The organism is Spirosoma soli (genome assembly GCF_042684525.1).
Lineage (GTDB): Bacteria > Bacteroidota > Bacteroidia > Cytophagales > Spirosomataceae > Spirosoma > Spirosoma soli.
Genome location: NZ_JBHULN010000005.1, coordinates 288,358 through 346,028 on the forward strand (window position 1 = coordinate 288,358; position 57,671 = coordinate 346,028).

Below are 57,671 nucleotides of genomic sequence, written 5' to 3' on the forward strand. Positions count from 1 at the left end.
ACACCAGCGAGCACCGCTTTGTCTTTGGCCACCAGGTACTGGTATCCGCCACTCAGCATTAGTTGACCACTTCCAAGCGACCATTGGTAGCTACCGTCCACTTCTGCTCCCTGGGTGAACACCTGATTTAAGTTTGTATAGCTGAAGACGTTCTGCCCGTTCGTTTTGCGGGCCACCACCTGTGTTTCTATTAAATCACGGATGTCATTACGGAACAGATTTATATTGGCGGTGAAGGGCTGCTTCGGCGCCTTTAGCTGAACGCCCAGATTATAGGCTACCGAACTTTCGGCACGGATAGCTCTAAACTGAGCCGGATTGAGTAACACTTCAGCGATTTGCCCCTGGCGCTGAAGCCGGTCGATGCCATCGGCCAGTTCCTGCGTACCAAAGACACTATACCCAGCCACCGCATTGTCGAAGTTGAGGTATAGTTGCCGAAAATCAGGTGCTTTAAAGCCCGCTCCGACACTCCCACGTAAGGCTATTAGTGAATTAAGGTCATACCGTGCCGAAGCTTTAGGGCTAAACTGACTGGCGTATTGGCTATGGACGTCGTAGCGGCCACCCGCAATAATCGTCAGGCGAGCGGTCGGCATCCATTCGTATTGCAAAAAGCCGTAGCGCGTCTGGAACTGCTTTCGACTTGTGTAACGAGTAGCCTCAACGCTTTCAGCGATTAAACCAGCCCCTAAGGTTAGGATGTGCTTATTGTTGATAACGTGCTCGACCATGATTTCCGGCCGGTTGAAGGTCTGACGGAAAAAGCTGGCATCGTAAGCGGCCTGGGTATCGTTATAATGTAAGTCGGTGCTGGTCTGGTAACCGGTGCGGTAATACCGATACGTTAGCTTCCAGGCTGTTGAGAGCTGATGTGTAACTACAGGATTAAGAGTGTAGTTCCGCACCGTACCGGGTCCCGATACGTGTTCGGCTGTATTAACGGCAAAAGCATTGGCTTGTCTCTCGGTGAAATAGCGGCCAGATATTGACAGCTTCAACGCGGGCGAAAACTCCCAGCTTATGCGTCCATTGGCCGTGTAATTCACAAAGGGAGCAACGGTTTGGCTACCGGCTTCCGGAGTTAGCGAATAACCGGCCGACTGGTAGCGGTCACCAAAAGCATAAAGACCTAGCTTCCCTGCTTTACCAACTGGCCATTTATAGCTGACATCAGCCGATAAATCGCTCGTCTGATTTGCCCCGTACCGAGCCGACAAGCTTCCCTTGGCCTGGCCCGGCGTTTCGGTGATGATGTTAACAACACCAGCCAGAGCCTCCGAACCGTAGAGACTTGATGAAGGCCCTTTTACAATCTCGACCTGTTTAATGTTACCAACCGCTAAGCGGGTCAGGTCGAGCGTTCCGGCAGTGCGGCCAACAATAGGCTCACCGTCGATAAGAATAAGGGTGTAGTCCGGGCCGAAACCTTGCACTTGAAGTCCCTGCCCGTGATCGGTTACGATTGCCAATCCGGTTTGTTCTCGCAACACATCGTTGAGTCGCAAGCTGCCCATCTGCCGAATTTGTTTCTGACTAACTACGGCGACCGGTAAGGGCAATGCACCCATCGGTCGCTCAGAGCGCGTTGCTGTCACAACTACCTCTTCCAGCGCTCGCCCTTTAACAGAATCAGGAGCCGTAGAATCAGGCAGTTGGTAAGCTGCAAACAAGATAGCGAAAGCAAAGGTCATGTATAACGGGAGCGATTTTGCTACTAGAAGGCCGCCACAAACGTAGAAGCTATTTAGAACCTTTCCAAACAAACAAGAAAGTAATTTGTAATCAGTCTAAATAAATATACATTTGTACCATTAACTAAGCTGCACACATCTATCTTACCATCATGCGTTTATCCCTATTATTCAGCTCCCTCGTTTTGATAAGCATTCAGGGCTTTACCCAAAGCACTCCTAAATCCGACGACGTTGAGGCCATTAAAAAGCAATGCGGCTGCCACGATGTCGATTTTGTCTACGCCGAAACCTTTGCACCCGACAAGAGCTATTCGTTCAAAGATCGTTACCGGGCCAAGGGCACCGAGTGGGTATTTGTTGATGAAGATCAGCCTGGTAAAATTGTCATTCAGCACCTATTGGTGGTAGGCGACTCGATGGTTATTAAGCATTGGCGCGAAGACTGGCTCTTTCAGAATCCGAGTTTGTTGAAATTTGACCAGAACGCTACCTGGAAACGCATTACGCTCTCCCCAGCGCAGGTGAAAGGCCAGTGGACACAGAAAGTATTTGAAGTAGACGACAGCCCACGGTACGAAGGTTCAGCCACGTGGATTCATGCTGACGGACGGCACTTCTGGGAAAGCACCGTTGACGCTCCCCTCCCGCGTCGTGAATACACCAAACGTAGCGATTACAATGTTCTACGCCGAACCAATCACCATGAGATTACGGCCGAAGGATACATCCATGATCAGGATAACGATAAAATCGTCCGCTCCGAAGCCGGCGATCAGCTCCTGGCTTCTGAAAAGGGATTGAATACCTACAAACGTACTGATGAAGCAAAATGCAAAATTGCCAAAGACTGGTGGCAGAAGAACCGGACCTATTGGGCTGACGTGCGGGCCGTTTGGGACGAAGTACTGGCGAGTCGCCCTGTTGTAGCATTACGTGGTCAGGTAAAAGGAAACGTGTTAGGGCGTGAATTAGACGAGCTGTCAACAGCTGCTCAAAAAGGTTCGTATAACTCGGCTACCAGCCGTCAGCTTATTCGGCAAACGATCGAGAAATACCTAAAGTAGTGGTTTGCTTAAAAAGCGGGACGTTAACGCTTAGCAGGCGTATAGCGGGATATGACACTGGCCGAGTCAACGGCGGGAATGGAATTCCAGGAGGTGTCGGCTGGAGGTGTCGTATCAATTGTATCACAATCTTCAAGTCGCTCCTGCAATTCGCGGATCTGGCTTTTCTGCTGACTTACATTACGTTGTAAGTCGATTGTAGCGTCTTCGAGTCTCTGGTGCCGGTGGTACGCTACCCAAAGCAAAGCTGTGATTCCCAGTAGCAGCACAACTACTACGGTCAGCAGGGAATACACAACTCCTCGGCTACCGACAGACATGGACAGAAGATAAAGACACAAATAAACAAAAAGCTGGGTCCATAAAAAAACCTACCGCCCGTTGGAGCAGTAGGTTTTTTACTTGAGTAAGTTAAGTTCAATTAGCGGGCTGCGCCGTAGTCTTGTCCGGCACTTTCCGGGAAGTTTTTCATAATGTTAGCCACCGTTTCTCGGAAGGTCTGATCGCGATCGCGCTCTTTGTTCCGGTTGTTCAACTGGCCAGTTGCCCAACCCTGCCAGATGATGTCGTTGGTACGGGCATCTGAAACGTTGACCACTACACGGTTTTCTTCATACTGCCGTGAGTATACGTTATTGCCCATGCCACCGTACCACCACGAATAAGGCGAGTACATGTTATTTGACTGGATCTGCTGACGATCGCGTGAATCGGTAAAGAACCGAACAACCAGATCAGCTTCCCCCTGGGTCACTGGCTTGTAGCCACGAGCCTTCAGCGACTGATCGAGCGCATCAGCAATCCGGCGCTGGTTCAGGTTACTGCCCACAATGGGGTCAGCGTTCCGCTGCCGGTCAGCTTCAATGCGGTAAGTGGTGAACTGCCGAACGTTCACTTTAGGATCGTAATCGTACTTGACCGTTATGGCCGGGGCGCAGGACGCCAGCGTACCGACGACGAATAGACTGCTAATTATGCCTTTAAGTGTCATGTGTTTTGAATCGTTAAGTGGTGTCAAACCAACTACTAAACGTTGAAGGAATAGTCGTTCGTATATGACAATTAAATAACTAAAAGTGCGGGTGGTTGGTTCCGATTTCGAGTAAGATTGTCGCAACGCTAATAACATTTAATTCATTATTAATCAGCGCATTAAATTAACAAATATTAACATTTAACTTCCAATCCGCTTCGGTGAACAGCTGGCTGTTGATAAGCTTTAGAAACAGCGGAAGCCCCTCAAAATCAGCCTCCCTATCAGTACAATCAATCAGTAGACGTAACCGTCTATTGTCATAGATACTAGCTGGCTGATTAATGTGATTTGCTAACAGGTAAATAAACCAAAAACGTAGCCCCCTGGCCAGGCTGGCTACGGGCAGTTAGATAGCCCCGATGATTGTCTACTACCTTTTTACAAACGGCTAACCCGATGCCAGTACCGGTGTACTCATTACGACCATGTAACCGCTGAAACAAATTGAAAATTCGGTCAGTATGCTTCTGGTCAAAGCCGATTCCGTTGTCCTTAACGCTGATCTCCACGTAATTACCTAAAGCTGCCGGATATATTGTCTGGATTTGAGCCGTGTTTAACAGCAATGCGCTAATGCGCACGGACGGTACACGGTCAGATGGGGCAAACTTGAGGGCATTACTCAATAAATTTTGAAATAATTGCCGCAGTTGCAACCCGTTTCCGTGAATAGTTGGTAAAGGCCCAACATCGATAATTGCTTTTCGATCTTGGATGGTCGTCTCCAGGTCGCCCAGTACTTCCCGCACCAAGTGCTCCAGCAATACAGACCGAAAAGCAGGTTTCTCCGTGTTTAAACGAGAGTAAGCCAGTAGTCCCCTTATCAACTCCTGCATACGACTGGTAGCCGCCTGCATCCGCCGAATAATATCCTGAGCGTTGGGGTCTAGTGCCGGCGCATACTGCTCGGTGAGCATAGAGCTAAAAGCCTGAATCTTGCGTAACGGCTCCTGCAAATCATGGCTCGCTACGTAAGCAAACTGGGCGAGTTCTGTATTACTCCGATTTAGCTCACTGATATTTCCTTCTAACTGCTGCTGGCTATTTTCTAACTGACTCTGGCTACTCCGTAACTCTTCGTTATCGCGTAGGGTTTGCTCCATTACCCGCTGGGCATGCACATTGGCCATGAAGCCATTCCAATGTTGAATGTGTTGATTTGCGTCTCGTAACGGGGTCGCTGATACCAAATGCCATATATACTCTCCGGTAACGCCATGCTGAATACGCCATTCACCCTGAAAAGGCATACCGCTGGCTACACTGTCCGCCCACGACGTTCTGACCAGTTTCTGATCATCCTCATGGAAAATGGAGAGCCAATCAGTCTGGTTCAGCTCAGGAAGCGATCTTCCCAAAAAATTAGTAAAGCCGTGATTAGCGTATATCAGAACATTGTCGGGGGTTACCGAAAAAATCAGCAGAGGCAGCGAGTTGGTCATTTGCCGGTACTGTTGCTCGCTCAGCCGGAGCCGGTCGGCTAATTCCTGCAATTGACTGTTTTTTCGTTTTATGTCGTCATAGGGTGATGCTGGTGGCTCGTGCGTAAACTGACGTTTCCAGGTTTCAATACGAGCCGTATTGACAGGTTGGTGATCAGACACGTCGCACTTCAGCCAGATATCAGTGCCCTGGTCGGTTATGTCAACCGACAATTCATCAATTAACCGGCGGGCGTTGTTGAGGGCGTCGGCGGCTGCTTCGGTCTGATAGCGACGGCGGTCCTGCAATCGGGCCGCTATGCGCCAGCCTTTCTCCTTATCCGCAATGATGCCCAGCTTCAACGAACTATATCCGCCACCCGCTAGCGCCAAGCGAGCCACTTCTGAAACAGCCGTAGCAAAGGTTGTCTGTGCTGCCAGCGAAAACCCGCCGAGTTCGGCTAGCTTCATGCTACGTTTATGGACCAAAATAAGGTCCATTTCATTGTCCAGGTTCAACCTTGTCAGTTCATGCATAACATCAGTAAATTCGAGCGACTACTACTGACATGTCATCAGTACGGCGCGCGAATTCTTTATATATAGCGGCCGCCAGCACCGTAGCGCTGTAGCGACTGATATTTGGGTAACGGGCCGGGTTCCAACGGGTCTGAATACCATCAGATGCCATTACCATACACTGGCCAGGTTCGTACGGCAATTCATGCTCGGTCAGGGTTCGAGGCAGGTTGTAGCCAAGAATACCATTCTGAGGTATAAAGCTTTTCTGCTGATAGGTACCACTCAGCTGTGTTTTGATATTACCAACTCCGCAAAGCTTCCACTTTCGATTTTCAAACTCAAAAATAGCCGCTGTTCCCACCAAACCTCGTGTTCCGATTGCTGATTGGTGAACGGCATCTAACCACCCGGCGGGATTAGAACTACGCTGTTGCTCTAACACCCGGATTGCCTGCAGAACGGCTGACTGCGCCGGTTCACCGTGCCCTAATCCGTCCCCCAGAAACAGTTTCAATGCTGTAGTCGTCAGCCGAGAATACACCTGATCACCACAGGCGGTTTCGCCCAACTTTGGCACGACTACCGACTGAACATCGGCCAACGCAAGCGTAATGGGAGCTATTGTTGGCTTTTGGTAGACACGTACAAGGGCAACTGTTCCCCAGCCTGGCAACGAGTACATTTGAAATAAGTCGGCTAATCGTTTGATAGCGCCCAGCCCGTGTCCTAACGAACTGCCTGTCGAAACGCCATCCATCATCATACGAGCAAGGTCATTTATACCCGGACCACTGTCTACACTGATGAGTTCAAGCCCAGAATTGGTTCCGTTACGTATAGGACGCACGAGTAGCTCACCATCGCTAGCATACTTAACTAAATTAGATGTCAGTTCGGCTATAATAATATCAACTTCACCAACTTTTTTTGCCGAAAATCCTAACTGAGTGCTTAATAACTGGACTGTGCGTTTGATAACGCCTACGTAACTACCGTCTGTGACAGGATACGAGCGATGGGGTGTGTTATCCATGCGTCCACATAATGATCGTTACCGTAGTGCCCTCACCGACCACGCTGGTTAACGTGAACTCATTAACCAATCGCTTGGCCCCAGGTAGCCCCAATCCCATTCCGGTTCCTGTCGAGTAGCCATCCATCATTGCTTTATCAATGTTTTCGATCCCGGGTCCTTTGTCGGAAAAGGTAAGTCGTATGCCCTTTCGTCCCCCTTGGCGGATATACTCTATTTGCGAATCTCCCCCCGCTGCATAGTTCAACATATTTCGGGCGAGTTCGCTGGCGGCCGTGATTAGCTTCGTTTGGTATAGGCTATTCAGGCCTGCCTGAGTGGCTAACTGACGAATCTGTCTGATAAATGATATGACTTCGGACTCCTGCCGAATGATGTACGTTTCCGTCGCGAGCACCTCAATCGTCGTCGAATTCGACATGATCACTGGCCCCGCTGGCGGGTTCCGTTTTGGTGCGCAGTAGTTCTATGCCTTTTTCAACATTGAGTGCTGTCTGTATTCCGGTTAGGGGTAAACCCAGCTCAACTAACGTAATGGCGACAGCGGGCTGCATACCAACTACCACCGTTTCTGCATCTAAAATCCGAGCCATGCTGGCAATGTTGCTCAGAACGCGCCCCATAAACGAATCAACTATCGTAACAGCTGATATGTCGATCAATACACCTCTGGCGTTGACCTTAGCTATCTGACTAATGAGGTCGGCCTCCAGGTCGAGGGCCAGACGGTCGTAGAGATCCACCTGTATTGTCACTAACAAGTACTGACCTATCCGCAAAATGGGTATACGCTCCATAGTAACGGCGTTATAAAGTCAGAGAAGTTGATGATGGTCTGCGAATTTCCAGGCGCATCGTGGCGAAGGCATGACGGAGGGCGCTAGCCATTGTGGCTTTCGTAACTACATGAGACAGATCTATTCCTAAATGCACGATGGTCTGCGCAATCTCAGGGCGGATACCACTGATAATGCACTCCGCTCCCATCAAACGGGTAGCATTTACGGTCTTAATCAGGTGCTGCGCTACCATGGAATCTACCGTGGGAACACCCGAAATGTCTAGAATGGCGATACCGCTGCCGGTACGAACGATCTCCTGAAGCAGATTCTCCATGACAATCAGTGCCCGCGAGCTGTCCAGTGTTCCGATCAAAGGCATGGTCAAAACTCCATCCCAGACCTGCACAACTGGCGTCGAAATCTCGGTCATTTCGTTCGTTTGCCGCCTTATCACTTCCTCTCGTCCCTGAATAAATGTCTCGAACGTAACAACGCCCAGACTATCAATAAGCTTACTAATTTTAAGGATTTCGTCGAGTAATTGTTGTGGATTATCAGCACGCTCGTGCTGAAGAATTTCGATCAGAGCATCTTTCAAGCTAAATATGTAAGTACCTGTTTCGCGCGGTGTAAACCCCTGACGGGCCCGGGAGATTGAAATACTTGACAATAATTCATAAAGTGGACTTGAGCTTGAAGAGTCCAGGCGGGAGAGGTTTTTAGTAGCGATCTCTTCTACCAGTGTACTCAAAAGCTCTTCCGACTGCGCTCGTAAGTCATCATTATTCATGAGGTCATCCCGCAGTCCCTCGTCGGCTAACTGGTTCTTCATCCACAAGGTTAGGATTTGTTTCTTCCTCTGGCGAAGTATACCGATAATCGAATCATTCATAAGTATAGATTATAACCTACCAAATATACTAAAAGGTTTATTAATCAGACGGCCCTCAGAGATTAATACTTAATCATTTGTCCGTCGAACAGACTTCATTCTCCAGCGTCTTCAACTCGCGTGTTCACTCCTACATAAACAAGAAACCACCCCTGCAAACAAGGGTGGTTTTCGACCAGTAGAATAAAACAAAATCTTAGGCGCTGGCCAGTGCTTCGGCACCACCCACAATTTCAAGAATTTCGGTCGTAATAGCCGCCTGACGGGTTCGGTTATATACCAACCGTAACTCTTTCAAAAGCTCACCCGCGTTTTCAGTGGCTTTATCCATTGCTGTCATTCGTGCTCCGTGCTCCGACGCATTTGAATCCAACACTGCTTTGTAAAGCTGTATCTTCAACGTTTTCGGAATCAGCTCCGTAATGATTTCTTCTTCGGATGGTTCGAACGTATAGTTGATCGCTGAAGCAACCGAAGCACCAGCCGGAGCTTCCGTGGCAACAATCGGTAGCATCTGCTCAGTCCGAACAATTTGCACCGCTGCATTACGGAACTCGTTGTAGATTACTTCAACTACATCGTAACGCCCCGTCGCAAAACCATTCATAACCTCTTCGGCCGCTTGCCGTACAGTTGCAAAATTCAGCGAGCTAAAGATGTCAACGTGTGTGGTGTTCACTTTAAAGCCACGGCGTTGAAACGCTTCTGCGCCCTTCTTACCGATGGCCATAATTTCAACATTACCCGAACGGGCCTGGGCTGCGTATTTCTCATCCATTAATGCCAGAGCTCCTTTCACGGCATTCGTGTTGAATGCACCGCACAGTCCACGATCCGACGTAACGACGATTAACAGTACCCGCTCCACAGGCCGCGCCTGCTTGTAAGGACTTTCTGACGCAGTTTCAGCACCCGCCGAGACTGTGCCAAGCATTTGGCTCAACTTCTTGGCATAGGGCCGTAGTTGCGTAATGTTGTCCTGAGCCCGGCGCAACTTAGCAGCCGCCACCATTTTCATGGCTTTGGTGATCTGCTGGGTTGAATTAATCGATGCAATGCGGGCGCGTACTTCTTTTAGAGATGCCATGTTTCAGTGAGTAAGCTACTAAGTGAGCAAGTAATAAGTGCTGAGTGAATTCACTTAATAACTTACAACTTGCTCACTTACAACCATTACTAATAATTAGCCGATAAATCAGCTGCTACTTTCTTAAGAGTCGCCGTAGCTTCATCCGAGAGCTTACCAGCGCGGAGATCACTCAGTACGTTTGGATATTGCGCATTAAGCACCATGGCGAACTCACTCTCAAACGCCTTCACTTTGTTAACTGGCACTTTGTCCAGCAAACCATTGGTCGAAGCGTAGATGATAGCGACTTGCTGCTCTACAGGTACCGGCGCATACTGCGGCTGTTTCAGCATCTCCTGGTTCCGGCGGCCCCGTTCGATCGTCAATTTAGTCGATGCGTCAAGATCCGAACCGAATTTGGCGAAGGCTTCCAGCTCGCGGAACTGGGCCTGGTCCAGTTTCAGCGTACCAGCCACTTTCTTCATCGATTTGATCTGCGCGTTACCACCCACGCGCGATACCGAGATACCTACGTTGATGGCTGGCCGGATACCCGAGTTAAACAGGTTCGACTCCAGGAAGATCTGTCCGTCTGTAATCGAGATTACGTTCGTTGGGATGTAAGCCGATACGTCACCAGCCTGTGTTTCGATGATTGGCAGCGCCGTCAGCGAACCACCACCTTTCACCTTGCCTTGCAGCGATGGTGGCAGGTCATTCATATTTTTAGCGATGTCGTCGTTGGCGTTGATCTTCGCGGCCCGCTCCAGCAAGCGGCTGTGCAGGTAGAACACGTCACCAGGATATGCTTCGCGTCCTGGTGGGCGACGCAGCAGCAGCGACACCTCGCGGTAAGCCACCGCCTGCTTCGACAAATCGTCATATACGACCAGCGCAGGACGACCTGTATCGCGGAAGTATTCACCGATGGCAGCCCCCGTAAATGGCGCAAAGAACTGCATCGGCGATGGGTCCGACGCGTTAGCCGATACGATTACGGTGTAGTCCATGGCACCCGCCTTGCGCAACGTAGCTTCTACCTGTTTCACGGTCGATGCTTTCTGACCGCAGGCTACGTAGATACAGAACACGGGCTGACCTTTGTCGAAAAATTCTTTCTGGTTGATAATGGTGTCTATCGCCACGGCGGTTTTACCCGTCTGACGGTCACCAATGATCAACTCCCGTTGCCCCCGTCCAATAGGAATCATGGCGTCGATCGCTTTGATACCCGTTTGGAGTGGTTCGTTTACTGGCTGACGGAAAATTACGCCCGGTGCTTTACGCTCCAGTGGCATCTGAAATAATTCACCCTGGATGGGCCCCATGCCGTCGATCGGCTGGCCAAGGGTGTTTACAACGCGACCTAAGATACCATCACCTACATTTACGTAAGCAATCTGATCGGTACGCTTAACCGTGTCTCCTTCTTTGACGTCCGAATAGTCGCCGAGCAATACTGCTCCGACGTTATCTTCTTCCAGGTTCAGAGCCATCGCCTGAAGCCCATTGTCGAACGACAGCAACTCGCCGGCCTGCACTTTCGAGAGGCCGTAGATACGCGCTACGCCGTCGCCGATTTGCAGCACCGTACCGACTTCTTCGAGTTCAGCCTCGGTTTGAGTTCCCGCCAGTTGCTGGCGCAGAATGGCTGATATCTCGTCGGGTCTTACGGATTCCATATGTGTATAATGAAAATGAACGATTGATTTTAGGCCGCAAAGGTACGATTAAAATTCGATAAAAACTTGTTTATGGCTAGAATTATGGGCTGAATGTTAGACTTTTCCGATACAGTGCCACGGCTCATTTAAACCGTTGACAGCTTAGTCAGACCGTTTGTCAAGATTCGGGTTATTTTCCAGCAGGCGCATTGGTAAAACCCAGAAGAAACAACTACTTTTATCATTCATCTCTTCTGATCACAGGAAGTTGAAATTTCATTAAAAGCAGTATTTACCAAACTTTTCTGCTACTAGTTCACGTTTTACTACTAGATCAGTTACCTTTTACAATCACCTTGTTTCGTTCGCATGAAGTTTAATCAATGGATGCTGGCTAGTATGATGTCGGCTTTTTTTATCGCTGGTTCGGCTACCGCCCAAGTTAAAAAACCGGCTGTTACTAAACCAGCTTCGGGTGCCAAGGCTACGACTAAAGTTAAACCCGCCACTGGTGCAACCTTAGCCTCTTCTCAAGACTCTATTAGTTATAGCATCGGCTTGTTCATGGCTCAGAATATGCAGCAACAAGGCATAACGAGTGTCAACAGTGCATTGCTTGCTAAAGGATTAGAGGACGCGATGAAAGGCCAACAGGGTCCGTTGTCATTAGAGCAGGCCAGCCAGGTTATGTCTAGTTTTATGCAGAAGCGAACGGCAGCCCGCAGTGCTGAGAATCAGAAGCTATCTGCAGAAAACAAAAAAGTGGGCGATGCGTTCCTGGCAGAGAATAAAACGAAGCCGGGCGTAACGACAACGGCCAGTGGCTTACAATATTCGGTTGAAAAAGAAGGCACTGGCGCTAAACCAACGGCCACAGATCGAGTTAAGGTACATTACACCGGCAAACTCCTGGATGGTAAAGTGTTCGACAGCTCTGTAGAACGCGGGCAACCAGCCGAGTTCGGGGTTACTGAAGTGATTAAAGGCTGGACAGAAGCGCTTCAACTAATGCCAGTCGGTTCTAAATGGAAATTATACATACCGGCCGAACTCGCTTATGGCGATCGTGGAGCTGGACAAGAAATCAAACCCGGCTCAACGCTGGTGTTTGACGTTGAGTTGCTTGATATTGTTAAACAATAAAGAGTGAAAGAGCGAATGAATGAAAGAGTGAAGTACCTGTTGGTTAGTAATAATTCGCTCTTTCATTCACCGCTACGGCGGACCGTTCTTTCGCCATAAACCTGGGTAATATAGATGAAGAAGTATCTGGTGACCCTTGTGCCCGTGCTGATGTTAAGCTTTCAGCCGGACTCGCCTTCTGGGGCGTCTGCTTTAGATAAAGCGGCCCTTAGCGCCCTACCACCGTCCTCTACGATTGACGACCTGAAGCCGTCTGTTTCGCAGGAGAAAGTGGAAACCTTAGTAGCCAAACTGTTGACGACTTACCATTATCGGAAGGTGCGCCTTAACGACTCACTATCGTCAGTTGTTTGGGACAATTATTTGAAAGAAGTTGACAACAATAAGACCTACTTACTGGCCTCAGATGTTGCCGCTTTTGAGAAATACCGCTACCAGATTGATGATGCCCTGGTCAATGGCGACCTAACAGCAGCTTATGATCTGTATAACGTGTTCCGTAAACGCCAACAGGAACGGAGCCAGTTTATTAAAGATCAACTTAAGAAACCTTTCGTCTTCACCACTGATGAAAGCCTGAATATGGACCGTGAGAAAGCGGCCTGGCCTAAATCGGTAGAGGAACAGAATGACCTGTGGCGCAAGATCCTGAAAAATCAGGCGCTTGAGTTGAAGCTCAGCAGCCGGAGCGACAGCGCCGTAGCGGCCTTAATGACCCAGCGTTACAACAACTTAGATAAGGCGTATAACCGGATCAAAAGTGCCGATGTATTCCAGTTCTACATGAACTCGTTTGCCGAGGCCCTTGACCCGCATACAAACTACCTTTCTCCTACAAACGCTGATCGTTTCAATCAGGAAATGAGCCAGTCGCTGGAGGGTATTGGCGCCATGTTGCAGGAAGATGGTGACTACATTAAAATCACAAACGTACTACCGGGTGGTCCGGCCTTTAAGAGTAATCTGCTTAAAGTAAACGACAAGATTGCGGGCGTAGCCCAGGGTGACAATGGCCAGATGGTGAACACCATGAATTGGCAGGTAGATGAGGTTGTTAAACTCATCAAAGGGCCCAAAGGTACGGTTGTGCGCTTGCAAGTTGTTTCACCTGACGCCATTGCTGGGGCTCCGCCGAAAGAGATTCGTTTGGTTCGTGAAAAGATTAAGCTTGAAGAGCAGCGGGCCAAGAAAGAAGTGATTGAAATCACTGACAATGGCAAGCCATTCAAAATTGGCGTGATCAACGTGCCAATGTTCTATCGCGATTTTGAAGGTGCTCGCAAACGGGAAGAAGGTTTCAGCAGCACCACCAGCGATGTGAAAAAGTTTGTGGAAGAGCTAAAAGGCGAAAAAGTAGATGGTATTGTGATTGACCTGCGCGACAACGGCGGTGGTTCATTGACAGAAGCCATCAACTTAACGGGCCTGTTCATTCCCAAAGGACCAGTCGTGCAGGTTCGTGAGTCGACGGGTGAAACGGAAGTTTACACTGACCCCGACCCGTCGGTAACCTACGATGGCCCAATGGCTGTGCTGGTCAACCGATTCAGCGCATCAGCATCAGAAATTTTCGCGGCTGCCATTCAGGACTACAAGCGTGGTATCATCATTGGCGGGCAAACCTTTGGTAAAGGTACCGTACAGACGCTGATTGACCTTAACCAGTGGCTACCGAAAGAACCTGAGAAGGTTGGTCAGGTTAAGATGACGATCCAGAAATTCTACCGCATTAACGGTAGCAGCACTCAGCACAAAGGCGTAACGCCCGACATTCAGCTACCTGAGGCTTTCTCAGCGGAGGAATATGGCGAAAGCTCACAAGCTAGCGCGCTACCCTGGGACCAAATCAACTCGACTCGGTATGACGTATCGCACGGTATCGACGATAAGGTTCTAAGCCGCCTACGTGACCGTTTCGATCAGCGGCTCAAGTCTGATCCGGAACTGAAGCAACTGGCGCAGGATCTGGCTGATTTTAAAAAGGCGAAAGAGAATAAGGTGGTGTCGTTGCAGGAGTCGAAGCGCCGGAAAGAGCGGGAAGAAGCTGAGCGGAAACGAGCGGCCGCCAACAAGGTATCGCAGATAACGTCGCCAGTTGACGAAACCGGAACGCCGTCGCCGAATGCACCGAAAAAGAAGAAAGACCTGTATCTGAATGAAGCAGGTATGGTGCTGGCTGACTACATTTTAGCAGTCAATAAATAACATAGATACAGGCTAAGCCGCCAATGGCTTTTGACTGTGCTCATAGAAAACCCCGCGCTGCAAACTGTTGCGCGGGGTTTTCGTTTTATATACTATCCAACAAGCGTAACCTAATTACCGATTTCCGGCATGTGGTATTTTCTAATCAAGCAAAACACACTCGACACGGGACAATACCAGGCTCTCCAGAAACGAGCTTTACTAACCGAAGTAGAATTATTCAATGAGCCGTACGAAAACTGGTACGTGTTTTCGGTCAACAAAGATGATTACCATACCTTCATGGATCACCTCGACCGCGCAGGCATCGGCTACGATCTGGCTACGGAGCGGCCGACACGGGATGAGATGCTAGCCAGAATGCGGTAATATTAATGAACGATTGGAACGGTATTATCAGACGGCACAGTCATGGCTAAATCTACGCGACGTACCCGCCGAAAGAATCGCCACGTGAGTAAAATAGCCGCCAGCGTAAGTCCTGCCAGTAAACCAATCCAAACGCCTACAGCATCCATCTTAAACGGAAATGCCAACACGTAACTCAATGGCAAGGCTACTCCCCAGTACGAAAACAAAGTGATCAGCGTTGGCACATTCACATCCGACAGGCCACGCAACCCACCCAAAGCCACAACCTGAATACCATCGGAGAGTTGGAAAAAACCGGCCATAATAACCAGGGCGGCTGCAATGCGCATTACCTCAGGGTTGTCGCGGATGTACAGCGTGACCAGCCAATCGTTAGCGGTTAAGAATAGTAGAGCCGTTACGCTCATAAACCCAACGGATAATCCAAAGGCCGCTATACCTGCCCGAAGAATTCCTTCCCGGCTGGCTCGACCAACAGCGCTTCCAACCCGAATGGCAGCCGCCGACGATATACCTGTTGCCATCATGTAGGTGACCGACGCCATATTGATCGCAATCTGGTGAGCAGCCAAACGGTCTTCGCCCAACCAACCCACAATAACCACGGCCAGCGAGAACGTAGCGACTTCAAAAAAGAACGTCAAGCCTCCTGGTATACCCAGCCGAAGAATGGTCCAGGCTTCGTCAGCGCAAGGCAACGAGGCAAAAGCTGATGTCAGAAAAGGGGCAAAACGGTTTGCTCGATAAATATACAACAACATGGCTCCGGCCATGAACAGCCTCGATAGGAGCGTAGCCATGGCTGATCCCATCAACCCTAGTTCAGGAAATGGACCAATCCCGGTAATAAGTACATAGTTAAATAAGGCGTTTATGGCGAGCGCCGACAACGTAATGACCATAGCCACCCGTGGGTAGCGCAGTCCGTCGCAGAGTTGCCGGGCCGCCACGAATACCAAGAGTGGTAGCAACGAAGCACTCAGTATGAGCATAAAATCGCGGGACAACCGAGTCACCTCAGGAGTCTGCCCAAACAAGTCGAAGTTATACGCCAGTAGTACCGACAACCCACCCAGCAGCAGGCTTAGCAACACACCAACGCGTAAACCCGCCCGAAATAGTCGGTTTACAGCCGCAGCATCGTTCTGACTATGCGCTTTGGATACCAAAGCCGCTACAACCGACAAGCCACCCACACCAATGCTCGACATTAGAAATGACAGGGAGTTAGCCAGCCCGGCCGCTCCTAAGGGTACCGCTCCTAAAAGCCGTCCGACGAAAAGATTATCAGTCACGCCCATCAGCACCACGCCTAATTGAGCAATCACAATCGGAATACTCAGCCGAAGCGTATCAACGAACTCGGAGCGGTAAACGCGTAGCAGCGGGCGGTAAGCAAACAACATACACCAGATAATTAGGTCACAAAGGTACGGTTTCTATCAAGTAAGGCTTCGAGTGGTTTTACGGGACTTCAGTCTAAATCAAAATAGCTTATTGGTACTACTATAGACCGGATGAATTAATTTTTTTTGCGATAAAACCGTCTATACGTTTAGCTTTGTGCGGCCTACAGAAAAGCACTGAAATTGAGCGCCTTAGTATCTACCAGAAGCCTGTCGGTAAGACTATATTATTCGTCAACGACCCGTTTTCAACCGTCCTATGGTATCACCAACTATACCGCCTACCCATTCACCGGAGCGATTACAGACACTGTGGGCGGGAGTCCGACGGAAAGAGTATACTAGCCTAACCGAGTTATACCGGCACATCTATGCTGATCTGCTCAATTTTGGTATGTTGTTCGGGCACGATGGGGCAACCACTAAAGATGCTATCAATCAGATTTTCCTGGAAATTTGGGAGCGTGGGGAGGCTTTGCCTGCCGTCGACAATGTACGCTCGTACCTGATCACATACCTGCGCCGGAAACTCCTCCGCGAGTATGAACATAGCAGCCGATTCAGTGAATTAAACGACAACGAATTAGTGAGCCAGCGGTCGTACGAAGAGGTAGTGATTCAAGCGCAGCAGGAAGACCACATTCGGCAACGGCTGCAGGCAGCATTGGCCCAGCTAACGCCCCGTCAGAAAGAACTAATTGAGATGCGCTTTTTTCGCGGTCTCTCAAACGAGGCCATCTGTCAGGCAACGGGCATGAACGTCAACACCGTGTACAACACAATTTCGTCGGCCCTGAAAACCTTACGGCAAACACTTGGTCAGGAAGATTATTTCAATCTCCTGACGTGGTGGCCACTGCTGTTTCCCTTTGTACTTCAGGTGGAATCACTATCCGATTTATAAATACTATTTTTCCTTGTGAGGTTTTGCCCAGCTGCTGCACTATGGAGTAGCACTTCATCAACAACCTCAACACATGTGCAACTTATGATGACCGTAACGAATGAATCACGAAAACTACACGGTTGACGACTTCCTGATGGACGACCAATTCCTCGCGTATTGTCGGGGAAGCGATCCGGCAGCCGTAGCCTTTTGGGAAACGTGGCAGTCAGGAAAACCACCTAACCTGGTGGCTTTTGAGAAAGCCAAACGGCTTCACAACGTACTAAGTGGCCAAAAACCGCGCCTGGATGAATCCTTGCAGGAACTGGAAACGCTGATTCATAATCAGAATCAACCGGCTCAGGTCATACCCATGCCCGTTCCCAGACGGTCGCGGGTTACCTTCCAGTGGTGGGCCGTGGCGGCTTCTGTTCTGGTAGTGAGTACGCTGAGCTGGTTAGGCTATCAGTACTGGAACAACCAGTATGTGACCTATAAAACTGCCTACAACCAGCGGCAAAGCATTCAATTGCCCGATGGCTCTACGGTGACCCTGAACAGCCATTCTGTACTCAGGCATCGACGTAACGCCTTTTCGGAGGATGGTCGGTCGGTTGAGTTAGAAGGCGAGGGCTATTTCTCCGTTCGGCATCTAACCACCCACGCCCCTTTTCGGGTCAGGACCAATGGGGCTTTCGACGTTCAGGTGCTGGGCACTGAGTTTAGTGTATATGACCGCCCAGCCCTGCATCGTGTCGTACTAAACACGGGGCGGGTTCAGGTAGATTTTCACGATAAACGGGCGGATGTCATACTGCAACCAGGGCAACTGATTGAAACAAGCGACACAGTTCAGCCAACAAAACCACGTACCGTCCGCGCTGATCAATATAATGCCTGGCTCCGGAATCAGTTGGTGTTCGAGAATACGAGCCTGAGCGAAGCCATTCGCACGGTAGAAGAACAGTTTGGAGTTAAGGTGCAGGTTGAGGGCGTCGATCTGAAAAATCGTACGGTAACAGGCATTTTACCAATTAATGAACCAGAAACGGTTCTGAATGCGCTGGCAGAACTAGCGCAACTTAACATTCGCCAAAAGGATAATGTCTTTGTTCTAAGTCGTCAATAACTGGTAGTCGAGCATGCAGTTTATAGGGTCCGCCCTGACCAAGCGGGCGTCGTTCAGTACGTATTTGATAAGTTATCTGCTTACAGTTGGCGTTGTCGCTTTCGGGCAAACACCCATGTCATTACGCGACGGGTTAAAGAAGCTTAATCAAATGAGGGGTGTGTATTTCCTGTATGATCCGCAGGTGATTGACGGGCAGACGATACGGGCACCCCTCAACTGGAAAGCCGATACGGAACCACTGCTGACCCAACTCCTGGCGGGTACTAACTTGTCATTCCGCAAGGTCAGCGATTGTTACCTGATTGAGCCAGAAAACGAGCGAATAAGGCCTGGCTCACCAACCCCTCCCCCCAGCCGACGCTTCACCATTAACGGGTTTGTCAAAGAGCATAACAGTGGCGAACGGCTCGTTGGAGCCACCGTATTTGTAGCCGGAAAGTCAGGAACGATGACCAATAATTACGGCTTCTACGCGCTCTCACTGCCAGAAAGCGACAATGTGGAGCTGATCATTTCTCTGGTGGGCTACCAGCGCGTTTACCGGCGCATCCGGCTGGATCGCGACCTGACCTTAAACGTAGAACTGATCAACAATGACCTTCTCGACGAGGTTGTGCTCACCTCCGACGCCACCGAACGTGCCGGATCGAGCCCGCAAACGAGCCAGCATACGTTACCCATGCCCCTGGTCGAGAGTGCCCCCATGATAGCAGGCGAGAAAGACGTACTTAAGACACTCCAATTTATTCCGGGTGTTCAGAAAGAGACTGACGGTCAAGTGGGGTTGCACGTACGCGGGGGAGGCACCGATCAGAATCTGCTCATTCTGGATGAAGCACCCGTGTACAATGCCAATCACTTATTCGGGTTTGTTTCGGCCTTCAACGTTGATGCGCTTAAAAGTGTACGGCTGCAAAAAGGAGGCTTCTCGGCGCGGTATGGAGGAAGATTGTCATCGGTAGTTGACATGAACATGCGCGAGGGAAATAAAGAAAGCGTTCACGGCGAAGTCGGCACGGGTTTAATCGCATCGCGTTTGCTGCTCGAAGGCCCTATTATTCGTAATAAAGCGTCGTTTCTGATTACGGCCCGGCACACAAACTTCAGTTCATTACTCGGTGGCTTCGTAGCTGGTTTAGCGACTAATTACACCGGCACGAACTGGAAGGCCAATTTCTACGATCTAAACGCCAAAGTAAATATCGAGTTAGGCCGTCGTGATCAATTGTACCTGAGTGGCTATTTCGGTCGTGATTTTTTTGGGGGTGGCGATAGCCTGGATCGTAACCGCCGGTGGGAGAATGTTATACAGTGGGGAAACGCAACCAGCACCCTCCGGTGGAATCACCTCTTCAGCGAGCGACTATTTTCCAATCTATCACTCATTTACAGCCGGTACAACTTCACGACGCACACGAAATATATTCCGTATGATTCGTCGGACCCGACAGTGGCCCAAAACACCTGGCGGTATTTTAACAACCTAACGGATTACACCGTCAAGTACGATCTCGATTATTTTCCGAACCTGGCGCATCAGGTACACGCAGGCCTGGCCGTAACCCAACGTTCGTTTCGGCTCAACGGCTATGAAGTGATTAATTCTGAAGCCTTGATCCACCGGGCTCATCACGAAACGACTCAATCCGTTGAAACCTCAGTCTACGCCGAAGACAGTTGGGACATAAGCAAACGGATCAAAGCTACCATCGGCGGCCGGGCTACGCTGTACCGTATTCAGGACCAGTCATATACACGAGTAGAGCCGCGGGTGTCAATGGCTGCGAAGCTCAACGAAACCACGGCGTTACGTGCGTCCTACGCCCACATGAACCAGTTTGTTCATCAGCTAACGAACACCGGCGAAGGCTTACCCACTGACCTTTGGGTCCCGGCTACCCCTCAGGTGAAACCCCAGCAGTCGCGCCAGGCGGTGCTGGGCCTCGTTCACGACCTGACGCCGAAGTGGCAACTGACCATAGAAGCCTACCAAAAATGGATGCGGCACATTGTCGGCTATCACCCCTACGCCGATTTTATTGACGTAACGAACGCAAAGGGAGCCGAAGGTATCCGGTGGGAACAAAATGTGACGAGTGGTCACGGCCACGCATCGGGCGTGGAGGTGATGATCCAGCGTAAAACCGGTCGGCTCTCCGGTTGGATAGCGTATACCTGGGCTATAACGCGGCAAGTTTTTGAGGAGCTCAACAATGGACAACCGTTTTACCCGTCTTTTGACCGTAGACATACGTTGTCGTGGGTAGGAGCTTACGAGTTCACCCCAACCCTAAAACTGTCGGCATCGTGGTCATACAGCTCCGGAAATCCGCAGTCGTTACCCGTGTCGGGCGTACCCAGCTTTGGGCATCTGGGTTTAGGTAAAACCGGGCCGCCAGCAACGTCGGGCGAGTCGCTCTTTGGGTCGGAAGGCCCTCTGGTACAAGTGCGGGATTCGTACAATAAATTTCGGGCGGAGCCGACTCACCGGCTTGATCTTAGCCTCCAAAAAACGTTCGTGGCCCGGCGACTCTCACACACGCTTGAAGCAACAGTGGTCAACGCTTATGGCCGACGTAATCCTTTTTACTACGATCTGCATCTGGATGCCAGCAATCAGTTAGTGCTTAAACGGGTGTCTCTGTTTACTTTTATCCCATCCATTAGTTATACCTTACGATTTTAACCAATGCGGTGGTGGATACTCGTCATACTGACCGTAAGTATGGTCGGCTGCTTAAAAACAACGGATGAAATTGACCGGGCCCGGCTGTCCTCCGACCGTGACTCGAAGCTATACGTTGTTTGCTTTATATCACCGCAAGACACCATCCTGTCCGCTAAAGTGGCCATGTCCGAACCCAAAGTTATTGCAGCGGCCAGCCCTGCTCTCCTCATTAAAACAGCGACTGTTACGATCAGCGACGAAGAGCAGAGCGTTACGCTACCCTACGATAGTGCGGTGGGTTATTACCGGGCTAATCCGGCTGGTAAATTGGCCATTCGGGCAGGCCGGACGTATCGTCTTACCGTTTTGATGGACGAAAACCGTCGGGTGACCGCTCAGGCTACGGTACCGGTGCCGGTTCAAATTCAGCGGGTACAAGTTGACTCAACTGTGGCAATTACCGGCAGTAACCAGTTTGTACTGTACACGACTACTATTTATTGGAATTCGCCGGGTGGCCTGAATTACTACCGGGGCTGGGGCCAATTCACCCAAACCATACGCGATAATAAGCCTGGGCAACCGGACGAAACGCGCATTAGCCAGCCGTCTTTTTTCGTCGATCGCGAAGACAACGTTGGGCCTAGCCTCCGATCGGTAACGGGTACGCACACACTACTTGCTCCGGCTCCGGCTCAAATTCGGACAAAAGCCGCACACATCGGTCTTTTCAACACGGATGTAAATTATTACCGCTACCATACCACGCTGCGTGAACAGCTCAGTACGCCCAATAACTCACTAGCCGAAACGACTGGTTTATTCTCTAACATCGACGGAGGCTATGGTGTCTTTGCCGCTTACAACGCCACGTATGTTGTCGTTCGATAAGAGAGAAATTAAGGCTTCTTAAACAGCCGTAGCGTTTTTCTCCTAGCTTCCGTTTCAGTCGCTGGCATACAAAAAGAAAAAGGGCAAGCTTAGCGCTCGCCCTCATCTTACTTCCGATACACAATGATTATGGTAACAGCACCTGATCAATGACGTGGACAACACTGTTGATGGTCACAATGTCAGCAGCCGTTACGTTGCTTGGACTGGCGTTGCCGTTTCCTTTGACCGTCACAGACTGGTTCATGCCGACTGTTACCAGCACTTTACCACCCTGTAACGTACTCACTTCGTCGGTGCGCAGGGTGGACGAGAACTCCCGGCCACTCACAACGTGGTACGTTAAAATACGGGCTAACACAGCTGGATCAGCCGCCCGGATGGCATCAATGGACGCAAAACCAGCCGCCTGGAAAGCCGCGTTAGTGGGGGCAAACACGGTGAAATTACCGGTTGCCAAGGCCTGAACCAAACCGGCCCGCTGAACGGCCGCTACTAAATAGGACAGATTCGGATTGGTAGCCGCTACCTCTACAACATTACCGGCAGGTGGTAAGAGTACCCGATTGATAACGTGAATCAGGCCGTTGGTCGCCCGTATGTTGGCCTGCTGAACGAAGATACCGTTCACTGATACCCCTTGCCGACGAGCCACCTGCACCTGCCCACCGTCGAGCGTGGTGAAGCCCGTAATACGCTCAGTAAATGTCTCCGTTGGAAACCGATTTCCAAGTACGTGATAAAGCAAGATTTTGCGGAGCGTGTTCACGTCAGCGTTGTTGATTGCATTCACATCGGCGAAACCAGCCGCCTGGAAAGCGGCATCCGTTGGGGCAAATACCGTCAGACTACCGGTGCTTAGGGCCGTTGCCAGACCAGCTCTTACGACAGCCGCTTTGAGTAAGGAGAAGCTGGGGTTTTCAACAACAATATCCGTAATTGACTTGGACACGGCGCCACCGGTGGGCAGTAATACCTGGTCAATGACATGAACAGCTCCGTTGATGGTAACCACATCAGGATTGACAAGGGTAGCTGGCGTTGCATTCCCAAGCCCTTGCACCGTTGCCCGGCCGGGTACCCGTGTGGTGGCCAGGGGGTTTCCTTCAAGCGTCGTTAAGCTTCCTTCGCTTAGTTGAGACGAAAACCGGCGCCCACTGACGACATGGTAGCGCAGAATACGGCTCAGCACGTTTGGATCAGCCGCCCGAATCGACTCAATCGTCGGAAAGCCAGCCGCCTGAAAAGCCGCGTTGGTGGGCGCAAAAACAGTAAGTGTTCCTGAAGCCAGCGCCTGTACCAGGTTGATTTCGCCCTGGCTAGCCCGCTGAACAGCCGCTACCAGATACGTCAGGTTTGGATTTGATACAGCCACTTCAACCGTATTCCCGGCGGGAGGTAACAGCACTCGGCCGATGACGTGAATGACACCGTTATTGGTTTCCAGGTCGGCTTGTGAAACAGAAATACCGTTGACCGACAGTCCTCCCTGGCGGGTTGCGTACACGGGTTCGCCATGAAGCGTAGTGAAACCCGCCAGTTGCAGCGGAATACTTTCTTCAAAAAAGCGGTTTCCACCAATTACGTGATAAAGCAGAATTTTGCGGAGCGTATTTACGTCAGCATTATTGATTGCGTTCGCATCGGCGAAACCAGCCGCCTGGAACGCTGCGTCGGTCGGCGCAAAAACCGTCAGGTTACCCGTACTTAAAGCTTCGGCCAATCCAGCTTTGATAACCGCAGCCTCCAGCAGTGTGAAATTAGGTGAACCCACAACGACATCCGTAATACTTTGGTTAACTCGTACTCGAGATTGGGAGGGCTGAGCAGATTCCTGCGGTTGAATCGCCCGGTCGCAGGCAGCTCCTATCAGAAGCGCTATCAGCAGCACGAACACACGTTGTGGGAGCAAAAACATCTGTTTCATAACAATCGGTAACTGGTTTTGAGTTGAAGAAGTAAATTCACTCCAACTGGGGTCTGGTATCTGACCGTTGCAGAGGAGCGTTCAAGTCTTAGTGCTTCCGACCGTCATGATCTCACAAAATTTTTTGCAAAAAATTAACGTATTAATATAAATCTACTGGTAGTCAGACAATTAACTAGTACATATCGACACCCATAATTGAGCGTTTAGCACTATTTTAGACTATTAAGTGCCGACGCTCACAAGTTAATTTCTGCAAAAAGCGACGTACTGGCTTACCGCCTTCTATCTATTAAGGCTATAGAGTCCCCTTCAAGGGTAATTCCTTGTCCCTTGCTCTATTCCTTTGTACTTTTGTTCTCTTTATCACGAACCCGGCAATGCCCTTGAAAGAATACGGCAGCAGTATCCAAAAGCTGGTTGACAACATGGTCAACATCGAAGATCGGGAGAAGCGTACCCGATACGCACACATCCTGATCGAGTTGATGCGGCAGATTCACCCGAATATGAAGGATGGTCAGGACTACTACAATAAGTTGTGGGATGACCTGTACATTATGTCCGGTTTTACGCTGGATGTGGATAGCCCTTATCCGCCACCGTCAGAAGAGGCCTTAGGGAAGAAGCCGCAACGGGTTCCCTACAATACTCACAATCTGAAGTTTAAGCACTTCGGCCGCAACGTTGATTTGCTGATCGCCAAAGCGTCGGCCATGGAAGACCTCGACGAACGGCGAGCGTTTGTGTCGTATCTGACGCGGCTGATGCGCACCTTTTACCAAGCCTGGAACAAGGAGTCGGTTGAAGACGAGACAATCTACCAGAGCCTGATCGAATTGTCGAACGGTAAACTCTACGACGACATTAAACTGATTCGCGAGCAGGGCCTTGTTGAAGCTACGCCCCGCGAACGAACCGGCGACCAAACGCAGCCCCAACGCATCAGCAGCAATAACTACCGGAACGACCGCGACCGAAATGATAATTCTGGACGGAATCGGAATAATGGCTCGGGCCCTCAGCGAAACTTCGGTAACAACAATCGAAACCGGAACGATAATCAGGGGCGCCCGAACAACGGCTCGGGTCCACGCAACTTTGGTAATCGGAATGACCGAGACGGCGGACAAGGCCGCCCCAACAACCGCGACCGGAATGACGGACAGGGCGGTCCAAATCGTAACAACGACCGTCGGAGACGGTAAACCGGTTAGTGATTTACAGGAGGTTGCCGACCGAGCGGTTTTAATACTATTTCCCCAAACAGGTTTGAATTGGAACAACGCCGAGGTCGTACAACGTAACTAACCAATCGTAATTCGTACATCGTAAATCGTATTTCATTTTGGCTTCATTTCAAATTACAGGCGGTCGCAAGCTCAAAGGCGAACTGATTCCGCAAGGGGCAAAAAACGAAGCCCTACAAATTCTTTGCGCGGTTTTACTCACCAAAGAACCCGTAACCATTCATAATATACCAGGCATTCGGGATGTCAATCAGTTGATCGATCTGCTCGGCGACTTGGGCGTTTGGGTTACTAAAATAGGCGAAAGTTCTTACCGTTTCGTAGCCTCCGACGTTAATCTGGACTATATTGAAACAGATACTTATAAGCGTAAAGCAGCCGCCCTGCGTGGGTCAGTAATGCTATTGGGCCCCATGCTGGCGCGCTTCAAGAAGGGTCGCATTCCGCGCCCAGGTGGCGACAAAATCGGTCGTCGGCGACTGGATACGCACTTTCTGGGTTTTGAAAAATTAGGCGCTCAGTTTAATTATGACGCCAACGATGGTGGGTACTACCAGGTAGACGCCAGCAACCTACGCGGCACTTACATGCTTCTGGACGAAGCATCGGTAACCGGCACAGCCAACGTACTGATGGCAGCCGTTATGGCCGAAGGTACTACTACCATTTACAACGCAGCCTGTGAGCCCTACTTGCAGCAGCTGAGCAAAATGCTCAACTCAATGGGTGCCAAGATTACGGGCGTTGGTTCGAATCTGCTCACCATCGAAGGTGTTTCTGAGCTGCATGGAACGGAGCATACGATGCTGCCCGATATGATTGAGATTGGCTCGTTCATTGGCATGGCAGCCATGACACAGTCGGAGATTACCATCAAAAATTGCCAGATTCCACAACTGGGTATTATTCCAGATCAGTTCAAACGGCTGGGAATCCAGATGGAGTTCCGGGGCGATGACATCTTTATTCCGGCTCAGGAACGTTACCAGATCGAGAGTTTTCTGGACGGTGGCATGATGACCGTGGCCGATGCCCCCTGGCCTGGCTTTACGCCTGATTTGTTAAGCATTGTGCTCGTAACGGCGGTTCAGGCCCAAGGTACGTTGCTTATCCACCAAAAAATGTTCGAGAGCCGATTGTTCTTCGTTGACAAGCTGATCGATATGGGGGCTCAGATCATTCTCTGCGATCCACACCGCGCTACGGTCGTTGGCCTAAACCGGCAATTGCCTTTGAAGGGCATCCGCATGTCGTCGCCGGATATTCGGGCGGGCGTTGCCTTGCTGATTGCTGCCATGTCGGCCCAGGGCACCAGCATTATCGACAACATCGAACAGATTGACCGGGGCTACCAGCACATCGACACCCGACTGAACGCCATCGGCGCCGAGATTACCCGGTTGTAACAGGAAGATTTAATGATTAGGCGCGGGGATTTCCCCGCACTTTTTACATTTATGCTATGTCATCGCTGAATGTGTTATTCTGGAATGTCCATAAGAAAAACCTGACTCCTCAAATTGTCAATCTTGCCTTAAGCAAAGACATTGATATTTTGGTACTGGCAGAAAACCCAGTGAGTTCAGTGCAGCTCATTCAAGCGCTAAACATAAGTGGGCCCTACTACTTTCAAAATCACCCGCTGTCTCAATGTAAAAAGATTACTATTGTCACTAAGTTTCACTACGACTTAATTATGCCGCAAGAGGAAGATCATCGCCTTACGATTCGACGGATTCGTTTACCAACAGGCACAGATTTCTTACTCACAGCACTTCACCTAGGAGGCAAAGGTAATTTCACGCCAGAGAGCCAAAGCGAAGCAGCATCATTAGTCGCAGAACAACTCATACGAGCCGAAGCTCGACTTGGCGTAGATCGTCACGTTGTGCTCGGAGATTTTAATATGAATCCTTTCGAGCCCGGTATGATTAAAGCCAATGGCTTCCACGGTACTATGTCGAGCGAGATTGCCGAACGCGGGTCCCGAACAGTACAAAAGCGGGAGTATACGTACTTTTACAACCCGACGTGGGGCTTGTTTGGCGATTTGAACAAAGACGTGTCAGGAACGTATTATTATCAACGTGCCGAGCATGTCTGCTACGAATGGAATGTGTTCGATCAGATATTGGTGCGACCAAGTACGATTAATAATTTTGTGAAAGGAAGTTTAGAAATTATTCATAGCGATAGTGTAACTTCATTGCTGACGAACCGAAACGTACCTAATGAAGATATGTACTCAGACCATTTGCCGTTATTCTTTACGCTGAAATTTTGAAATCATGGAGACACAAAACCTGTGGCCCGATTTTGCTATTGAAACCACTAAAAGCCCAAAAGCTATTTTAAAAGAGCAGGCAGGCTACTTGATGGCAAAGACTAACAATCTACTGTCGGCAGATGTTCAAACTGGCCAAAACAACCAAGATAGCATAGTACATGATTTTTATATAGTTGCTCCAGCCTTAAATAACTATCGCTTTAGAGTACTAACAATAGTACATGAAGCAATATATTACCCGCTAACCGTATTCTGGGATAAGTATAATGTTGATTTCACAGCTGAAAATCAGGAAGAATTCATCGAATTGTTGCGTAAGATATTTAAGGACCCTAGTACAATTCAAGTAATCTCTTCTCTTCTCTCTCAAAGCCTTGCTGAATAGACAACATCGAACAGATTGACCGGGGCTACCAGCACATCGATACCCGACTCAACGCCATCGGCGCCGAGATTATCCGGTTGTAATCATAATCCTCTCTACAAAAAGCGACTTGGGTTCATCCGAGTCGCTTTTTTCTTGGTAATAAGCCCATATATTGTCTTGATTACATCGAGGTCCAATAACCTACAAATAGCTGATAGAGCTTCTCAGTACTCAGCAAAATAAAAGCTGATAACTACCGCATTAAACCATCTTCCTTTTTTCTTGTCTTTAGTATGTTGCCCCGTTAACTTGGCGGCAGAAATAACTTTTTAGCAAATCAAATACACGATGAAAACGCTCCATTCCAACCTAACAATCTGGCTCTTAGCTGCGACCTTATCCGGCACTTCACTAGCAGCCTGCGCTCAGGCGACAACAGGCACGACGGCAGCGGCCGCCCCTGCTGATCCGGCCAAAAGTACGTTGCTCCAGCCCATGCAACAGATGGTGACTAAACTAAAGAAACTGCAGGCTACAGGTGACCCTGACTTTGACTATGCTTTGCAGGCAAAGGTTCACACCCAGGGCGGGCTGGATTTGATGAAGCAGGAAGTGCAGGCGGGCAAAGATACCTCGTTGAAAAAAATGGCGCAGACCTTAATGGCAGCAGCTCAGAACGACGTTACCATGCTCGACGGCACCATGAAGCAGATTAAACCCACACGGCCCAATCAGGCGTTTACCCAGCAGCAAAGCCGTAATATCGAAGCGATCAACCTAAAATTGCAGCAAACGGGTTCGAGCGACAAGCTAACCGGTGATATTGACAAAAACTTTGCCGCTCTTCTGCTCGATCAGCGGCAGGATGCCATCGATATGGCCAATACCTATCTGCAATATGGCAAGAATAGCACGTTACGGACCTATGCTGAGCAAATGATAGCCAAGGCAAAGCAGGAAATGGACCAAATCAAGGCGCTTCCTAAATAAAGAGAACATTGCCGTACGAGTAACAGTAGTAGCTTTACGCCTAACGTTACTCTAGCATGGAATTAGCTGACAAATTTATCCCGACGGCTGGTGTCGTCGGGATTTTACCTATGATCACGTACTTCTTCCTGGTCGTGACCACGTACGCCTTTCTTGGCCATTTCATTTTTGCCCTGGCGTCGCGTACCAGCGTCGGACCAGAACATCGTACCTCCCAAATTTTAACGGCTATGATAGCCGCCGTAGCAGGGCTCTCCTACTACCTGATTCAATATTATTACCACGATTTGCTGACGGAGTTAGCCAGAGTAACTGATCCTAACGACCGCCAAACCCTCATCCGCGAGTCGTACACAGCTATCGGGCAGTACCGTTACATGGATTGGGCCGTTACTACGCCTTTACTGCTTATTAAAATCTTGCTGATGCTACGGATACCGTTGCACGAAATCAAACGACCGTTGGCATCGCTTCTGGCTGCTGATTTTTTTATGATTCTGACGGGATATATAGGCGAGCAACAAATGTCGTTTGACAACGAAATTCTGGTTGGTCCTAAACTTATCTGGGGAGCCGTTTCGACACTTGGGTACGCCGTCATCCCCTTTGTTCTGTACCAACTGTGGAAACAGTTTGCCCATAGAGCGCTGCCGGAAGAGCAACAAGCCTACCGGTTAATGGCTCTGACAACCGTTACGTTCTGGGGTGTTTATCCAATTGGCTACATCCTAACCGTGTTCAATATAGATCTGAATTATATTCACATTGCCTTTACCATCGCCGATGTTATCAATAAAGTTGGTGTCGGCGTAGTAGCCTATTTAGCCAGTAAAACAGCAGTAGAAAGACGAGTGCCCGAAGATGCTGTAGCCACTGCTCATCAACTCGGCTAAACTGCAAATAATAATAAAGCAAACCCTCCCGGTTTATAGTCGGGAGGGCTCATTTGTGAATTTCTATTGGCTATTAGGCCAGGAATGGGGCCACAATTCGTAGCACGTCTTCTTTCGACAGCGGCTCATCCCAGGCTTCCGTTGCATTCTCGAACGGAACACCATTGACCCTTATATCTATTCCTGCCTGATTCGTATTGTCTTCGCCTGAGTAAATAGCGTCAGGAACGCCAGGGCTTCTATAACCGGTGATCCAGCCCTTTTGGCCACGTAAATCGCGTACGCGGGCCGCATGGCGAGCCTCAACGGAGTGAATCTGCAAAGCCGCCGTCAAGATAGGATCGTTGTTAATGAGCCGGGGCGCCTGTCCTTTATACGCCCGAACGCCCGTATCTTCAAACGCTTGCGCAAGCGTCAGAAACACCTGATAGTTGGTAAACGGATTAGGAAATGCCCCTTTCGCCGTGAAATCAAATCCTGGCTTCCGAACGGCCTGCCCACCTAATACTGATTGCAACAGTTTAACGTGAGCGTTTTCGTGCTTCTGAATTTGTCCGAAAACCACGCGCGACGTACCAGTCAGTAAGTTTGGCGTGTCCATGGCGACATTATAGAACTCAGCTTCGAGGTATTCGAGCGTTAGGGCGAAGTTTAACACGTCAACAACGGTTGGGTCAAGCGCCTGTCCGTACGCTTTATTCAAAGCCGACGCTAATACGGTCGGTGCTGCAACGGCAGCGGCTTTCCGACCAATCATGTTGAACATGTGACGGCGCGAAACGTGTTTCAGACGGTCGTAGACTTCCCCGTCCACCTTCTCCAGTTCAGAGATTATATTTTGTAAGTTCATTGCGTTGAGATCGTTTAAGCAGTTGGTAAATTATTAATCCGGAGGTCTTCTTTAATGAATCGCTTTGCTTCTGGCAATACCTGAGAGGGTAGCAGAGCGCGCTCTAAACCCGTAGTTGGGTCAATGACGTCATCGCCTGCAAAAGCCGTACTACCCGGACTGATTAACTCGCGAACAATTGCCGCATGGCGCGCTTCAACCGATACAATCTTACCCGAAATGGCTAGGTTGGTTGCATTGGTAAGCAACTGACCAGCTCCGTTATAAGCTGCGGTTGCCAGATCGGCGAAGCTTCTGGCTGTTTGCAAAACGCTGTCGCGACTCCGGAAATTTACACTGCTGTAATCGAGTGTCAACTGAGGAATGGCAAAGCTGCCAAGTACCTCTTTGAAGAATTTTTTGTGGGTGATTTCCTGGTTACGGAAGTCAATGAATATCTGACGTTCTTTCTCCGAAGCACCTTCGTAGAACTGATCCGTTACCAACTCAAGAAAGCGGAGTTCGGCCTGCTCTAGAGCAAACGCATAATTCAGTACGCCAATGTCACCCGAGCCTAAGTCAATGATATCACCCTCGCGAGCGCCAGCTGTTGAGCCGCCCCCTGGGCCGGCAAGAGGTTCGGGCATCTTATCCGTACAAGCGCTCATAATCAATCCCGTAGTGGTAGCTACGCCTACGTAACGCATGAACATTCGGCGCCCGGCAATAATTGGTGAGATTGGTAACACCGACAGCGGCTGCTTGGTCGGAGCTTGGCCTTGAGGTAGTTTTTCCATTATGTAATAAACGTTTAGTTGAGTACTGCTCCCGATCGTCCGGAGAGCAACATTAAGTACTACACAAGCTCAAAAACGTTTTACTTTAAATAAGGGAAATGTGCCCAAAAGGAGACTTATTGAGGCAATGGCCCAGTAAATACCACTTAATCAATAGACAAACAAGCAAAGGCGCACTGAAGTATATTCAAACCTCTTATTCTGAACGTGACGGCGGGCCGTTTGCTCATTATTATTCCTTCTTCTTAACATGCTTTTAGTAGTCAACCTACCGTTCTGTAGCCCCTACATACGTCAACATCATACGTATGTTCACTCAAACAATATCCTATATACGTTTTGGCGTTAGTATACCTTAGACCGGTAGAGGATTACTTCACTTACTGTTTGGCTTACACACTCTGCATGGTGCTGAGCTTTCGGTAAAACCCTTCGTCAACTGACAATAGCTCCGTATGCCGACCTCGCTCAACAATGCGTCCCTGATTAACGACCAGAATCTCGTCGGCATGTTGGATAGTACTGAGTCGGTGGGCAATAACCAGCGTGGTGCGGTTGGCCATCAGGCGTGTCAAAGCCTCTTGCACGAGCTTTTCCGACTCGGTATCCAAGGCTGACGTGGCTTCGTCGAGAATCAAAATGGGCGGATTCTTCAGAATAGCGCGGGCAATGCTGATACGCTGCCGCTGTCCACCCGAAAGTTTACCACCCCGGTCGCCAATTACAGTTTGGTAACCATTGGCCTGAGCCACAATAAAATCGTGCGCGTTGGCGATCTGAGCGGCCTCCACTACCTGAGCTTCGGTGGCACCGCTACCAAAAGCAATGTTGTTGAAAATAGTATCGTTGAACAGGATGCTTTCCTGCGTCACGATACCCATTTGATGCCGTAGCGAGTACATGGTACAATCACGCAGATCAACGCCATCAATCAGGATCTTCCCACCAGTAGGATCGTAGAAGCGTGGGATCAAATCCGCAATGGTCGACTTTCCACCACCGGACGACCCAACCAGGGCGATAGTTTTCCCCTTGGGTAAATCGAACGTTACGTCACGCAGCACAGGTACGTCGGCGTTATAGGCAAATGATACGTTCTGCACCGAAATACGATCTTTAAAGTCAGTGATGGCTCTGGCACCGGGTTTATCCTGCACGGCGGGCTGGGTGTCGATTAGCTCCAAGACGCGTTCACCCGAAGCGAGTCCACGCTGTGATCCGCTGAACGCATTGGAGATGTCTTTGGCAGGACGGGTTACCTGCGAGAAGATGGCGATGTACGAAATGAATTCGGCAGCGGTGAGCCCCGATTGGCCATTCAGCACCAGGGAGCCACCGTACAGCAGGATACCCGCTACTACGGCCACACCCATGACTTCGGAGAATGGCGAAGCCAGTTCGCGCCGGTTCGCCAGCGACCGTACGGCCCGCCGGTAGCCTTCATTTTCAGCCCTGAACTTATCAAGAATGAACCCTTCGGCCACAAAACCTTTCACAACCCGCATACCGCCAAAGGTTTCGTCCAGCAAACTCACCAGGCTACTCAGTCGTTGTTGCCCTTCCTGCGCGTCACGTTTCATCCGCCGAACGAGACTGGCAATAAAAATTCCCGAAATAGGAATGACGACAATAGCAAACAGGGTCAATTGTACCGAAATACTCAACAAAGCGACGATGTAACCGATCAGGAGAAATACTTCTTTCGAGGCAGCCGATAACGTATTGGCAATGGAGTTCTCCACCTCCTGCACGTCCGTAGTGATTCGCGACATGAGGTTTCCTTTGCGCTCATTCGAAAAAAAGCCGAGGTGTAGGTTAAGCGTCCGGCTGAACACAGCCTCACGCAGCCGGGATACCATTTTAGCCTTGAAAGACTCTAATTGACGAACAGACAGGTATTTGAACAGATTATTTGACAGTACGGAGGCTACGATTACGAGGCACACAAACTGAAGTGCCCCTACTTTACCATATTCCTGAAAGACCTGCGCGAAATAATATTGAAAGAAATTACCCAGCCCGTCAGTAATTGAGGGAGTCGGCTGATTCAGAAACGCCTGCATTTTGCTGGCATCCATCTTGTCGAACAAGATGCTGAGCAGTGGAATCAGTAGCGTGAAGTTAAGCACGCCAAACACGCTGGACAGCAGCGACGTCAGGACGAACGGCGTCAGAAAGCGGCCCAGTGGCTTGGCAAAAGAAAGTAATCGAATGTAAGTTTTCATTGGTCCCGCAAAGATACCGTCTTGAACCGGATTTATGGGATTGGATGGATTCGCAGGATTTTGTATTCAATCTGATTGACTAAATCGATTGGCAGTTGTGCGGGAATAAGTTCTGTCAACGCGTAGACTTACTTTCTCATTACCGCTGAATCACCTCCTGATATAACTTCCAATATTCCTCCGCTACGTTTGGCCAGTTAAAGCCAGCGGCTCGTTTCCGTAGGCGCTGTTGCCGCAGCGGATTTTGGCCAAAGTCATTCAAGCCATCGTGTAGCGTCTGCGCCATCTGTTCAGGTTCGAAGTTCTCGAAGTAATACGCTTCTTTGCCGCCCACTTCGGGTAAGCTCGTCAGATTGGCGATAAATACGGGCTTGCCAAAGGTCATCGCTTCGGCAACCGGCAATCCGAAGCCTTCGGACAATGAGGGAAACAAAAAAGCTTCGCAGTGAGCGTATAGCCAGAACTTCGCTGCCTCATCGACAGCGCCGGGCATGATTAGTCGATCAGCAATGCCTAGTTTTTGCGCCTGTTCGCCAATGTGCTGCGCATACGGATGACCGTCCGGCCCAGCCAACACCAAACGATAATCCGGAAAGGCTTCGAGCAACGGGAGCAGCGTATGCACGTTTTTTTTAGGATGGATAACGCCTAAGAACAGAAAATACGGCATGTTGCTATCATCCATAAAAGCAGGCTGGGTCTGCTCGTTTTTCGTATCTACCGCTACGCCGTTCGAGATAACGTGCACCACCTGGTCGGCAGGCAATTTCAGATATTGCCGCACAATGGAGAGCGTATATTCAGAAATGGTTGTCAGTGCATCGGCTTTATCCACTTTACGTTGCAGATCCAACAGCTTACGCCCTTTCTTGACTTCTGAATAATCCGTCCGTGCCAAAAAATTGAGGTCATGAATAGTGAGCACTAATTTTGCCCGGCTGGGTAGATAGGACGAGTCCTGATGCAGGCAATGCCAGACATCGTATCGATCCGGAATATACAGCTTACGCCACAATGAAGCTTCAACGTAACTAACTAGAGCACCGGAAGGCGCCTTTCCGAAAATACCCATTTGTCCTTTGGGGACCAGGGAAGTCAGTTTCCAATCAGACGGACATTGCCGAACGAGTTCCCGGCCCAGATGCAGACAAACCTGTCCTAAACCACTATTTAGGTCACGAAGACGTTCAGCGTCGATGAAGAGAGAAGGCATATAGAAATTATCGAAGAAGCAAAATTACGCCTGTTTGTCAAACCGAGGCCCTCGAATATAGCTACGTTCTTTCCGATTAATTGCTAGTTCAACTAAGTATCCAGCTTCTAACAAAGCCTGTATGTCGAAGCGAGCGGTCTGATTAGAGACGCCCAGACGCACCTGTATTTCCTTAGCAGACAACCCGGTATCCGGGTCGCGCTGAAGCCACTCGACAATCTGCGCCTGCCGGGGCGACAGCCCCTCATCACGCTGTAGAGCAAATAATTGGCGCTTTTCCAGGTTCTTGCGCTCAATGTATTTTTTTAACTCGTCATACGCTTTACTCAGCGTTTTAACTTGGTACAACACAAAGTAGGTCAGGTCATTTTCATCAACCTCTGTATACTGAAATGCACGGTAGTACTGCGTTCGCGATTCCTTAATTACCCGTGAGATTGATAAATATTCCGTTAGCCAATATCCTTTACGCAAAAGATACCAATAGAATAACGCCCTTGCTGTGCGTCCATTTCCATCAGTAAATGGGTGAAAATAGCCGATTAAAAAATGAATGATACTAGCTTTAACGACCGGATGCAAGAAAAAGTCAGGGGCCTTGTCGTTAAAGAACTGGCATAAATCGTCCGCAAAACTGGGCAGCACTGTAAACGATGGTGGTGTATGGATGATTTCACCATTAACGATATCTATTACATGTATATCGTCGTGCTTACGAAACTGCCCAGCGTCATCGGGTTTATTGAGCGTCTCATCCGTCATCAACCGATGAATCGAAAGCAGTGCGTCCAGCGTCAAAGGCTCGTCTTTTATCTTAATAATATGCTGAATTGTTACATAGTTATTGACGATCATACGCTCGGAGGAGTTACGTGGTGGTCGATTTTTCCGTAGCATATCTTTTGCCACCACCCGAGACGTAACAGCTCCTTCGATCTGGCTTGACGCAATCGACTCTTCCATAATAGAGCCAATCAGGTAACGGTGTTTATCAGCATCCGAAAGACTATTGGTGTTCCCTAAAGAGCCTCCTAAATGAAGATCAAACTCATGAAAATATTGCTGAAGCGAATCAGTGCTCGTAACGTAAAAACCTTCACCAGCTATTTCTAGGTAGCGTCTATCATGGAGCCGGTCTTCTTTAACAACTGACCACAAGTCGACAGGTGTTAATTGATGCTTGAATTCGACGGGTACTTTATATTTTACTTTGTCCCAGTAAAGGTAGTCAGCATTTATCTCACGAATTACGCCCTTTTTATATAGAGCCGCATGAGCGTCTAGCAGCCCTCTCTCAACAAAACTTTTAAAGTACTTATTGTAAGACAGATAAGTTGGTGGTAGCTCAACGCTTTTCATAATATTTTCTAATTTTAACAAAATTAGAAAATATTAGAACAAACGACCCTGCTGCTTGATAGCAACAATGCTTTCTACAAAGGCCTGTTTAGCCTTTGATTTCAACAAATCCCGATCGCGTCGGCGCAGGATCGCCTGTGCGGTCCGATTGGACGTATATTTGCAGCATGACTTTACAAAACGATTTGCTGCTCCGCACTGCGCGGGGTGAATTGACCGAACGCGTACCTGTCTGGATGATGCGTCAGGCCGGCCGGGTCTTAGCCGAATACAGAGCCGTTCGGGAGCGGGCGGGTAGTTTTATTACGTTAGCCAAAACGCCTGAATTAGCGGCCGAAGTGACCATCCAGCCCGTGGACGCCTTTGACGTCGATGCAGCCATTATTTTCTCCGATATCCTGGTGGTTCCCGAAGCGATGGGCCTGCCCTACGAAATGATTGAAAGTCGTGGGCCCGTTTTTCCGCAAACAGTTAGATCATCGGCTGACTTAAGCCGCTTGCGCGTCGCCGACGCCGAAAGCGATCTGGGCTACGTACTGGACGCTATCAGACTGACCAAGAAAGAGTTGAACGGGCGTGTACCGCTCATTGGCTTTGCCGGGGCTCCGTTTACTATTTTCTGTTACATGACCGAAGGCAAAGGATCGAAAACGTTTTCGGTTGCCAAGAAACTACTGTACACAGACCCGCATTTCGCGCATACGCTACTTCGCCAAATCACGGATAGCACCATCGCCTATCTGAAAGCACAGGTGAAAGCTGGTGCTGATTTGGTACAGATTTTTGATTCCTGGGCGGGCATTTTATCGCCAGAGCAATATCGGACGTTCTCCCTACCTTACATCAAGCAGATTTGCGACGCGCTGGGTAGCGAAGTCCACGATGGCGTCGTGAGTCATGCGCCCGTGCCCGTTACGGTCTTCGCCAAAGGCGCTTTCTTTGCCCGGCATGAAATTGGCGACTTGAGCTGCTCGGTCGTCGGGCTGGACTGGAACATGGACCCTGCCGAATCGCGTGAGCTGATTCCGAATAAAGTTTTGCAAGGCAATCTTGATCCGTGCGTGCTTTACGCTGATTTTGCGCAGATTCGGGCGGAGGTAAAGCAGATGTTTGATGCATTTGGTCACCAGCATTATATAGCCAACCTGGGTCACGGCATCTACCCCGATACCGATCCCGACAAAGCGCGTTGTTTTGTGGATGCAGTGAAAGAAATATCGCAGATGTAACGCGGCTGGAAAGCCGTAGGTAGATAAGATTCTAAACTGCGGCTTTCCAACCGCGTTACAGGAGTTTCTCTTGAGCTTCTTCTTTCAGCTGTGCTTTATTGATTGGCACAACGCCAACCGATTCGCAGACTAAACCGCCCCCAAGATTAGATAAGCCAGCAACGACGCTGGGCGACTGTTTCAGGGCAACGCAGCAGGCAGCAATACTGATCACAGTGTCGCCCGCTCCCGATACGTCGGCAATTTGACGGATGTGGGCGGGCAATCGCCGTTTTTCGCCGTTGAAATCGATATACACCCCTCGTTCCGACAGCGTAATCAACGCTCCTTTTAGGTTCAATGTATCTTTCAGCTGATCAACGGCCACCTGAAATTCGCGGGTGTTGTCTACATCGAAATCGAGCTTCAGCCCTTCACGGAGTTCTTTCAAGTTAGGCTTGAAAAGCGTGGCGTTCTGATAGCAAAGAAAATTACGCTTCTTCGGATCAACCACGGTTGGAATACCTTTTTCATTCGCAAAATCGGTGATCTCCGCGATAGCTTCTTTATTCAAAACACCCTTGTCGTAGTCTTCAAAAATTATAACATGGCAGGTTGGAATGAGTTCTTTGGCTTTGGCGATAAGTTTGGTCCGTTCGTCGGCAGAAATGTACTTATCCGTTTCTGTATCAACCCGAACGACCTGTTGCGAACCAGCAATAATCCGCTCTTTGATGGTCGTGATTCGCGTGTTACTACGTATTAATCCGTCACAATTCAAGCCGCGTTCGCACAACTGGCTAACAAGCTGATCGCCTGGGGTATCGGTGCCAATTACTGAGCAAATAATAGCTTCGGCCCCTAATGCCTGCACATTGAGTAATACGTTACCAGCACCTCCCAGGCGTAATTCACGCCGGTCAACGCTGACAACGGGTACCGGGGCTTCGGGCGAGATACGCTCGACGCGGCCCCAGACATAGGAGTCGAGCATTACGTCGCCAATGATCAAAACACGTAATGTATCGAATTGCTCAAATAATTCATCGAGGGTCATTACAAAGAGCGAAAGAATGAAAAAACGAAAGAGTGACTAAGCCTTTTGCTCTTTCACTCTTTGTTGATTTGTGCAAAGAAACAACAACGGGGGGCTACTTCCGAAGCGGAATGCGGAGTTCTAGGGAACGGGCTGTGGATTACCATCCGGTTATCAACCCCAACAACAAGTCAGGTTTGAAAAACAGGATGAGCACGGGCAGCACTAACCCAAGAGCCAGCCAGGTAGCAGACCGAGAATAGTGCACTGGCTGGTTAGCGGGAGCAGACGCCGGCCGGAAAAATAATAGAAACGGTATCTTAAGGTAATACACCAACGAAATCAGGGCATTGAGTAACCCTAAGGCAAACAAAACCAACAACCACGGCTCTCCGGTACGTTGGTAAGCGTCGTAAAGGGCAGAGAAAGACAAGAGCTTGGCGGTAAACCCAACGGTTGGTGGCAAACCCGTCAAAGCCAGCATTACAATGGTCAGCGCCACGGATAGTAAAGGCTGTCTGGGACCCAAACCGGCAAAGTAGCTGATTGTTAAATCACCGTCGTGGCCGTTGGCCTTCGCTAACAGATCAATTAGAAAGAAAGCCGCGAGTGAGATAAACAGATACGTTCCGGCGTAAAACAGAACGGCTTCAAAACCAGCCTGGCTCAGCGCCACCACGCCTACCAGCAGAAACCCGGCATGAGCAATCGTCGAGTAAGCCAGTAGTCGTTTGGCATCGGTTTGACGAAGGGCCGACAAGTTCCCAATCAGAATACCAGCCAGCGCCAACACAGCCAGCGGAACTTGCAGAATCGTTACCGTTGCCCCGCCACTTCCTGGCGATTCGGCGGGTAGAGCCGTTATGATTCGCATGAAAACGAGCACCGCAGCCGCCTTCGGCCCAACCGAAAAGAAAGCCGCAACCGGCACCGGAGCCGCTTCGTAGGCGTCAGGTGTCCAGACGTGAAACGGTACCCCAGAGAGTTTAAACAGCAATCCGGCCAGGGTTAACAGAATCGCGACAGCCGCCACAGCGCCATCCTGCCGGACAAGTTCGACGCCAAATTCATCGGCAGTAAGATCGAGCGTACCGGTCATGCCGTAGAGTAACGACATGCCATAAAGCATGATGGCCGAACTGATAGCACCAAACAGCAAGTATTTTATACCACCTTCCGATGCCTTACGATCAGCTGTTAGCGCTGTCAGGAGATATGAGCAGATGGAGACCAGCTCAATACTTAAATAAATACTGAGCAGATTGACTGATATCGTCATCAGGAACAAGCCCAGCGTCATGGCAATCAACAATGAGTACCACTCCATCGGTAGCGTTCCCCTTACTGTTCCTTCGGGCTTGCTTACCCTTTCGATTCCTGAGTAAAACGAAGGCATGACAGCCATCTCGTACAGTAACACAAGCGCAGCGCCGAGCGCTATAACTACCTGGAAGAAGATGGCTTGATTGTCAATAAACAGCAGATTCATGAACAGGAATCCCCGCGTCGGTAGCAACAGGGCCCAACCGCCAGCCACCAGCACAACAGCAACACTTAATCCTGCCAGCAACCGGCGAGCCTGTCTGTAATTACTACGTAGCAAGAGCAATTCAGCCAATAGCAGCGCACAAAAAGCCGCCGACAACCAGGCTTCTGGTCCAAAACCGCTTAGGCTATTCAGGATGTTGTTTACTTGTTCGGCGAGTGACAAAGGAATTGGTAAGTCGGTTCGGTTAGGTGAGCCGCTAGTAAAGGTAACGTTAGCCTCCGACTAACGCACCGGCTTGCATTGACTCACGAACGATTAAATCATTTTATCCTGCTGAGGTTGTCCTTCGTAACCACGGAGTTGCACAGGCTGCTGCTTTTTACGTAGCCGAATATTAAGAAATTCCACCAGCAACGAGAACGCAATAGCAAAGTACAGATACCCCTTCGGTACGGTGCCTACTTCCTGATTGAAGATAACCACTTCAGACAGGTGCGCTCCTTCGGCGACCAGCATGAAACCAATCATGATCAGAAAGGCTAGACCAAGCATCTGAATGGTTGGGTGTTCGTTCACAAACCGACCGACCGGACCAGCGAAGAACATCATAATCAGGATTGACAGGATAACGGCAATCATCATAATCGCTACGTTCTGGGTCAGACCAATGGCCGTCAGGATGGAGTCAATCGAGAAAACGATGTTTGTTATCGCAATTTGAGCGACTACGCTGCCAATCGTCGCTTTTCCTTTTGTGCTGCCTTCTTCGTGTTCGTCGCCCCCGCCCTCTAGCTTGTGGTGGATTTCGGAGGTGGCTTTATAGAGCAGAAACAATCCACCAGCAAACAGAATCAGGCTCTGCCCTGTGAATGCGGCCTTAAACCAACCCGCGTCGATGTGCGTAAACGGTTTACTGAGGGAAATAACAAAGGAGATGCCTAATAACAATAGTAACCGAAACGACATTGCCAGGATCAAGCCTATGTTTCGGGCTTTCGCCTGATCTTGTCGGGCTAGTTTGTTGGCGGCAATAGAGATAAAAATGATGTTGTCGATACCCAGAACGATCTCCAGAAAGGTCAGGGTAAGCAAGCTAATGATAGATTCAGCAGTAAATAGGTCGCTCATGACTAGGACAAAAGTTGCACAAAACTACCGGCTATGTGCCGGGTCTGCAACATCTTGTCCAAGAAAGAACTCCCAACCGGACGAAAGGTTAGCCGGTGGCCTGAATGGTAGTGGGCAGAGAGTAAAGAGCGTTACCCGGTCTCCGACCGGTATTCTTCAGCTAGCTTCCGGTCGGAGACCGGATAACGCCCGAGCATAGTCTGGAGACTATGCTCATCAACGATCTGCGTTCTTACTTGTAATTAAATTCAATCAGCAACGGTACTACGTTTCCGGTAGTACCGGGCTTGACATCGAATGCAAGCTGATCATCGCGGTATTTAATCTGGTCTTGCCGCACGAGTTGGTCATTCAGCACTTCGCTGATACGCTTGTCAATACTGCCCTTCTTTCGATCAAGGGCTTTAATGAGGCCGTCCATATTCAGCGGACGTTTGGCAAACAAAATCAAAAGATAGTCTTTGCCTTTGTGCTTCTCCATGACAATGGAACTGGTCTCCGATGGGTAGGCAATGGTGGTGTTTGGACCAAGCAGCGGGCTCGTGAGTTCATCCGCCGGAAAGAGTTTATCAAAGTCGCCGTTCTTATTGGTCGTCAGCGCATAGACGTAAGCATTCTCCGAATTGTTCAGGAAAAACTTAAACCGAGTCCCCGATTCATAGGGCTGCGTTGTTCGATAGGGCCGCATTTCCGTAGGGGCAGTCTCGTCTGAAACTACCTTCAGCTCACGAGTGGCCTGCCGGGTGACTTCCATAGCCGCGCCATTGTTAAGCTTCAGTTCAGCCGATCCCCGGCGACTTTCATCCGCGGGCTTGTTTCCTCCAGAACCGGTTTTACTGTCCAGGATAACAGTTCCAGGCCGGTTACCCGCTTCGGCTTCCGCACCATACACCTGAAACGCGTTGATGCTAAACTTACCGAAGTAAGCGTATGGAATCCAGCAGAATCCCTTTTCGCCCCAGCCCGTATTCCAGCTGTTCACAATGCGAAAGGCCCCACCCGCTTTTTTATCGTCGTAGCCAATGACACAAAGTGCCTGATTATACAGCACGTCGTCAGCTTTCTCGTTGGGAGCGGGCTCCCATACGGCGCGGGCTTCTTCAAAAGAGAGCGGGGCGCCAATGCCTACCACCACGGGGTTCCCGTCGGCAAGGGCTTTCTTAACGGCCAATACTTTCTGATCAGCGGCCGTCTCGGGCGTAAACAACTGCTGGTAATCGCCTATACGAAACTGTGTTGCTTCTTTCGCGACAGCCGGAGGAATGGCCTCATTACAAAGTGGATAGCCAAGACTTCGTAGCCTGGGCACTCCGTCGGATTTCAGTACGTCCAGCGCTTCTTCAATGGTGCCGCCCCCCTGACAGTTTACGTCTTTAGGATCGCGTATTTTATCGTACACAAACGTGGGCGAAAACCGGGATTGGTCAATTTGAGGCTTTTGCGTTACATTCTGCTCTTTCCCTTCCATGATGGTACGGAGGTAGTAAGCGGTGGCAAAGGCTACCGATGTTTCCTGTCGGCCCTGGTCCCCAACGCTGGGGCAGTATTGCTCGTAAGATACCTGCGCAGGCAAATTAGCGAAACTACGCGTTGCCAACGGGGCCTTGGTCATAACCGTCAGCGAACGCGTCCGATTGAACTTAAGCCCACCAGCGTATTTACGAACGGTAGTCTGCTTGTCCTGGGCCTGAAGTGACATCGTTGTCAGTCCAGCACCGAGCAAAAACGCGATGCCGAGCCGAACTAATAGTGCCTTTGGTTTCATTCGGATAAAGATTTTAGGATTACTTACATTCTTTAGTCGCACAGTAACTACGAATTGGTAGCATAGTACATTCTTTTTTTCATCGGATCTTACGCCAAACCTTGTTCGGGCTCGGTTGCTCACGTGTTACGTTACTGTTTGTAGCGGTCATTCTTTTTCCAACTCCACCTTAATTGGCTTTTTCAGTTGAATCATTAGTGCACTGCCACCAGTTGGGCCAATGTCGAGGCCCGGTGTATTCCCCTGCACCAGAAACGTCATTAACCCTTCAGCGACAGGGAACTTATCTTCCTGTTGGGTATTGTCTACGTAATTAATTCGCCACGGAGTTCGCTCAGGAGCTGATAAACCAACGATTCTGTAGCCGGGCGGAGCCGTATACAACTCCTTGCGCTCAGTCACTTTGGCCAGGGTTCCGTTGGGCTCTTCGGTTTCGAAGTACACGCCCAGCACCACCTGGTGTTCTCGCACAATCATGAATTGTGCGGATGCATTAATCTCCGGATTGTTTTTACCGAATTCTCCGTTTCCTTTAATCAGCAGAGGTCTAAAGGGCCCATACTGCCCCGCACTGATCACCGGACCCGTTTCGGCAGGTGGTTTTGAAGGCGGCTTTGGAGCTCCACCGGCCGGTGGACGAGGTGCTCCGGCAATGGCTTTCAACTCAGCGGTTACCGACGCCAGGGCCGCCAACAGGGCCGCTTTTTTAACATCGAGCTGAATCTTCTGTGAGTTCAGCAACTGAAGTCCTTCATCCCCTTCTTTACGAGCGTTTTCGTACGCTCCGGCTAGTTGCCGATAGCTATTGGTGGTAGCCATAAACAGCGGCTTCGGAAACTGTTGGTCAAGCGCGCTGGTATTGGCATAAAAGTTACGCAACCAGTTGTCGGTCAAGGGGGCGCCCTGTTCCAACGTCGTCAGCATTTTATCGGTACCGGCGAGCTGCTTCTGGTAGGCAATCATCTCCTGCACGGTCTGATGTTGCTGAACGTTTGTCAGTTGTGGAATTATCGCTAAAGACAGCCACCAGCACATGGCCGTGAGCAGCAACAACGTAACATAAAGGCCAATAAACTGGCCCCAGCGTCGCGTTCGTTCTTCTTGATTAAGTGGTTTCATAGAGCATTAGCGGGCATGATGAGTGAAAAATCATGAATGATGAAGGTTAAGGATGAGTTACTGGCACATGAAAGTCATCATTTATAATTCATCACTCATCATTAAAGATTACGGCTGGGCAGCCTTCATGGCTCGCATACTTTCCAGACTGGTTTGTTTAAGTGTGAGCTGCGTTTCCAGACTTTGTATCTCGCCTTTCAGATTCGTTATCTGATCAGTGAGCTGCTGTTTAGTGTCTGCTTTTGTTTGGCGGTCGGTGGCTTGCAAGGCTACTGTTCCGAGCAGTTTACTGTAGTTTCGACCCGTTACCTGGGCAAGTGACCGAAACACCGTATCGGCCTGATACCCTTTTTCCATACGGCCAATGGCTTCTTCCTGTTTAAACCGGAGCGCCGAGAACTCGCTGGCCTGTTCGGCAGGATCCGTTTTCTTGAGTTGTATGTGCAAACTATCCGCCTGGCGTACATCGCTCAAAAACTCTTCTTCCTGCTGCACAGACGTGCCTTTGCGGGTTGACTCCCCTTGCCCATTGAGCCCGTACACACAGGCCCCGATCCCTCCTCCAAACAGAAGGGTAACGAGCAAAAATTTAATAAATGACTCATTCATCTTTAGGTATGAGTTATGATTGTACGTGGTACGTTAAAAAGCGATAGCTGTTGATGCACCTTTAACAGATCACATTTAGATTAGCCGCCAATCAACACCGTTGGCATACCGAGCGTGATGGAGCCACCATGAGCCGTCATGTCGCCCATGCGAGCGGCTGGTTTCCCGCCAATTAATACGGTAGCTGATCCAAGAACAATACTGTCGGGCGGACCAACGCACATACACATATCGCCCATGCGGGCGGCTGGCTGCCCACCAATTAGTACGGTTGGTAGACCAGGTGGCAAAATTGGTCCGCCAACGTGCGGAATCGGAGGAAGACCCGGTGTTACCATCGGGCAAACGTGCATATCGCCTATGCGGGCTGCGGGCTTTCCCATTTTAGTTACAGTTTGGCGCTTTTAGTCTGGATATTACTGTTTGTTGGCTGATGCACGCTCGTTTTTTCTGGCGTCAGCCAACGGAAAACTCATTTGTTTATCTCCCCCAGAAACTGGTCTTATTCCCGTTTTTAGGCGTTGGGGCGTCCTGGCGATCTACAAAAAACTCATCCTTATCTTTCTCGACGTAGTTCAATTGACTCAATTTTCCGTACAAAGCAATGACCACGTCGCAGAGCCGCACAATGGCCGCCAATACCGGCTGGCAGTCGGCATGGTTATACTCGATATCTAGGACCTCTTGCATAGCCGACTCAAACTGCACCGGACTAATGCCACACCAGTTTTTGAAATAATTAAACATGGCTTCCTTCTCCCGATCAGGGGTGCAGCGAATCATCAGCGTCATGGCCCTGGCGAACCGCATTCCAAATTCGGCTACGAACACTGGCGATTCATAGGCACCACGTAACTGAAACGCATCGAGGTTATCAGCGATAGTCCGCACGGTCGTCTCAGCTAAGTAGCCAATTGTAGTGGCTAGCAGGTTTGCCTGGCCAGAGCGGGCATTGGTTCGAACACGTACGACGATGGACGTAGCATACCCCGCAATCTCGCCCATCTTGCTGCCAATAGTCAGGTAATGCTGTTGCAGCGCGGGAAACACGTTCACCATCCGGCAGGGCGGCAAATAATCCGGCGATAGTGCAAAAACCCCATTAGCCAGGGTCAATCGACCAACGGGCAGGTGAAAGGCAGCCGACAGGGCGCTCGCCAGGGCAGACTGCGGTACCGCTCCGAGCCGGTAGCCCGGTATTGTAAAAGGATATCGTAGGGGCACCTCTTCCGGATCGGGTTGGCCCCAGGGTTGTGGCTCGAAGGGATTGACCTCCACTACGGCATAACCCGTAGTTTGCCCCAGCCGCATCCACTCGTCGCGGGCGGCACTCAAGGCCAGCCGCAACGGAGGCTGGGCAGCGTCGATTTCGATACGTGCTCCACCCGGCGTAATAGCCCGGCAGGCGCTTAGTACTAACTCCTGGCTGTCACAAGACAAGGCTAATGGGCTGCTTTTACCCGGTAAAGGAGGTAAAAGCCCGTAGTTTAACGGGCTGAGCACCAATCCACTCGCATCGCGCACGGCGTCGCGGAAGGCGTTGTCGTTGCCAAGCAGGTGTGATCGGGTTATTTTCATACCGTCGGCCCAGTTAATTGGCCAGTGGGTTAATTCTGGTAGCATCTTGTAGAGGGGTTTTAAGTTTTTAGAGTATTCATTTTCTGTTGATAGTCAGGAGGCTAGCTAAAAATAAATACACTAAAAAATGTAACTACGTAACTTTCAATCATTCGTAAAACTCCGGGCAAAGATGATATCGTTGGGTTTGATACCGTTCCTCGTCAGGGTCAGGGCAGGGTCCAGAAACTGCTTGTGTAGTCCACCCAACGATTGTTTGTAGAAAATCCAACCCAGCAAACTGCCTTCGTGATTATGTTCATGGTATAGAATCGGTTGTTCGGGATTTTCTTCGGCATTGTGCGAATAAATCATGTAGTGAAACAGGTCGTGCAGGGTACGGTCGATGGGTGCTTTAACCGTATACTCAGCTAATTCCGCAGCATCCGGCGCCTTTGCCACCCGAAAATTGAGTCGAACGGTATCGTTCAGCTCAATAAGCGGTACGGCCCGGTCGACCGGATAAAACCATTTACGGTAAATTTTGGGTGGTATCGCTACCCAAGCCTCGTACGCATATGAACAAAGCATCGGCAACAGGAATGGAATCAGCCCCGATGCCAACGCGGGTAGAAATCGGTCGGACCGCTGCATAAGTTGAAACAAGCCCGTGAAGGCCCCAGCGATTAGGAACAACATGAATCCCGTCAAAAGTAACTCCGACCAGAAGCCCCCCTCCACTACGTACGGAAACAACCGACGCGAGGCAATTATGTGGATAACGCCTAACACAATGGCCAACCCTTCGATCCAATAGAATACTGTGACGAGTGATTCAGAACGCGAGAAAGCGGCTCCCAATCCAGCCGCCAGCGCCAGAGCGCCCAGAGCGTACATCAGCAGCTTTTTGGTAAATACATCTTTTACCGAGTGCCGCATGACTAAGCCAATCAGGCAGAGAACGGCCATTACGACATAGAGTGAAACGGTAAGAATAACGTCGGTTTTCATAGAGTCTGTTTGGTGTTTCTGCTTTCAGAAAGTCTGTGTTAGCCGCCACGTCGTCTCCGATGATAAGTTATTGATTTTCAACCGCAATTTTATAAAAATTCACCACTGCTTTGCTACTTAGTCGAGGTTGGTAGCGTTCCCGCAAACCACCTTTGACTAAACGGTACGTTTTGGGCATTCAGCTTAGAGTTGTAGTTAGCCCCAGCCGACCTGCTGTACCGGCCGGTACCAGTTGAAAACTTCCCTCAACCTTATTCGTCCTTACCTCCAACTGCCAGTCGGCATCGGCGGGCAACAGATAGTCGGCCAGTAGTTTGATGTATGCCAGCCCCAATCCATTCGGCAGATAATGCGTTAATTCTTCGTCGGTGAGTGGCTCGATACTGAGCCGCACCGTTCCCCCATCGTCTACTAAATTGCCTGGATCCACAACCCAATCCTGACCCAGTCGGCCATTACCGAGTGTAACGGACTGCGCAACGGTGGTTCCTTTAGTAGCAGTGGCGTCGGTAAAAGTTCCGTACCGAATCCAGACCGCTACCTGAAGGAATTCCTCAAAATAGAAGGCCGTCCGCTCCCAATCGCCCGCCACGCGGTGAGCGTTTGTCCAGATAGCCAGCAAGCAGGCCCGTTGCCGGGGTGACAGCGGCATAGGCAGCTCACCCCACAAATAGCCATGCAGTTCGTCCCAGATCGGTCCGTAGGCGCGGGTCAGCGCTTGTGCTTCCTGGTCCTCAATTTGCACCCGCTGCCGGAACGACTCCTGTTCAAATGGCAACCAGAATGTACGGGCTTCATTTTCTTCATGCCGTAGTCGTTTGCTCTGCTCAAGCATGGCGCGTGCCTCATCACGCCCGGCTCGTAATGGCGGAGCAGGCGGATGGTGCAGCGTCTCGGGTAACGAATCGTACAGCCCCTCCCGACTCAGGTGCAGTACGTGCGTGAGGGGGTGCTGCGTATCGGCTTCGTAGGTTTCTGCCTTTAGAACATCGGCACTGTACGACCGGCTAAACGTACCTTTTGGCCGAACGAACACCTCTGTTGGTAAGGTGGTAGTTCGGTAATGGTCGGCAATCCAGACCTCAGCGCGTATGTCGTATAGAAATCGCATCGATTCGGGTGTTTCAGCCAAGCGTTGGGTTAGTTAGTACGACTCGTAACGGTAATATTCCCGTCCATTGATCCTGCAATCGAACCGTCAGTTCATGCGTTAGTTGACGTTGCTCTTCGGCAGTTAAACGCGTTGTACTACGCAGGGTGATCCGAACATCGAGCGTTCGGATTAATCCCTGACGGGGGTTTGGGCTCACCGTACAGCCTTTCTCTACGTCCACCCGCTCGATGGCTTCGGGAGCGGCCGCTCGGCAGACCGCCCGGATATCTTCGACGGTTAGAGCGCGCCCCCGCGTCAGTAGGGCCTGCCGAAAAACGGGTAAACTACCCGACGGACTCAGACGGGCCACACCACCCAGCATGGGCCGGAGCAACGTCATGCCTTCGCGCCGGAACGTGGGCAGCGTTGTTTCAACCCGGGCGCCAATCGGAACGCGGTTGCCCCGTTCAGCAGCCGTAGCCCAGTAATTGACAAACAGATTACCCCGCTCCGGCCCATTATTAACGATTAGAAAAGGCACCGGCTCGCCTGATGGTAAGGCCGGAATGCTTTGTCGGATTCGCAACAAGCTTTTCTGAATGTCGTCGATGTTGCTGCGAAGTGCATCGTAGCCGAGAGCCGCAAAAGACGCGCTTTCGTCACGTAGCAGATCGATCAATTGCCGCACGGCATCGTCGGCATTGCGGCTATCAAAACGACCTACACCCTGCCGTCGGAGAGCATAGCTGCGGGTGCTGGGGTCGCTGGCGTTCGCGTCGGTATAGGCCGGATACTCATTGCCATCGCTGTCGGTCACGTCGGCCAGTTCAATCAACGGCAGATCCGCCTGGATCGGAAATACGTTCAGGCCATCGCCCAACCGGAAAGGGGTCATCTTCACCAATTGCCGGTTCAATACTGGAAAGGCATTTAGTACACATTCTGTCTTGCCCATCACATCGGCTCCGAATACGGTCGGAAACTCCACCCGAATCCAGGTGAGCATGGGCAGGGTTTGCAGCAAGGCCGGGTCGAAGGCCTCTGTCAGGGCTGTCGGGTAGAATGTGCCATTAGCGGCTGGAGTAGGTGGTGGAAACTTACCCCGCACAGTTACGAAGTTAGCCCGGTAGTAATGGTCTGCGTGGATTTCTATCATTCGCAGGGCGGTAGACAAACTATTTTCGGGTTGAAAATCGGTGCCAGGTTCGAGTGAAAGCGCCTGATCGTTTAGCCACCAGCGCGTTTGTGGCAGATGCTGGGCGTAATCATAAATGGGTAAGGGTAGGTTTTTCCAATCGAAAAAGAACCGCAGGGTCAATTCTGGTGTCAGGCCAGGCATGAGTTCCAGGCCAAGCCAGAGCGTGTAGTCGGGTAACCGACGGTGCAATGAAGCTTGGGCTACGGGAATGGTATTGCCCATTTCGTCGACGCGCCAAAGTTGGTGTCCCGTTGCTAGGCAGGCCACTCGTCCGTTGACAATCGGAAACCGACCCGCAGGCGAGAGGGCAATTTCTTCGCCGGTTTGCGGATGGCGGGTCGTGAACGTATCGGTGCGGGTAACCTCGCCCGTTAGCTCGACGGGGCGGGCCATCAATACGCTATGCGCCGGGCGGGGTGCCGTGACCACTTCGGGCAACAAGAGCTCGACCAATCGCTCCAGAATACGACCCCGCGACGCTTGTATTTCGCCGTACACCCGCTCCGACTCTGTGGCTAGAGCGCCTACCAGTAAATCAACTAATGGATCGAAAGCGTTGGTGTCGATAGCCGACTCCTGATACCCCCAAAGCCGCGATGCTTGTTGTAGCATGCGGCTTTTAATCTGATCACGGGTTTCGAGCATGGAATAAACGTATTATATGGTTGATGCTATGGCTGCCATTGGTTTTGTCAGGTTATGAAATACGTACAGCTTTATGTCGGGCGGATCTCACCGAGCCGAAGCGTGACAAGATCTTACTAATCGGAGGTTCATTCGCTGGCTACGGGGCTGAAATACATGACAAACGTCTGCTCAGGCATGGTCTCGCCCGTTTCGGGCAGGTTGCCCGTGACCCGAATCGTAATCCGCCGACGCACCCGGATGATCCGCCCATCGGCATCCTGATCGGCGGGTTCGTCAATATCTACGTAGACTCGCGCGTACTGTAACCGTTTCTCATACTGCACAATCAGGTTTGTGATGGTCTGTTCGGCATCGCTTTTCCATTGTGTAGGATTAGTGATATTGGCATAATCTTCGGCCCAGATGCCACATCCCATGGCTGGGTCGTAGCGGTATTCGTTCAGGCGGGTCGACAACAGCAGGTTAATGTGCTCCCGAATGGCCTCAACGGGCGCAATACGAGGTTGCGCCCGCTTACGAAGCAGGTTTGGTATCGGGGCGTTGAGCGAGTAAGCGTTGGGCATGGCGTTCAATCTTATTGTCAAAACATTAACCTGGTATCCGTCTGAGTACCTGTTCCGGATCAATCCAGCCCGTTAATACTTCCGACATACCCTTTGCGATACCGAAATGCAAATGTTCTTCAATTTTTGGAAGGCCCCGTGCGTTACCACTACTGCCTGTAAATCCAATCATATCGCGACCCATAACAGAACCTAATGGCCGGTAGCCTGTGCAGAAATCAGTATCTCTTCCTGCATAAAATACCAGCCCTTGCTCACTCTGGATGGCCACGGAAATGGATTGTAAATGGGCATACTGGGCATACAGCGTTGTACCACCATACTCAAATTCGAGCACCAACTCTAAGCCGAAGCCTGACTGACGGCTGTTTCGCCAGTAGAGATACCCATCGGTAATAGAAAAAACCGCTGTACCTTCGTTCGCTTCAAGGTCGATACCGTTATGATTCCGGGGTTCAGGCAATTTAGTCTTTTGGTTGATTTGAACTCGAATTCCCTGGCCAAACCGACATTTCTGAGGTCCATAATTTCCGCTGATAATCTGTCGAATTCGATTGCGTAAGAGTGGATAGTAGAGTTGTGCCATTTTTTGAAAGATGTACACGTTTTATGTTAACTATTATTGCTGATGCGGTGTGCCTGGAGACATCCACGGTGCAATCTGCTCCGTGGTCTCATCACCAGTGATTCGCCATACATAATCATTATTGTCAATTTGAAGGTGGTAGCCTTTACCATCCACCGATAAGGTAACATGTCGATTCTGATCAGCTCCCCGACCAGTGCTCCCAAAGCCTCCTTCGTGACGGGCAGCCAATATTCGCCAATTACCCGAAGCCATCTTTTTTAAGAGATAACCAGCCGCATGGGGCACCCCCGGGCCGGACGACTCTACGGCTTCCTGCAACAACTTTACAACTTCATCCGTACTAACCGGTTTTTCATCGTTCGGCACATACTGCCGCTTACTAATTCCGTTCATACGTGCTTTATGGATGTCGGCTTTCGTTGCCATAGAGTTCGTTAGTTAATCATCACAATCGCTCCCTTTAGCATGGCCTGCGCCCCGCCGTCGAGTTCGAGACCGGCTCCGGCTTTGACGGATGTTTGTACGTCGCCTTCAATTTTTACGCCCATCCCTTTTACCGAGACACTAGTCATTCCTTCAATTTTAACATCGGTGCTAGCCATGATTTCAATGTCTGTATTGGCCTTCATCTTCATATTTTGATCGTTTTCAATTGACGACTTACCCGCCTTCACGTTCCATTCGTTTTTGGCCTTCATATTAATCTTGTTGGCACTCATGTTAATGGTATCCGCGTCCAGATTAATGGTACCCTGACTCTTAATGTTGATGTGGGTACCGCCGTCGAGCGAAAGAAGGATATGATTTTTCCGGTCTTTATCGTGCAGGCTAATGCATTCTTTCCCGCCTTCATCGTTAATGACGATGTGATTTCCCCCCTGCGTGATAATTGCTTTGTAATAGTTATCGGTCGAGAAGTACGTGTCCATTTTAGTAAACTTGTTCGGCACGACACCCGTCACGAGGGGGCGGGCCGGATCGTCGTTCTCGAACATGGTCATCACCACTGAGTTTATTTCGGGAATGAAATAGAAACCCTGGTTCGCCACGCCATTATAGGGCGTAATGACCCGTAGCCAGGGTGAACTCTCGGTGTCGCCCTGCGCCGTCTGCCAAAGAAACAATACCCGGATACGCCCCAGGTGTTCAGGGTCATCAACGTGCGTAACTTTAGCCTGCTGCGCATTCGCGTGAGGCATGTGGAACGTTGGATTCGTACGAAATTCGACCCCGGCCGGAATGGCCTCGAACCGGTTGGAATACCCGCCACTCAAATCGGCCTCGTGGCTGATTGAGATGATGCGGTACTGGCCTAAACTTTCTGTGCGCCGGGCGCGGGCGTTTAGGCTGGAACTTTCCTTGATATCGATGACGGAACCTATTTTCAAACCAATTTTGCTGCTCGATCCACTGAAGATGACGGAGTTGGCTACCGACGCTTTTTTCTCGTAACCCACTTGCTGTTTAACTTCGCCATCGGTCCAGTTTGGCAGGGGCGGCAGGCTGAATGTACGTTCGGGATACAGATTCTCGGCTTTGTCAATCAGGAACTGACCGTATTCGCCTAAGCCCGACACGCGTACGTCTTTGGAATGGCTTTTGACCGTCTGGCTCTTGATGTAGTTGTAGTCTTCGATGAAAAACTCACCGCCCGGCAAGTCCATCCGCATGTCGAAGGCGCTGATGTCGTTTCCGTATTGGAGTTCGATGGGCGAACCGCCGGGAACATCACCAAAAACGGTTTTCTCACCGTCGAAGTAAAACCAGTTGCCAGTAATGGCCGCAAACCGATGCAGGAAGTTATAGCTGCTTTCGTTAAACTTCACTACGTAGTCTTCCTGTTGGCTGTTGCGTGGGCTAACGCTTGGCTTCAGTAAGCTCTGGTTGTATTCGCCCAGTACTTTGTTAACAACGGTGGCATGGTCTTTCTGGTAAAAAGCCGCATAGCGTGTGCCCTGTTCGAGCAGGATCGACGCGCTGAACCCGCGAATTACAATTGAGCTACCGCTGGCGGCCTGTTTCGACAGAAACAGTTGCGTAATAAAGCCCCGAAATACGAACGATGTTCCGCCACCCTGCTGGTATTTGATGGTGATCAGCACTTCCTTGCTGATAAATTCTTTCGACTGATTAATCTTCATCGCGCCCGCTCCTTCGACCTGCTCAATGGGTACGCTTAGCTCAAACGTGTGGTGCCGGTCAATCCATTGCTGAATATTAACCCGGGAGAAAATCTCAACACGTTTGCCGCCAATTTCGATCTGGACGCTGGACAGGTTGTTCATGAGAGCACTAAGTCGCTTTTACAGGTGGTTACTTAGATTGAAGGGCTTTTAAAAACCCAGAAGAAGTACCATGACCGGTACATCCTTACCATCAATAGTAGTTTTGGAAGTCCATTCTTTGTATGGTTTATTGGAGGGTACCAGCACTCCCGCAATACCACCAATTACTCCTCCTAAAGTCGGCCCCAGCAGTTTAGTAGCAAATGAACGTAACTGTCCTGATGCTACTTTACCAAAACCATTTCGTTCAATCCACTGAGTTACCGAATCAACAATGCCAGTACCGCTTCTCTCCAGCGTAATGAGAAATCGTTTCCGACCATTTTCTTCATACAGAACAGCAGTACCTTCTGCATCTTCATACCACATCTTACGAGCAGGCAGGGGTACCCAATACCCGTCTAAGCGAGCATAGCCTACTTCGAGTCCTTCATCGAAGCCAAGTGGCCATTCGTTCAGTTTGATTACAGCCATTGCGTTGTCAGTTTAAACATCCATGCTTGTGCAGGTTCTCTGGCGAATGAAACTCCTAAGAACCTGCACAGAAGAAGTGTTTATTAATAAGCCGCCCACTTGTTCTCGTGGGTGGCGCCGTCGATGGACAGCTTGCGGGCTGAGATGACCACGCTGGTGCTCATGGGGGCGTTGTTACGGGCATCCATGCTCTCGGAGTAGCCCGTCAGGAACGCGTCTTCAAACTTCAGTTCCTTCATCGGAGAATCTTCGTCCTGTTTATAGAACTTGATGCTGCCACCGAATTTTTTATTGGGGTCAATCATCATCTTAAACGCGGTCGTGTCTTTAGTCGACTCAAACTCGGCGTTAACCTGACCACCCATAACGTCAGAGGTAGGCTTACCAGTTGTATAATCGGTGTTCTGCCCCAGTGAAAAACTGCAGTGCAGCAGACGATACTCGGTACCATCGAGGGTAATAGTTGCTTTGAAAGCCATGGTTGTAATTGGTTATTGGTTGTGATACGAATTGGTTGAAGGTTACTCTGGTCTACTGTTGTGAAACATCTGCTTTCCAGTCGTTGGCATCGTCGCCTTTAGTGCCGTCGAGCTTCACGAGAAAGTTTTTGGCGGGGAAATATGGCTTGATATGAATGTCGAGGTGAATACGATCTTTGACATCCTTGTCCCGCTCGAATCGCAGAATCTTAAAGTCTTCAATAATCTTGTCAGCTCCAGTAATGCCATTCAGAAACTTTACGATTTGCGCTCGTAGGTCTTTTTCAGCATCGTAGGTCCAGTTCTCAAAAGCGCGCCGGTTCAGGAAGTCGATTAAAACTTTCATGATCCAGTCGAACACCCGCACAACGGAGTACGTTTGCAGCCCCTGATTGTCACCGTTGAAGAGCGTCTTGGCCGAATACGCCATCACCTTGTTGTATTCGTTTACCATGGGTACTAAGCCTAACTTTTCGAGATTGGCGATTTCGCTTTTCTTCATCTCGAATCGCACGCCATCCACTTCATTTAGCGTTCCGTGCTTACTGCCGGCTACGGGCTGCTGAAGCATGGTTTTATAAATTTTACCCGCCAGAGCTGAGGAAGGCGGCACGTAAAGAGGCTCTTCTTCACCCAGTTCACTGAATGCTTCCCGACCGACGAGGTAATTGCAGGTCATCATGACGTTGGCTTTATAGGCATCGGCGCTGGGCATATCTTCATCCTGCCAAAGTTCCAGCACGTCGTCGGGTGAATCCAAATGACGATAGTCGGTAAGCATCATTACTTTATTCTCGTGCGCCAGCCGCGCCCACTTATCGACCACTTTCTTGGAACCAAGATATCCCGGCAACACCATTAGCGAATAGTTATTACGCAGATCAAGCTTGTCGTAGTTCTGACGCAGTTCGTTGGCGATTTCGTCGAAGAAAATCGTATTATCCAGATCCTGAATCTGCTCGGGATCAGCGTTGACGATGGAGAGGTTCTTTATCTTTTCGGTATCCGCATTTTTGTAAAACAAGGCCACCGAGCGGTACGCCGTTTCAAGATCTTTCGTCTCGTCGACGGCTTTTTTGAGGTTCCGGCGGAGCGTTTCAGCGGCTGTTTCGGCTTTCTGCTCGGCTTCACCGATCATGTCGGCTACATTCTCGTGCGACTCCAGCAGTTCGGTCCATTCTTTTAGTCGTTTCTTGAGGGCTTTTCGGTCTTTTTCGGAGCCCTTTTCGGTCAGAAAAATGTTCTTACGGGCCTTCTTGCCGGGGTTCAGGTTCTGCGCCCCATCAACCGTAGTTTCAACGAATTCAAACCCGCCAAATTTGGCTAGCTGCTGGCTACTATCAACCAGTGCCTGAGCAGGGTTCGCTATTTTTACGCGTTCTTTGACGGCTTTGCCGTTTTCTAGTTGTTCGGATGATTCCATGCTGGTATTGAGTAGAGAGTGGGGTTATGCGTTAGCTTCCTCAAGTTCCTGCACCATAGCTCGTAGGGCAGTCAGGTACGTTTCTTTCGCGGCAGGGTCGGCCAGAATTTTCTGAAGTACTTTATTCGACTTCAATTGCTTAATAAATTTCTGGTAGTCGTCCTGCTGCCCACTCAATCCCTGTAAGAAGGGGCTTTGCGCCGTGATTCCTTTTTTACCAAAATCACCCAAATTGTTGAACCGCAACGTCTCTTCTACTGCTGTCCCTTCGGCATCCTCAAACTCCAGTTCTACCTGGGGTTTGTAGCGGGCAAACACGGCGTCGACAGTCTCTAGCTTTTCTTCGATTTTTGGTTTAAAAGGCGCGTCGGCCGTAAGTTTCTGCACCAACATAGTGCGGTTTTTCTGGATGTCGGAGATCGCTTCGTTGGCGTCGTTGCCTTTCTTCTCCTGGCCACCAATACCATAGTCCATCATAGAGTTATGCGCATTTAAAGGTTATTGTTTGGTTAGTTACTTTGTCGAGATTTTACTTGCTTTAGGTAACAGATAGCGATTTAAATGTTGGTTATTGGGTTATCAGATCCTGAGTCATTTACTGCTTTGGACAACTCTCTCTGCCAATCAGGGATGAATGCTGGTCTCAGCAACAAACCCCCATCTGCCTGACAGGCTACCGGCCCCCACGCCGGGAGCACCATACCCTGCACCGTAGAGCGGTTGGGAATAGAAATACGCATTGGTGTTCGTTTCCCAAGGCGAGGCACTGATGTACATACCGCCGTAGGTAATCCCAAAAGCTCCGGCTCCTGTGTAGGTGATCCGGCCAAGTGCTCCATTCAGATCATACGAGTTGAACGCCCGCAGTCCGCATATGTACGGAGTTGTTCGATACAATTGTGTCCAGGGCGATGACACCGTGCCATAGTCCGCCGGATTGACAACGCCCGACGCATTACCGCCGATGCCAATGCCGATGCCAGAGAACGAGTATAGCCCGCTTACACCGGCGGTACGACTATAAAAAATGAATGCAAACGATCCCCCAGCGACTCCAGCACCTCCGGCAATCTGTCCGGCGCAGCATACCTGCCAATCAGTTGTTCTTGTAAGCCATCCCATTGTTGTAAGGCGTTTAGTTGTTTCGCTGATTAGTCGCAGTTATGCAGGTTAGGGAAACAGAATTGCTTTATCATTTTCGATTACTTTTATTCGTTTCCGTAACCAGGCCTCTGTTAATTCTGTCAAACCTCTTTAGAAAGGCATTGGGTACGGTGCCATTTCTCCGTATTGATACAGTATACTGTCTACGAACGAGAGCCGTCTGACCCAGGTTGGGGTTACTGAGGTTCCTAAAACTCCTTCCCACTGCGCAAACGGAACTCTCGTAATCTGCTGCATGGCGTGTTGCCAGGAGTAGGCATTCCATCCTTCAAAGACCATCCCGCCCCCCATAATATTCCTTGAGTTATACGTTCCTACGCCACCGTAATTAGCCGGGTCGTTACCAGGTCCGTTGACATGGTCAGACCCAAGATTATGGCCTACTTCATGGACCACCGTAATCTGTTGATTACCCGTAAAGTTTGTTTTCAAAACCGTATCCTGTGACGTCCATAGCCGGCTATGGGCTCTGAAACGTGACCCGGCTGGTACGTCTACCAATTGGACATTAATTGAATTAGCCTGCCTGGTATTTACTCGAACAGCGTCGAACCGACACTGAATATTAGGCCGGTATTCATTACGGTCGAATGAGTAGTTGTAGGCCTGATAACTGGCTGGTGTCCGTAAACAAAATTGATTATCCCAATAGCGTTTAGCAACATTCAACAGCTCATTACAGACTTGATCCCAGCGCCCCGGTGTCCAGGCATTAACCGGAATCAGATTTTTGTCCGTATCACGGGCATTACCACTCGCATCGGGGTTAACTGGATCGAAGAAGTAAAATTGCCGGATGGTCAACACCATATT

The 57,671-nt window shown here is 50.0% G+C and carries 53 protein-coding genes (2 of these 53 only partly in view); 15 read left to right on the forward strand and 38 right to left on the reverse strand.

Annotated elements, in window-relative coordinates; genetic code table 11:
* Positions 1 to 1,694, reverse strand: partial view of a TonB-dependent receptor plug domain-containing protein gene (locus ACFSUS_RS10735; protein ID WP_381522348.1) — the 5' portion only. The gene continues 427 nt to the left of window position 1, outside the view; the window shows 1,694 of its 2,121 coding nt (coding positions 1–1,694); its start codon is at positions 1,692 to 1,694; the stop codon falls past the left edge of the window.
* A 152-nt stretch (positions 1,695 to 1,846) separates the two neighbouring features.
* Between ACFSUS_RS10735 and ACFSUS_RS10740 the strand changes: the two genes are divergently transcribed.
* A complete protein-coding gene (locus tag ACFSUS_RS10740; protein WP_381522350.1) occupies positions 1,847 to 2,761 on the forward strand; it encodes a DUF6607 family protein in 915 nt (304 codons plus the stop codon).
* A gap of 23 nt (positions 2,762 to 2,784) precedes the next feature.
* Here ACFSUS_RS10740 and ACFSUS_RS10745 read toward each other — a convergent pair whose 3' ends face one another.
* The 9 genes from ACFSUS_RS10745 to atpA all read right to left on the reverse strand — a co-directional run bounded on the left by ACFSUS_RS10745 (position 2,785) and on the right by atpA (position 11,198).
* Entirely contained in the window at positions 2,785 to 3,081 is a 297-nt protein-coding gene (locus ACFSUS_RS10745; protein ID WP_381522352.1) for a hypothetical protein, read from the reverse strand.
* A 101-nt stretch (positions 3,082 to 3,182) separates the two neighbouring features.
* Positions 3,183 to 3,752, reverse strand: coding sequence for a DUF4136 domain-containing protein (locus tag ACFSUS_RS10750; protein WP_381522354.1), 570 nt, complete (start codon positions 3,750 to 3,752; stop codon positions 3,183 to 3,185).
* 323 nt (positions 3,753 to 4,075) lie between these two features.
* Positions 4,076 to 5,689 (reverse strand): sensor histidine kinase, encoded by a 1,614-nt coding sequence (locus ACFSUS_RS10755; protein WP_381522355.1) that lies wholly within the window; start codon positions 5,687 to 5,689, stop codon positions 4,076 to 4,078.
* Between the two features lie 70 nt (positions 5,690 to 5,759).
* A complete protein-coding gene (locus tag ACFSUS_RS10760) occupies positions 5,760 to 6,773 on the reverse strand; it encodes a SpoIIE family protein phosphatase (protein WP_381522357.1) in 1,014 nt (337 codons plus the stop codon).
* Entirely contained in the window at positions 6,766 to 7,194 is a 429-nt protein-coding gene (locus ACFSUS_RS10765; RefSeq protein ID WP_381522358.1) for an anti-sigma regulatory factor, read from the reverse strand. Before ACFSUS_RS10765 ends, ACFSUS_RS10760 begins: the two co-directional genes overlap by 8 nt.
* On the reverse strand, positions 7,172 to 7,570 hold the full coding sequence (locus ACFSUS_RS10770) for an STAS domain-containing protein (protein WP_381522359.1): 399 nt from the start codon (positions 7,568 to 7,570) through the stop codon (positions 7,172 to 7,174). The genes ACFSUS_RS10765 and ACFSUS_RS10770 overlap by 23 nt, the downstream gene beginning before the upstream one ends.
* Before the next feature lie 10 nt (positions 7,571 to 7,580).
* Positions 7,581 to 8,447, reverse strand: coding sequence for an STAS domain-containing protein (locus ACFSUS_RS10775; protein ID WP_381522361.1), 867 nt, complete (start codon positions 8,445 to 8,447; stop codon positions 7,581 to 7,583).
* A gap of 196 nt (positions 8,448 to 8,643) precedes the next feature.
* Positions 8,644 to 9,534 carry an ATP synthase F1 subunit gamma gene (gene atpG / locus ACFSUS_RS10780; RefSeq protein ID WP_381522362.1) on the reverse strand — a complete coding sequence of 297 codons (891 nt, stop codon included), beginning with the start codon at positions 9,532 to 9,534 and terminating at the stop codon, positions 8,644 to 8,646.
* Positions 9,535 to 9,623: 89 nt separating this feature from the next.
* Entirely contained in the window at positions 9,624 to 11,198 is a 1,575-nt protein-coding gene (atpA, locus tag ACFSUS_RS10785; RefSeq protein ID WP_381522364.1) for a F0F1 ATP synthase subunit alpha, read from the reverse strand.
* A 351-nt stretch (positions 11,199 to 11,549) separates the two neighbouring features.
* Here atpA and ACFSUS_RS10790 point away from each other — a divergent pair, with 351 nt between their 5' ends.
* The 3 genes from ACFSUS_RS10790 (at position 11,550) to ACFSUS_RS10800 (ending at position 14,897) form a co-directional block, all read left to right on the forward strand.
* Positions 11,550 to 12,323, forward strand: a complete 774-nt coding sequence (locus ACFSUS_RS10790; RefSeq protein WP_381522366.1) for an FKBP-type peptidyl-prolyl cis-trans isomerase — start codon at positions 11,550 to 11,552, stop codon at positions 12,321 to 12,323.
* A gap of 114 nt (positions 12,324 to 12,437) precedes the next feature.
* The gene (locus tag ACFSUS_RS10795; protein WP_381522368.1) at positions 12,438 to 14,528 is read left to right on the forward strand and encodes a carboxy terminal-processing peptidase; all 2,091 of its coding nucleotides are present in this window, start codon (positions 12,438 to 12,440) and stop codon (positions 14,526 to 14,528) included.
* A 129-nt stretch (positions 14,529 to 14,657) separates the two neighbouring features.
* Positions 14,658 to 14,897, forward strand: a complete 240-nt coding sequence (locus ACFSUS_RS10800) for a hypothetical protein (protein WP_381522370.1) — start codon at positions 14,658 to 14,660, stop codon at positions 14,895 to 14,897.
* A 2-nt stretch (positions 14,898 to 14,899) separates the two neighbouring features.
* Here the strand turns inward: ACFSUS_RS10800 and ACFSUS_RS10805 are convergent, their stop codons facing one another.
* A complete protein-coding gene (locus ACFSUS_RS10805; protein ID WP_381522534.1) occupies positions 14,900 to 16,318 on the reverse strand; it encodes an MATE family efflux transporter in 1,419 nt (472 codons plus the stop codon).
* A 247-nt stretch (positions 16,319 to 16,565) separates the two neighbouring features.
* Between ACFSUS_RS10805 and ACFSUS_RS10810 the strand changes: the two genes are divergently transcribed.
* The 4 genes from ACFSUS_RS10810 to ACFSUS_RS10825 all read left to right on the forward strand — a co-directional run bounded on the left by ACFSUS_RS10810 (position 16,566) and on the right by ACFSUS_RS10825 (position 21,883).
* Positions 16,566 to 17,210, forward strand: a complete 645-nt coding sequence (locus ACFSUS_RS10810; RefSeq protein WP_381522371.1) for an RNA polymerase sigma factor — start codon at positions 16,566 to 16,568, stop codon at positions 17,208 to 17,210.
* Between the two features lie 100 nt (positions 17,211 to 17,310).
* Entirely contained in the window at positions 17,311 to 18,321 is a 1,011-nt protein-coding gene (locus ACFSUS_RS10815) for a FecR family protein (protein WP_381522373.1), read from the forward strand.
* A gap of 13 nt (positions 18,322 to 18,334) precedes the next feature.
* Positions 18,335 to 21,010 carry a TonB-dependent receptor gene (locus ACFSUS_RS10820; RefSeq protein WP_381522374.1) on the forward strand — a complete coding sequence of 892 codons (2,676 nt, stop codon included), beginning with the start codon at positions 18,335 to 18,337 and terminating at the stop codon, positions 21,008 to 21,010.
* A gap of 3 nt (positions 21,011 to 21,013) precedes the next feature.
* Entirely contained in the window at positions 21,014 to 21,883 is an 870-nt protein-coding gene (locus ACFSUS_RS10825; RefSeq protein WP_381522375.1) for a DUF4249 domain-containing protein, read from the forward strand.
* A gap of 127 nt (positions 21,884 to 22,010) precedes the next feature.
* On the opposite strand, the gene ACFSUS_RS10830 is transcribed toward ACFSUS_RS10825, so the two are convergent.
* Entirely contained in the window at positions 22,011 to 23,810 is a 1,800-nt protein-coding gene (locus tag ACFSUS_RS10830) for a fasciclin domain-containing protein (RefSeq protein WP_381522377.1), read from the reverse strand.
* Between the two features lie 386 nt (positions 23,811 to 24,196).
* On the opposite strand from ACFSUS_RS10830, the gene ACFSUS_RS10835 reads away from it, so the two are divergent.
* The 6 genes from ACFSUS_RS10835 to ACFSUS_RS10860 all read left to right on the forward strand — a co-directional run bounded on the left by ACFSUS_RS10835 (position 24,197) and on the right by ACFSUS_RS10860 (position 29,597).
* Positions 24,197 to 25,018, forward strand: a complete 822-nt coding sequence (locus ACFSUS_RS10835) for a DUF4290 domain-containing protein (RefSeq protein ID WP_381522536.1) — start codon at positions 24,197 to 24,199, stop codon at positions 25,016 to 25,018.
* A gap of 140 nt (positions 25,019 to 25,158) precedes the next feature.
* A complete protein-coding gene (gene murA / locus ACFSUS_RS10840; protein ID WP_381522378.1) occupies positions 25,159 to 26,466 on the forward strand; it encodes a UDP-N-acetylglucosamine 1-carboxyvinyltransferase in 1,308 nt (435 codons plus the stop codon).
* 56 nt (positions 26,467 to 26,522) lie between these two features.
* The gene (locus tag ACFSUS_RS10845; RefSeq protein WP_381522380.1) at positions 26,523 to 27,344 is read left to right on the forward strand and encodes an endonuclease/exonuclease/phosphatase family protein; all 822 of its coding nucleotides are present in this window, start codon (positions 26,523 to 26,525) and stop codon (positions 27,342 to 27,344) included.
* A gap of 4 nt (positions 27,345 to 27,348) precedes the next feature.
* The gene (locus ACFSUS_RS10850; RefSeq protein WP_381522382.1) at positions 27,349 to 27,732 is read left to right on the forward strand and encodes a hypothetical protein; all 384 of its coding nucleotides are present in this window, start codon (positions 27,349 to 27,351) and stop codon (positions 27,730 to 27,732) included.
* 330 nt (positions 27,733 to 28,062) lie between these two features.
* The gene (locus tag ACFSUS_RS10855; RefSeq protein ID WP_381522384.1) at positions 28,063 to 28,704 is read left to right on the forward strand and encodes a DUF305 domain-containing protein; all 642 of its coding nucleotides are present in this window, start codon (positions 28,063 to 28,065) and stop codon (positions 28,702 to 28,704) included.
* Between the two features lie 56 nt (positions 28,705 to 28,760).
* Positions 28,761 to 29,597, forward strand: coding sequence for a bacteriorhodopsin (locus ACFSUS_RS10860; RefSeq protein WP_381522386.1), 837 nt, complete (start codon positions 28,761 to 28,763; stop codon positions 29,595 to 29,597).
* A 73-nt stretch (positions 29,598 to 29,670) separates the two neighbouring features.
* Here the strand turns inward: ACFSUS_RS10860 and ACFSUS_RS10865 are convergent, their stop codons facing one another.
* The 5 genes from ACFSUS_RS10865 to ACFSUS_RS10885 form a co-directional block, all read right to left on the reverse strand.
* On the reverse strand, positions 29,671 to 30,447 hold the full coding sequence (locus tag ACFSUS_RS10865) for a ferritin-like domain-containing protein (protein WP_381522388.1): 777 nt from the start codon (positions 30,445 to 30,447) through the stop codon (positions 29,671 to 29,673).
* 14 nt (positions 30,448 to 30,461) lie between these two features.
* Complete coding sequence (locus ACFSUS_RS10870; protein ID WP_381522391.1) at positions 30,462 to 31,223, reverse strand: ferritin-like domain-containing protein; 762 nt, start codon at positions 31,221 to 31,223, stop codon at positions 30,462 to 30,464.
* 392 nt (positions 31,224 to 31,615) lie between these two features.
* A complete protein-coding gene (locus ACFSUS_RS10875; protein WP_381522393.1) occupies positions 31,616 to 33,448 on the reverse strand; it encodes an ABC transporter ATP-binding protein in 1,833 nt (610 codons plus the stop codon).
* Between the two features lie 139 nt (positions 33,449 to 33,587).
* Complete coding sequence (locus ACFSUS_RS10880; protein WP_381522395.1) at positions 33,588 to 34,661, reverse strand: glycosyltransferase family 4 protein; 1,074 nt, start codon at positions 34,659 to 34,661, stop codon at positions 33,588 to 33,590.
* A 24-nt stretch (positions 34,662 to 34,685) separates the two neighbouring features.
* Entirely contained in the window at positions 34,686 to 36,020 is a 1,335-nt protein-coding gene (locus ACFSUS_RS10885; protein ID WP_381522397.1) for a Fic family protein, read from the reverse strand.
* Positions 36,021 to 36,187: 167 nt separating this feature from the next.
* On the opposite strand from ACFSUS_RS10885, the gene hemE reads away from it, so the two are divergent.
* Positions 36,188 to 37,249 carry a uroporphyrinogen decarboxylase gene (gene hemE, locus ACFSUS_RS10890; RefSeq protein WP_381522399.1) on the forward strand — a complete coding sequence of 354 codons (1,062 nt, stop codon included), beginning with the start codon at positions 36,188 to 36,190 and terminating at the stop codon, positions 37,247 to 37,249.
* Positions 37,250 to 37,304: 55 nt separating this feature from the next.
* Here hemE and ACFSUS_RS10895 read toward each other — a convergent pair whose 3' ends face one another.
* The 21 genes from ACFSUS_RS10895 to ACFSUS_RS10995 form a co-directional block, all read right to left on the reverse strand.
* Positions 37,305 to 38,285, reverse strand: a complete 981-nt coding sequence (locus tag ACFSUS_RS10895) for a bifunctional heptose 7-phosphate kinase/heptose 1-phosphate adenyltransferase (protein ID WP_381522400.1) — start codon at positions 38,283 to 38,285, stop codon at positions 37,305 to 37,307.
* Between the two features lie 139 nt (positions 38,286 to 38,424).
* Positions 38,425 to 39,975, reverse strand: coding sequence for an NADH-quinone oxidoreductase subunit N (locus ACFSUS_RS10900; protein WP_381522402.1), 1,551 nt, complete (start codon positions 39,973 to 39,975; stop codon positions 38,425 to 38,427).
* Positions 39,976 to 40,068: 93 nt separating this feature from the next.
* Complete coding sequence (locus ACFSUS_RS10905; protein WP_381522404.1) at positions 40,069 to 40,881, reverse strand: TerC family protein; 813 nt, start codon at positions 40,879 to 40,881, stop codon at positions 40,069 to 40,071.
* Between the two features lie 232 nt (positions 40,882 to 41,113).
* Positions 41,114 to 42,646, reverse strand: coding sequence for a C1 family peptidase (locus ACFSUS_RS10910; protein ID WP_381522406.1), 1,533 nt, complete (start codon positions 42,644 to 42,646; stop codon positions 41,114 to 41,116).
* Between the two features lie 147 nt (positions 42,647 to 42,793).
* Positions 42,794 to 43,765 (reverse strand): hypothetical protein, encoded by a 972-nt coding sequence (locus ACFSUS_RS10915; protein WP_381522408.1) that lies wholly within the window; start codon positions 43,763 to 43,765, stop codon positions 42,794 to 42,796.
* 108 nt (positions 43,766 to 43,873) lie between these two features.
* Positions 43,874 to 44,374 carry a hypothetical protein gene (locus tag ACFSUS_RS10920; RefSeq protein ID WP_381522409.1) on the reverse strand — a complete coding sequence of 167 codons (501 nt, stop codon included), beginning with the start codon at positions 44,372 to 44,374 and terminating at the stop codon, positions 43,874 to 43,876.
* A gap of 80 nt (positions 44,375 to 44,454) precedes the next feature.
* Positions 44,455 to 44,757, reverse strand: coding sequence for a PAAR domain-containing protein (locus ACFSUS_RS10925; RefSeq protein ID WP_381522411.1), 303 nt, complete (start codon positions 44,755 to 44,757; stop codon positions 44,455 to 44,457).
* Positions 44,758 to 44,854: 97 nt separating this feature from the next.
* Positions 44,855 to 45,997, reverse strand: coding sequence for a hypothetical protein (locus ACFSUS_RS10930; RefSeq protein ID WP_381522413.1), 1,143 nt, complete (start codon positions 45,995 to 45,997; stop codon positions 44,855 to 44,857).
* 99 nt (positions 45,998 to 46,096) lie between these two features.
* On the reverse strand, positions 46,097 to 46,942 hold the full coding sequence (locus ACFSUS_RS10935; RefSeq protein WP_381522415.1) for a TssN family type VI secretion system protein: 846 nt from the start codon (positions 46,940 to 46,942) through the stop codon (positions 46,097 to 46,099).
* 178 nt (positions 46,943 to 47,120) lie between these two features.
* Entirely contained in the window at positions 47,121 to 48,053 is a 933-nt protein-coding gene (locus ACFSUS_RS10940) for a type VI secretion system baseplate subunit TssG (protein WP_381522417.1), read from the reverse strand.
* Between the two features lie 13 nt (positions 48,054 to 48,066).
* Complete coding sequence (locus ACFSUS_RS10945) at positions 48,067 to 49,878, reverse strand: hypothetical protein (protein ID WP_381522419.1); 1,812 nt, start codon at positions 49,876 to 49,878, stop codon at positions 48,067 to 48,069.
* Positions 49,879 to 50,006: 128 nt separating this feature from the next.
* On the reverse strand, positions 50,007 to 50,444 hold the full coding sequence (locus tag ACFSUS_RS10950; protein WP_381522421.1) for a GPW/gp25 family protein: 438 nt from the start codon (positions 50,442 to 50,444) through the stop codon (positions 50,007 to 50,009).
* Positions 50,445 to 50,469: 25 nt separating this feature from the next.
* Complete coding sequence (locus ACFSUS_RS10955; RefSeq protein ID WP_381522423.1) at positions 50,470 to 51,030, reverse strand: M23 family metallopeptidase; 561 nt, start codon at positions 51,028 to 51,030, stop codon at positions 50,470 to 50,472.
* Positions 51,031 to 51,063: 33 nt separating this feature from the next.
* Entirely contained in the window at positions 51,064 to 51,459 is a 396-nt protein-coding gene (locus tag ACFSUS_RS10960; RefSeq protein WP_381522425.1) for a hypothetical protein, read from the reverse strand.
* Positions 51,460 to 51,467: 8 nt separating this feature from the next.
* Positions 51,468 to 53,318, reverse strand: coding sequence for a type VI secretion system Vgr family protein (locus ACFSUS_RS10965; RefSeq protein WP_381522427.1), 1,851 nt, complete (start codon positions 53,316 to 53,318; stop codon positions 51,468 to 51,470).
* Positions 53,319 to 53,366: 48 nt separating this feature from the next.
* Positions 53,367 to 53,792, reverse strand: a complete 426-nt coding sequence (locus tag ACFSUS_RS10970; RefSeq protein ID WP_381522429.1) for a hypothetical protein — start codon at positions 53,790 to 53,792, stop codon at positions 53,367 to 53,369.
* A gap of 83 nt (positions 53,793 to 53,875) precedes the next feature.
* Complete coding sequence (gene tssD, locus ACFSUS_RS10975; RefSeq protein WP_381522430.1) at positions 53,876 to 54,271, reverse strand: type VI secretion system tube protein TssD; 396 nt, start codon at positions 54,269 to 54,271, stop codon at positions 53,876 to 53,878.
* Between the two features lie 52 nt (positions 54,272 to 54,323).
* Positions 54,324 to 55,694 (reverse strand): type VI secretion system contractile sheath protein TssC, encoded by a 1,371-nt coding sequence (locus ACFSUS_RS10980; RefSeq protein ID WP_381522431.1) that lies wholly within the window; start codon positions 55,692 to 55,694, stop codon positions 54,324 to 54,326.
* Between the two features lie 24 nt (positions 55,695 to 55,718).
* A complete protein-coding gene (locus ACFSUS_RS10985) occupies positions 55,719 to 56,171 on the reverse strand; it encodes a hypothetical protein (protein WP_381522433.1) in 453 nt (150 codons plus the stop codon).
* 147 nt (positions 56,172 to 56,318) lie between these two features.
* Positions 56,319 to 56,816 (reverse strand): hypothetical protein, encoded by a 498-nt coding sequence (locus ACFSUS_RS10990; RefSeq protein WP_381522435.1) that lies wholly within the window; start codon positions 56,814 to 56,816, stop codon positions 56,319 to 56,321.
* Positions 56,817 to 56,948: 132 nt separating this feature from the next.
* Positions 56,949 to 57,671: the 3' portion of a hypothetical protein gene (locus tag ACFSUS_RS10995; RefSeq protein ID WP_381522437.1), read on the reverse strand. It continues 96 nt past the right edge of the window; only the last 723 of its 819 coding nucleotides appear in the window; the start codon falls outside the window, past its right edge; the stop codon is at positions 56,949 to 56,951.

Bases quoted from the DNA above. Each gene is read 5' to 3' on its own strand.
- ACFSUS_RS10740 (WP_381522350.1), top strand. From the start codon at position 1,847: ATGCGTTTATCCCTATTATTCAGCTCCCTCGTTTTGATAAGCATTCAG.
- ACFSUS_RS10745 (WP_381522352.1), bottom strand. From the start codon at position 3,081: ATGTCTGTCGGTAGCCGAGGAGTTGTGTATTCCCTGCTGACCGTAGTA.
- ACFSUS_RS10750 (WP_381522354.1), bottom strand. From the start codon at position 3,752: ATGACACTTAAAGGCATAATTAGCAGTCTATTCGTCGTCGGTACGCTG.
- ACFSUS_RS10755 (WP_381522355.1), bottom strand. From the start codon at position 5,689: ATGAAGCTAGCCGAACTCGGCGGGTTTTCGCTGGCAGCACAGACAACC.
- ACFSUS_RS10760 (WP_381522357.1), bottom strand. From the start codon at position 6,773: ATGGATAACACACCCCATCGCTCGTATCCTGTCACAGACGGTAGTTAC.
- ACFSUS_RS10765 (WP_381522358.1), bottom strand. From the start codon at position 7,194: ATGTCGAATTCGACGACGATTGAGGTGCTCGCGACGGAAACGTACATC.
- ACFSUS_RS10770 (WP_381522359.1), bottom strand. From the start codon at position 7,570: ATGGAGCGTATACCCATTTTGCGGATAGGTCAGTACTTGTTAGTGACA.
- ACFSUS_RS10775 (WP_381522361.1), bottom strand. From the start codon at position 8,447: ATGAATGATTCGATTATCGGTATACTTCGCCAGAGGAAGAAACAAATC.
- atpG (WP_381522362.1), bottom strand. From the start codon at position 9,534: ATGGCATCTCTAAAAGAAGTACGCGCCCGCATTGCATCGATTAATTCA.
- atpA (WP_381522364.1), bottom strand. From the start codon at position 11,198: ATGGAATCCGTAAGACCCGACGAGATATCAGCCATTCTGCGCCAGCAA.
- ACFSUS_RS10790 (WP_381522366.1), top strand. From the start codon at position 11,550: ATGAAGTTTAATCAATGGATGCTGGCTAGTATGATGTCGGCTTTTTTT.
- ACFSUS_RS10795 (WP_381522368.1), top strand. From the start codon at position 12,438: ATGAAGAAGTATCTGGTGACCCTTGTGCCCGTGCTGATGTTAAGCTTT.
- ACFSUS_RS10800 (WP_381522370.1), top strand. From the start codon at position 14,658: ATGTGGTATTTTCTAATCAAGCAAAACACACTCGACACGGGACAATAC.
- ACFSUS_RS10810 (WP_381522371.1), top strand. From the start codon at position 16,566: ATGGTATCACCAACTATACCGCCTACCCATTCACCGGAGCGATTACAG.
- ACFSUS_RS10815 (WP_381522373.1), top strand. From the start codon at position 17,311: ATGAATCACGAAAACTACACGGTTGACGACTTCCTGATGGACGACCAA.
- ACFSUS_RS10820 (WP_381522374.1), top strand. From the start codon at position 18,335: ATGCAGTTTATAGGGTCCGCCCTGACCAAGCGGGCGTCGTTCAGTACG.
- ACFSUS_RS10825 (WP_381522375.1), top strand. From the start codon at position 21,014: ATGCGGTGGTGGATACTCGTCATACTGACCGTAAGTATGGTCGGCTGC.
- ACFSUS_RS10830 (WP_381522377.1), bottom strand. From the start codon at position 23,810: ATGAAACAGATGTTTTTGCTCCCACAACGTGTGTTCGTGCTGCTGATA.
- ACFSUS_RS10845 (WP_381522380.1), top strand. From the start codon at position 26,523: ATGTCATCGCTGAATGTGTTATTCTGGAATGTCCATAAGAAAAACCTG.
- ACFSUS_RS10850 (WP_381522382.1), top strand. From the start codon at position 27,349: ATGGAGACACAAAACCTGTGGCCCGATTTTGCTATTGAAACCACTAAA.
- ACFSUS_RS10855 (WP_381522384.1), top strand. From the start codon at position 28,063: ATGAAAACGCTCCATTCCAACCTAACAATCTGGCTCTTAGCTGCGACC.
- ACFSUS_RS10860 (WP_381522386.1), top strand. From the start codon at position 28,761: ATGGAATTAGCTGACAAATTTATCCCGACGGCTGGTGTCGTCGGGATT.
- ACFSUS_RS10865 (WP_381522388.1), bottom strand. From the start codon at position 30,447: ATGAACTTACAAAATATAATCTCTGAACTGGAGAAGGTGGACGGGGAA.
- ACFSUS_RS10870 (WP_381522391.1), bottom strand. From the start codon at position 31,223: ATGGAAAAACTACCTCAAGGCCAAGCTCCGACCAAGCAGCCGCTGTCG.
- ACFSUS_RS10875 (WP_381522393.1), bottom strand. From the start codon at position 33,448: ATGAAAACTTACATTCGATTACTTTCTTTTGCCAAGCCACTGGGCCGC.
- ACFSUS_RS10880 (WP_381522395.1), bottom strand. From the start codon at position 34,661: ATGCCTTCTCTCTTCATCGACGCTGAACGTCTTCGTGACCTAAATAGT.
- ACFSUS_RS10885 (WP_381522397.1), bottom strand. From the start codon at position 36,020: ATGAAAAGCGTTGAGCTACCACCAACTTATCTGTCTTACAATAAGTAC.
- hemE (WP_381522399.1), top strand. From the start codon at position 36,188: ATGACTTTACAAAACGATTTGCTGCTCCGCACTGCGCGGGGTGAATTG.
- ACFSUS_RS10895 (WP_381522400.1), bottom strand. From the start codon at position 38,285: ATGACCCTCGATGAATTATTTGAGCAATTCGATACATTACGTGTTTTG.
- ACFSUS_RS10905 (WP_381522404.1), bottom strand. From the start codon at position 40,881: ATGAGCGACCTATTTACTGCTGAATCTATCATTAGCTTGCTTACCCTG.
- ACFSUS_RS10910 (WP_381522406.1), bottom strand. From the start codon at position 42,646: ATGAAACCAAAGGCACTATTAGTTCGGCTCGGCATCGCGTTTTTGCTC.
- ACFSUS_RS10915 (WP_381522408.1), bottom strand. From the start codon at position 43,765: ATGAAACCACTTAATCAAGAAGAACGAACGCGACGCTGGGGCCAGTTT.
- ACFSUS_RS10920 (WP_381522409.1), bottom strand. From the start codon at position 44,374: ATGAATGAGTCATTTATTAAATTTTTGCTCGTTACCCTTCTGTTTGGA.
- ACFSUS_RS10925 (WP_381522411.1), bottom strand. From the start codon at position 44,757: ATGGGAAAGCCCGCAGCCCGCATAGGCGATATGCACGTTTGCCCGATG.
- ACFSUS_RS10930 (WP_381522413.1), bottom strand. From the start codon at position 45,997: ATGCTACCAGAATTAACCCACTGGCCAATTAACTGGGCCGACGGTATG.
- ACFSUS_RS10935 (WP_381522415.1), bottom strand. From the start codon at position 46,942: ATGAAAACCGACGTTATTCTTACCGTTTCACTCTATGTCGTAATGGCC.
- ACFSUS_RS10940 (WP_381522417.1), bottom strand. From the start codon at position 48,053: ATGCGATTTCTATACGACATACGCGCTGAGGTCTGGATTGCCGACCAT.
- ACFSUS_RS10945 (WP_381522419.1), bottom strand. From the start codon at position 49,878: ATGCTCGAAACCCGTGATCAGATTAAAAGCCGCATGCTACAACAAGCA.
- ACFSUS_RS10950 (WP_381522421.1), bottom strand. From the start codon at position 50,444: ATGCCCAACGCTTACTCGCTCAACGCCCCGATACCAAACCTGCTTCGT.
- ACFSUS_RS10955 (WP_381522423.1), bottom strand. From the start codon at position 51,030: ATGGCACAACTCTACTATCCACTCTTACGCAATCGAATTCGACAGATT.
- ACFSUS_RS10960 (WP_381522425.1), bottom strand. From the start codon at position 51,459: ATGGCAACGAAAGCCGACATCCATAAAGCACGTATGAACGGAATTAGT.
- ACFSUS_RS10965 (WP_381522427.1), bottom strand. From the start codon at position 53,318: ATGAACAACCTGTCCAGCGTCCAGATCGAAATTGGCGGCAAACGTGTT.
- ACFSUS_RS10970 (WP_381522429.1), bottom strand. From the start codon at position 53,792: ATGGCTGTAATCAAACTGAACGAATGGCCACTTGGCTTCGATGAAGGA.
- tssD (WP_381522430.1), bottom strand. From the start codon at position 54,271: ATGGCTTTCAAAGCAACTATTACCCTCGATGGTACCGAGTATCGTCTG.
- ACFSUS_RS10980 (WP_381522431.1), bottom strand. From the start codon at position 55,694: ATGGAATCATCCGAACAACTAGAAAACGGCAAAGCCGTCAAAGAACGC.
- ACFSUS_RS10985 (WP_381522433.1), bottom strand. From the start codon at position 56,171: ATGATGGACTATGGTATTGGTGGCCAGGAGAAGAAAGGCAACGACGCC.
- ACFSUS_RS10990 (WP_381522435.1), bottom strand. From the start codon at position 56,816: ATGGGATGGCTTACAAGAACAACTGATTGGCAGGTATGCTGCGCCGGA.